This is a genomic window from Scandinavium manionii (assembly GCF_024764775.1).
GTDB lineage: Bacteria > Pseudomonadota > Gammaproteobacteria > Enterobacterales > Enterobacteriaceae > Scandinavium > Scandinavium manionii.
Map to the genome: position 1 here is coordinate 632,907 of NZ_JALIGC010000039.1, position 57,671 is coordinate 690,577.

55 protein-coding genes and 3 tRNA genes (2 of these 58 cut by a window edge) are annotated in these 57,671 nt (G+C 54.3%); 41 read left to right on the forward strand and 17 right to left on the reverse strand.

Annotated features, from left to right (window positions below):
• A protein-coding gene (gene fliF, locus MUU51_RS17365) for a flagellar basal-body MS-ring/collar protein FliF (protein WP_258968217.1) crosses the window boundary here: on the reverse strand, positions 1–726 show its start. Its footprint begins 954 nt before the window's first position; only the first 726 of its 1,680 coding nucleotides appear in the window; it begins with the start codon at positions 724–726; the stop codon falls past the left edge of the window.
• A gap of 215 nt (positions 727–941) precedes the next feature.
• Between fliF and fliE the strand changes: the two genes are divergently transcribed.
• The 4 genes from fliE to yedD all read left to right on the forward strand — a co-directional run bounded on the left by fliE (position 942) and on the right by yedD (position 2,803).
• On the forward strand, positions 942–1,253 hold the full coding sequence (fliE, locus tag MUU51_RS17370; RefSeq protein WP_159775439.1) for a flagellar hook-basal body complex protein FliE: 312 nt from the start codon (positions 942–944) through the stop codon (positions 1,251–1,253).
• Between the two features lie 109 nt (positions 1,254–1,362).
• Positions 1,363–1,875 (forward strand): hypothetical protein, encoded by a 513-nt coding sequence (locus MUU51_RS17375; RefSeq protein WP_258968218.1) that lies wholly within the window; start codon positions 1,363–1,365, stop codon positions 1,873–1,875.
• A gap of 9 nt (positions 1,876–1,884) precedes the next feature.
• A complete protein-coding gene (locus MUU51_RS17380) occupies positions 1,885–2,328 on the forward strand; it encodes a DUF421 domain-containing protein (protein WP_159775433.1) in 444 nt (147 codons plus the stop codon).
• A 61-nt stretch (positions 2,329–2,389) separates the two neighbouring features.
• Positions 2,390–2,803 carry a lipoprotein YedD gene (yedD, locus tag MUU51_RS17385; protein WP_159775431.1) on the forward strand — a complete coding sequence of 138 codons (414 nt, stop codon included), beginning with the start codon at positions 2,390–2,392 and terminating at the stop codon, positions 2,801–2,803.
• Between the two features lie 64 nt (positions 2,804–2,867).
• Here yedD and amyA read toward each other — a convergent pair whose 3' ends face one another.
• The 4 genes from amyA to fliD form a co-directional block, all read right to left on the reverse strand.
• Positions 2,868–4,355 carry an alpha-amylase gene (amyA, locus tag MUU51_RS17390; RefSeq protein ID WP_258968219.1) on the reverse strand — a complete coding sequence of 496 codons (1,488 nt, stop codon included), beginning with the start codon at positions 4,353–4,355 and terminating at the stop codon, positions 2,868–2,870.
• Between the two features lie 81 nt (positions 4,356–4,436).
• A complete protein-coding gene (gene fliT / locus MUU51_RS17395; RefSeq protein ID WP_258968220.1) occupies positions 4,437–4,814 on the reverse strand; it encodes a flagella biosynthesis regulatory protein FliT in 378 nt (125 codons plus the stop codon).
• Positions 4,814–5,224 (reverse strand): flagellar export chaperone FliS, encoded by a 411-nt coding sequence (gene fliS, locus MUU51_RS17400; protein ID WP_258968221.1) that lies wholly within the window; start codon positions 5,222–5,224, stop codon positions 4,814–4,816. Before fliS ends, fliT begins: the two co-directional genes overlap by 1 nt.
• Positions 5,225–5,246: 22 nt before the next feature.
• The gene (gene fliD, locus MUU51_RS17405; RefSeq protein ID WP_258968222.1) at positions 5,247–6,647 is read right to left on the reverse strand and encodes a flagellar filament capping protein FliD; all 1,401 of its coding nucleotides are present in this window, start codon (positions 6,645–6,647) and stop codon (positions 5,247–5,249) included.
• Positions 6,648–6,914: 267 nt separating this feature from the next.
• Here fliD and MUU51_RS17410 point away from each other — a divergent pair, with 267 nt between their 5' ends.
• From MUU51_RS17410 to sdiA, 8 genes are all read left to right on the forward strand, one after another.
• Positions 6,915–8,606 carry a FliC/FljB family flagellin gene (locus MUU51_RS17410; RefSeq protein WP_258968223.1) on the forward strand — a complete coding sequence of 564 codons (1,692 nt, stop codon included), beginning with the start codon at positions 6,915–6,917 and terminating at the stop codon, positions 8,604–8,606.
• Positions 8,607–8,768: 162 nt separating this feature from the next.
• Positions 8,769–9,500 (forward strand): RNA polymerase sigma factor FliA, encoded by a 732-nt coding sequence (locus MUU51_RS17415; protein WP_110509631.1) that lies wholly within the window; start codon positions 8,769–8,771, stop codon positions 9,498–9,500.
• 52 nt (positions 9,501–9,552) lie between these two features.
• Complete coding sequence (fliZ, locus tag MUU51_RS17420; RefSeq protein WP_258968224.1) at positions 9,553–10,101, forward strand: flagella biosynthesis regulatory protein FliZ; 549 nt, start codon at positions 9,553–9,555, stop codon at positions 10,099–10,101.
• An 84-nt stretch (positions 10,102–10,185) separates the two neighbouring features.
• Complete coding sequence (gene tcyJ / locus MUU51_RS17425; protein WP_258968225.1) at positions 10,186–10,986, forward strand: cystine ABC transporter substrate-binding protein; 801 nt, start codon at positions 10,186–10,188, stop codon at positions 10,984–10,986.
• Positions 10,987–11,076: 90 nt separating this feature from the next.
• Entirely contained in the window at positions 11,077–12,063 is a 987-nt protein-coding gene (dcyD, locus tag MUU51_RS17430) for a D-cysteine desulfhydrase (protein ID WP_159775415.1), read from the forward strand.
• Between the two features lie 12 nt (positions 12,064–12,075).
• Positions 12,076–12,744 carry a cystine ABC transporter permease gene (gene tcyL, locus MUU51_RS17435; protein ID WP_110509634.1) on the forward strand — a complete coding sequence of 223 codons (669 nt, stop codon included), beginning with the start codon at positions 12,076–12,078 and terminating at the stop codon, positions 12,742–12,744.
• On the forward strand, positions 12,741–13,493 hold the full coding sequence (tcyN, locus tag MUU51_RS17440) for an L-cystine ABC transporter ATP-binding protein TcyN (protein WP_159775413.1): 753 nt from the start codon (positions 12,741–12,743) through the stop codon (positions 13,491–13,493). Before tcyL ends, tcyN begins: the two co-directional genes overlap by 4 nt.
• A gap of 254 nt (positions 13,494–13,747) precedes the next feature.
• On the forward strand, positions 13,748–14,470 hold the full coding sequence (sdiA, locus tag MUU51_RS17445) for a quorum-sensing transcriptional regulator SdiA (RefSeq protein WP_258968226.1): 723 nt from the start codon (positions 13,748–13,750) through the stop codon (positions 14,468–14,470).
• Positions 14,471–14,519: 49 nt separating this feature from the next.
• Here the strand turns inward: sdiA and MUU51_RS17450 are convergent, their stop codons facing one another.
• Entirely contained in the window at positions 14,520–14,744 is a 225-nt protein-coding gene (locus MUU51_RS17450) for a DUF2594 family protein (protein ID WP_159775409.1), read from the reverse strand.
• A 456-nt stretch (positions 14,745–15,200) separates the two neighbouring features.
• Between MUU51_RS17450 and uvrY the strand changes: the two genes are divergently transcribed.
• From uvrY to MUU51_RS17485, 7 genes are all read left to right on the forward strand, one after another.
• Positions 15,201–15,857, forward strand: coding sequence for a UvrY/SirA/GacA family response regulator transcription factor (gene uvrY / locus MUU51_RS17455; RefSeq protein ID WP_258968227.1), 657 nt, complete (start codon positions 15,201–15,203; stop codon positions 15,855–15,857).
• Positions 15,854–17,686 (forward strand): excinuclease ABC subunit UvrC, encoded by a 1,833-nt coding sequence (gene uvrC / locus MUU51_RS17460; protein WP_258968228.1) that lies wholly within the window; start codon positions 15,854–15,856, stop codon positions 17,684–17,686. Before uvrY ends, uvrC begins: the two co-directional genes overlap by 4 nt.
• 55 nt (positions 17,687–17,741) lie before the next feature.
• Positions 17,742–18,290, forward strand: a complete 549-nt coding sequence (gene pgsA, locus MUU51_RS17465; RefSeq protein ID WP_110509640.1) for a CDP-diacylglycerol--glycerol-3-phosphate 3-phosphatidyltransferase — start codon at positions 17,742–17,744, stop codon at positions 18,288–18,290.
• Positions 18,291–18,440: 150 nt separating this feature from the next.
• Positions 18,441–18,516, forward strand: a tRNA-Gly gene (locus MUU51_RS17470).
• A gap of 37 nt (positions 18,517–18,553) precedes the next feature.
• Positions 18,554–18,627, forward strand: a tRNA-Cys gene (locus MUU51_RS17475).
• A gap of 13 nt (positions 18,628–18,640) precedes the next feature.
• Positions 18,641–18,727, forward strand: a tRNA-Leu gene (locus MUU51_RS17480).
• 118 nt (positions 18,728–18,845) lie between these two features.
• Positions 18,846–19,511, forward strand: a complete 666-nt coding sequence (locus tag MUU51_RS17485; protein ID WP_159775403.1) for a YecA/YgfB family protein — start codon at positions 18,846–18,848, stop codon at positions 19,509–19,511.
• 202 nt (positions 19,512–19,713) lie between these two features.
• On the opposite strand, the gene tyrP is transcribed toward MUU51_RS17485, so the two are convergent.
• The 7 genes from tyrP to MUU51_RS17520 form a co-directional block, all read right to left on the reverse strand.
• On the reverse strand, positions 19,714–20,925 hold the full coding sequence (tyrP, locus tag MUU51_RS17490) for a tyrosine transporter TyrP (protein ID WP_258968229.1): 1,212 nt from the start codon (positions 20,923–20,925) through the stop codon (positions 19,714–19,716).
• Positions 20,926–21,153: 228 nt separating this feature from the next.
• Positions 21,154–21,810 (reverse strand): formate dehydrogenase-N subunit gamma, encoded by a 657-nt coding sequence (gene fdnI, locus MUU51_RS17495; RefSeq protein ID WP_258968230.1) that lies wholly within the window; start codon positions 21,808–21,810, stop codon positions 21,154–21,156.
• A complete protein-coding gene (fdxH, locus tag MUU51_RS17500; protein WP_159775397.1) occupies positions 21,803–22,687 on the reverse strand; it encodes a formate dehydrogenase subunit beta in 885 nt (294 codons plus the stop codon). Before fdxH ends, fdnI begins: the two co-directional genes overlap by 8 nt.
• 11 nt (positions 22,688–22,698) lie before the next feature.
• Complete coding sequence (gene fdnG, locus MUU51_RS17505; RefSeq protein WP_258968231.1) at positions 22,699–25,746, reverse strand: formate dehydrogenase-N subunit alpha; 3,048 nt, start codon at positions 25,744–25,746, stop codon at positions 22,699–22,701.
• Between the two features lie 245 nt (positions 25,747–25,991).
• Entirely contained in the window at positions 25,992–26,489 is a 498-nt protein-coding gene (gene ftnA, locus MUU51_RS17510) for a non-heme ferritin (protein WP_159776787.1), read from the reverse strand.
• A gap of 191 nt (positions 26,490–26,680) precedes the next feature.
• A complete protein-coding gene (yecR, locus tag MUU51_RS17515) occupies positions 26,681–27,019 on the reverse strand; it encodes a YecR family lipoprotein (RefSeq protein WP_159776788.1) in 339 nt (112 codons plus the stop codon).
• A 105-nt stretch (positions 27,020–27,124) separates the two neighbouring features.
• The gene (locus tag MUU51_RS17520; protein ID WP_258968232.1) at positions 27,125–29,296 is read right to left on the reverse strand and encodes an HD domain-containing phosphohydrolase; all 2,172 of its coding nucleotides are present in this window, start codon (positions 29,294–29,296) and stop codon (positions 27,125–27,127) included.
• Positions 29,297–29,545: 249 nt separating this feature from the next.
• Here MUU51_RS17520 and MUU51_RS17525 point away from each other — a divergent pair, with 249 nt between their 5' ends.
• The gene (locus tag MUU51_RS17525; protein WP_159776789.1) at positions 29,546–30,184 is read left to right on the forward strand and encodes an RpiB/LacA/LacB family sugar-phosphate isomerase; all 639 of its coding nucleotides are present in this window, start codon (positions 29,546–29,548) and stop codon (positions 30,182–30,184) included.
• Positions 30,185–30,222: 38 nt separating this feature from the next.
• On the opposite strand, the gene MUU51_RS17530 is transcribed toward MUU51_RS17525, so the two are convergent.
• The gene (locus MUU51_RS17530) at positions 30,223–31,644 is read right to left on the reverse strand and encodes an MFS transporter (protein ID WP_159776790.1); all 1,422 of its coding nucleotides are present in this window, start codon (positions 31,642–31,644) and stop codon (positions 30,223–30,225) included.
• 135 nt (positions 31,645–31,779) lie between these two features.
• Here MUU51_RS17530 and MUU51_RS17535 point away from each other — a divergent pair, with 135 nt between their 5' ends.
• Positions 31,780–32,034 (forward strand): DUF2766 family protein, encoded by a 255-nt coding sequence (locus tag MUU51_RS17535; RefSeq protein WP_159753399.1) that lies wholly within the window; start codon positions 31,780–31,782, stop codon positions 32,032–32,034.
• A gap of 82 nt (positions 32,035–32,116) precedes the next feature.
• On the opposite strand, the gene MUU51_RS17540 is transcribed toward MUU51_RS17535, so the two are convergent.
• Both MUU51_RS17540 and MUU51_RS17545 read right to left on the reverse strand, forming a co-directional pair.
• Positions 32,117–33,460: an anaerobic C4-dicarboxylate transporter gene (locus MUU51_RS17540; protein ID WP_258968233.1), complete on the reverse strand. Its 1,344-nt coding sequence runs from the start codon at positions 33,458–33,460 to the stop codon at positions 32,117–32,119.
• A 163-nt stretch (positions 33,461–33,623) separates the two neighbouring features.
• A complete protein-coding gene (locus MUU51_RS17545) occupies positions 33,624–34,127 on the reverse strand; it encodes a non-heme ferritin-like protein (protein WP_258968234.1) in 504 nt (167 codons plus the stop codon).
• 260 nt (positions 34,128–34,387) lie between these two features.
• On the opposite strand from MUU51_RS17545, the gene MUU51_RS17550 reads away from it, so the two are divergent.
• The 6 genes from MUU51_RS17550 (at position 34,388) to otsA (ending at position 41,138) form a co-directional block, all read left to right on the forward strand.
• Positions 34,388–34,945: a DJ-1/PfpI family protein gene (locus MUU51_RS17550; protein WP_258968235.1), complete on the forward strand. Its 558-nt coding sequence runs from the start codon at positions 34,388–34,390 to the stop codon at positions 34,943–34,945.
• A gap of 283 nt (positions 34,946–35,228) precedes the next feature.
• The gene (locus MUU51_RS17555) at positions 35,229–36,209 is read left to right on the forward strand and encodes an arabinose ABC transporter substrate-binding protein (protein WP_159776794.1); all 981 of its coding nucleotides are present in this window, start codon (positions 35,229–35,231) and stop codon (positions 36,207–36,209) included.
• Between the two features lie 59 nt (positions 36,210–36,268).
• Positions 36,269–37,783 (forward strand): L-arabinose ABC transporter ATP-binding protein AraG, encoded by a 1,515-nt coding sequence (gene araG / locus MUU51_RS17560; protein WP_258968236.1) that lies wholly within the window; start codon positions 36,269–36,271, stop codon positions 37,781–37,783.
• Between the two features lie 22 nt (positions 37,784–37,805).
• Positions 37,806–38,786, forward strand: a complete 981-nt coding sequence (gene araH / locus MUU51_RS17565) for an L-arabinose ABC transporter permease AraH (protein WP_159776796.1) — start codon at positions 37,806–37,808, stop codon at positions 38,784–38,786.
• 161 nt (positions 38,787–38,947) lie between these two features.
• Positions 38,948–39,739 carry a trehalose-phosphatase gene (gene otsB / locus MUU51_RS17570; protein ID WP_159776797.1) on the forward strand — a complete coding sequence of 264 codons (792 nt, stop codon included), beginning with the start codon at positions 38,948–38,950 and terminating at the stop codon, positions 39,737–39,739.
• Positions 39,714–41,138: an alpha,alpha-trehalose-phosphate synthase gene (otsA, locus tag MUU51_RS17575; RefSeq protein WP_258968237.1), complete on the forward strand. Its 1,425-nt coding sequence runs from the start codon at positions 39,714–39,716 to the stop codon at positions 41,136–41,138. Before otsB ends, otsA begins: the two co-directional genes overlap by 26 nt.
• A 50-nt stretch (positions 41,139–41,188) precedes the next feature.
• Here the strand turns inward: otsA and uspC are convergent, their stop codons facing one another.
• Positions 41,189–41,617 (reverse strand): universal stress protein UspC, encoded by a 429-nt coding sequence (gene uspC / locus MUU51_RS17580; protein ID WP_159776799.1) that lies wholly within the window; start codon positions 41,615–41,617, stop codon positions 41,189–41,191.
• Positions 41,618–42,414: 797 nt separating this feature from the next.
• Between uspC and flhD the strand changes: the two genes are divergently transcribed.
• The 14 genes from flhD to cheR all read left to right on the forward strand — a co-directional run.
• Positions 42,415–42,765 (forward strand): flagellar transcriptional regulator FlhD, encoded by a 351-nt coding sequence (gene flhD / locus MUU51_RS17585; RefSeq protein ID WP_200849738.1) that lies wholly within the window; start codon positions 42,415–42,417, stop codon positions 42,763–42,765.
• A 2-nt stretch (positions 42,766–42,767) separates the two neighbouring features.
• Positions 42,768–43,346, forward strand: coding sequence for a flagellar transcriptional regulator FlhC (flhC, locus tag MUU51_RS17590; RefSeq protein ID WP_159776801.1), 579 nt, complete (start codon positions 42,768–42,770; stop codon positions 43,344–43,346).
• A 124-nt stretch (positions 43,347–43,470) separates the two neighbouring features.
• Entirely contained in the window at positions 43,471–44,361 is an 891-nt protein-coding gene (gene motA, locus MUU51_RS17595) for a flagellar motor stator protein MotA (RefSeq protein WP_159776802.1), read from the forward strand.
• Entirely contained in the window at positions 44,358–45,287 is a 930-nt protein-coding gene (gene motB / locus MUU51_RS17600; protein WP_159776803.1) for a flagellar motor protein MotB, read from the forward strand. Before motA ends, motB begins: the two co-directional genes overlap by 4 nt.
• A gap of 10 nt (positions 45,288–45,297) precedes the next feature.
• A complete protein-coding gene (gene cheA / locus MUU51_RS17605) occupies positions 45,298–47,319 on the forward strand; it encodes a chemotaxis protein CheA (protein ID WP_258968257.1) in 2,022 nt (673 codons plus the stop codon).
• A 21-nt stretch (positions 47,320–47,340) separates the two neighbouring features.
• Positions 47,341–47,844: a chemotaxis protein CheW gene (gene cheW, locus MUU51_RS17610; protein WP_125351895.1), complete on the forward strand. Its 504-nt coding sequence runs from the start codon at positions 47,341–47,343 to the stop codon at positions 47,842–47,844.
• A 344-nt stretch (positions 47,845–48,188) separates the two neighbouring features.
• Positions 48,189–48,758, forward strand: coding sequence for a Csu type fimbrial protein (locus MUU51_RS17615; RefSeq protein ID WP_159776805.1), 570 nt, complete (start codon positions 48,189–48,191; stop codon positions 48,756–48,758).
• Between the two features lie 86 nt (positions 48,759–48,844).
• Complete coding sequence (locus MUU51_RS17620) at positions 48,845–49,318, forward strand: Csu type fimbrial protein (protein WP_159776836.1); 474 nt, start codon at positions 48,845–48,847, stop codon at positions 49,316–49,318.
• Positions 49,319–49,334: 16 nt separating this feature from the next.
• Complete coding sequence (locus tag MUU51_RS17625; protein ID WP_258968238.1) at positions 49,335–50,102, forward strand: fimbrial biogenesis chaperone; 768 nt, start codon at positions 49,335–49,337, stop codon at positions 50,100–50,102.
• A complete protein-coding gene (locus MUU51_RS17630) occupies positions 50,078–52,465 on the forward strand; it encodes a fimbria/pilus outer membrane usher protein (RefSeq protein WP_258968239.1) in 2,388 nt (795 codons plus the stop codon). Before MUU51_RS17625 ends, MUU51_RS17630 begins: the two co-directional genes overlap by 25 nt.
• Positions 52,465–53,427, forward strand: a complete 963-nt coding sequence (locus tag MUU51_RS17635) for a Csu type fimbrial protein (protein ID WP_258968240.1) — start codon at positions 52,465–52,467, stop codon at positions 53,425–53,427. Before MUU51_RS17630 ends, MUU51_RS17635 begins: the two co-directional genes overlap by 1 nt.
• Positions 53,428–53,505: 78 nt before the next feature.
• Entirely contained in the window at positions 53,506–55,167 is a 1,662-nt protein-coding gene (gene tar, locus MUU51_RS17640; protein ID WP_258968241.1) for a methyl-accepting chemotaxis protein II, read from the forward strand.
• A gap of 36 nt (positions 55,168–55,203) precedes the next feature.
• The gene (tap, locus tag MUU51_RS17645) at positions 55,204–56,808 is read left to right on the forward strand and encodes a methyl-accepting chemotaxis protein IV (RefSeq protein WP_159776810.1); all 1,605 of its coding nucleotides are present in this window, start codon (positions 55,204–55,206) and stop codon (positions 56,806–56,808) included.
• 22 nt (positions 56,809–56,830) lie between these two features.
• A protein-coding gene (gene cheR / locus MUU51_RS17650) for a protein-glutamate O-methyltransferase CheR (protein WP_159776811.1) crosses the window boundary here: on the forward strand, positions 56,831–57,671 show its 5' portion. 26 nt of this gene lie beyond the right edge of the window; 841 of the gene's 867 nt are visible here — the first part of the coding sequence; it begins with the start codon at positions 56,831–56,833; its stop codon lies off the right edge, out of view.

Below are 57,671 nucleotides of genomic sequence, written 5' to 3' on the forward strand. Positions count from 1 at the left end.
TTCAACATCAGAGGCATATTTCAGCTGAGCGTCATTCAGGTCGCGATCGCCGGTATTGGATTGGGTCAACAGATGACCGCCCTGATCGACCAGCGTCACGTTGCCCGGCGGCAGGCCGGCTACAGCGCTGGACACCAAATGTACCACCGCCGCAATCTGGCCTTCATCAAGCGCACGGCCCGGTTCGAGGTTCAGGGTAACGGAAGCAGAGGGGAGTTTCTGCTCACGCACAAATAATGAAGGCTTCGGCATGGCCAGATGCACGCGGGCGCTTTTCACCGGGCCGAGCGTTTCGATGGTACGGGCGAGTTCACCCTCCAGCGCACGCTGATAGTTCACCTGCTCGCTGAACTGGCTGATGCCGAATTTTTCCTGATCCAGCAGCTCAAACCCAACCGCACCGCCTTTTGGCAGACCTTGCTGGGCGAGTCGTAAACGCAGCTCATGCACTTTATCGGCAGGCACTTCAATGGCGCCGCCGCTATCGGCAAAGCGATACGGGACGTTCATTTGCTGAAGCTGAGTGACGATGGCACCGCCGTCCTGATCGGTCAGGTTGCTGAACAGCGTGCGGTAGTCAGGCGCTTTCGCCCACAGCACCAGCGCGACAACGATCGCGACGGCGGCTGCGCTGGCAACCATTAATGGGATTTTCGGGTTGGCGCGCAGGCGAGCGACCCACTCAGGCATCTTGGTTGGTGTCGTGGTCGTGGCTGTCGCGCTCATTGCGCACCTCGTGAATCCAGGTCGATGGCGTTAAACGTGTACAAAAGCAAGGCTGACTCCCGGTCGGCAAAGGCAAAATGGGTGCTATGCCATTATTTGTTGTTCCAGAATTTTCTATGGGTCAAATAGTCGAGGTTTTTAACGTTAATTAGCGCCTTTATCTCATTGACAAACTGATAATCTTATTCTCAATGACATCGACCAGGGGGATTAACATGGCCATTACAGGTATCGAAGGGGTATTGACGCAGATGCAGGCTGCGGCCAGCGTCGCGCGCAATCAGCAGGTGGAAGAACAGCCGTCTATCAGCTTTGCGGGCCAGCTCAATGCCGCCCTCGATCGCATCAGCGATACGCAAAACAGCGCCAAAGCGCAGGCTGAGAAATTTACCTTAGGCGAGCCGGGGATTGCATTGAATGATGTGATGACCGACCTGCAAAAATCCTCCGTATCGCTGCAGATGGGCATTCAGGTGCGGAATAAGCTGGTGTCGGCCTACCAGGAAGTGATGGGCATGCAAGTTTAGGTCCGCACCACATCACCTGCCACCAGGGCATAACTTTTTCCCGTCGACACTTCCCGTTACTGCGTTAGCGACCATACTTCCTTTACGGCCCGCTAACGCAGAGACAATCATGCCAGTCATCAAAACTTCTTCGCCGCACTCCGCGCCGGTGGCGGAAAACATTTTCTGGTTACGGGTGGAAAATGCTGCCCGTCAGTACGGATTTGTGTTGTTAGTCCTCCTGTTATTGGCCGGGTTCTGCGGCCTGTTTTCGAAAGGGGTGTTCAGCAATGCCCACCTGGCATCCACTGACGGCAAGGTCGACGTGGACTATGAACGGTTTGGCCGCAACCAGAGCGATATGGACCTCAAGCTCACCCTGAACGCGCCGCCGGGCGAGAACTACACTGTGACGCTCGGTGGGCAGTTTATGGATACTTTCGAAATTAATGCGCTGTATCCGCAGCCATGGCGCTTTAGCAGTCATGACGGCAGTATGACGCTGGAATTCCACGACCAGCCCGAAGGGGGGCAGCATACGCTGTGGTTGAGTATTCAGCCGCGTCGTTGGGGCAACGTTGTTTCCACGTTACGGATAAATCAGCAGCCTGCCGTTTCGCTCACGCAATTCATCTATCCTTGAGGGCCGCGCATGGATATGATCCTCAGGGCTGTCGTTATTTATCTGGTATTAGTCCTGGTTTTTAAAATCGCGGGTCGGCGTGCCTTGTTGCAGATGACCTCCTTTGATTTGATTCTTCTGCTCATCATCAGTGAAGCCACTCAGCAGGCACTGCTGGGCAGCGATTTCTCGGTGACAGGCTCTGTACTCAGTATCGTCACGCTTATCGTAATGGACATGCTGTTCGGGAAAATCAAAAAATACCTGCCCGGCGCCGAGGAGATGATTGACGGTTCCCCGGTCATTCTGGTTGAGCACGGTGTTCTGATGCGGGAAAAAATGCGGATGGCCGATATCTCTGAGGACGACATTATGGTGTCGGCGCGAAACAACCAGGGGCTGACTGCGCTTTCGCAGATTAAATTTGCGATCCTCGAAAGTAACGGTCATATCTCAATCATCGCGCAGCAGTAAAGGCTGGAAGCGATAACGCTTTAATGACACAATATTTTTTTCACGGTTTTCAGGATAGGTGATGAAAAAGATTGCGATTCTCGGCGCGCTGCTGGCATTAAGCGGGTGTGTCCAGGTGGATGATTATAATCAGGTGGTGAAAGCGCCAGCGCCTTCGGATCTGGCGGGTTACTGGCAGTCGGAAGGCCCGCAGAGTGCGATGGTCAGCCCGGAAGCGATAGCCACGCTGGTTATCACCAAAGAGGGCGATACGCTGGATTGTCGCCAGTGGCAACGCGTTATCGCGCGACCAGGTAAGCTGATGCTGCGTGATGACGACATTTACAATGTCACGAACAAGAAAGAAGTTTACGCCATCGACCGGGAAGGCGAGCGCATCGATTACGACCGCATGACGCTCAAGCGCGTTGACCGGCCGACCCAGGAATGCGCGGATTACCTGCAAAAGAATCCGCTGATTTCTCCGCTGCCATAACCTGGATTGCGTTAGTCACCCCTGCTGGCATATCGCGCCGCCGGGGTGAGTTTGAGCTCATACCTTAAAGCACGTCTTCCATTACCCACACGCTCACGCTGCCGCCGTTGCAGGTAAAGATGCCGTTGCCCTGCGCATCGGTTTCGACCACTTCCTCGCGATTATTGAGAAAATCTTTCCAGCGCTTGTTGCCGTAGTTGTCGCCGAGCGTCAGCGTTTTTTCGCCTTCGTCGCCGTTGGACAATACCACCACACAGCCGGGTGCATCGTCAGTTCCGCTTCGGCTGAAAGCGATACAGTTTGGATGATCGAACCAGAGCGTTTGCACGCCGTGGGCAAAGCGCTGGCGGGCGTCAATCAGTTCGTGTAGCTGCTCAATCACCGGCATGTCGATTTTATAGCTGTTGCCGTCGCCACCGGTGTCTTCGTAAATCGCCCCGAACAGGTCAGCGTAGAACACCGAGGGCACGCCATTTTCTCGCAGTAATATCAGCGCATAGGCCAGCGGTTTAAACCACGGTTCGACCGGGGCTTCCAGCGCCTGTAGTGGTTGAGTGTCGTGATTGGTGACCAGCGTAATAGCGTGGAACGGGTCGGCTTCCACCAGCGTACCGGTGAAAATCTGGCTCATGTCATAATCGCGGCCCAGGCGCGAGGCCTCGTGGAATTTCATCTGCAATGGTGCATCAAACAGCAGCGTCTGCCCGTCGACCTGATCGATATACTGCTGGAGCTTATCGACTTCGTGGGACCAGTATTCCGCCACGATGAACAGCGGCTTTGGCGCCACTTCCTGTACGTGTTCAATCCACTCTTTGTAGAACCACGCCGGAATGTGTTTCACCGCATCCAGACGGAAACCGTCGCATTGCGTTTGTTCCATCACCCAGCGCGCCCAGTATTTGAGTTCCTCGGTGACCGCATGATTGCGGAAATCGATATTCTCGCCCATCAGGTAGTCGAAGTTGCCCATTTCGTTGTCGACCTGATCGTTCCAGCCTTCGCCGCTGTAATCATTGACGATTTTAAATACGCCGTTCTCGTCAGGATTTTCGATGTGATCGATACCACTGAAGCATTTGTAATCCCAGACAAACCGCGAATATTTCCCTGCGCGAACCGGGAAAGTGTATTTGGTCCACGCGTCGCATTCGATGACTTCATCGTCAATTTGCGTGCGGTCCTGCTCGTTGACGCGCTGGACGTGGATGCGTTCTTTTTCATCGGCGCCCATTTTATGGTTCACCACCACGTCGAGCAGCACTGCGATATCGTTCTTTTTCAGCGCATCGATAGCAGCCAGCAGTTGAGCTTTATCACCGTATTTGGTGGCAACCGATCCTTTTTGATCAAACTCGCCGAGGTCGAAAAGATCGTAGCTGTCGTAGCCGACGGAATATCCGCCCGAAGCGCCTTTATACGCCGGGGGCAGCCAAATCATGTTGACGCCAATTTCATTGAGATTGGGTGCAAGCGCTTCGACCTCTCGCCACAATTCACCGCCAGTGGGGTAATACCAGTGAAAACATTGCAACAGGGTAGGATTGCGCATATACGGACTCCGTGTGACCAGGAGACTTTAGTATGGAATACAAAGCGGAAAAACACCTGGCGCGCAGCGCGCGCCAGTGAATCAGTTGGTTGGCGTGTCGCGGGATCCCTGCGGCACCAGAACGTGACCGCCTTGTTTGCCGTAGGTGGTGAGGACCGATTTTTGAATGGTGGACTGGCCAACCAGTTTTGCCAGCTCCTCCATTCGCGCCTGCAGCAGGCGTTTGACCTCGGTTTCATTGTCGAGGATCGAACGCAGCACCGGACGCAGCTGATCCTGGATGACGGCCGACGGCTCCGTTTGTTGCGTTATTTCTGCCAGTTTTTGCACCGCACTGACATACTCCATTTCACAGGCAATCAGTTCGTCCCATTGTCCTTCTGTGGCGAATCGCAGCATGACGAGGCTTCGGTCAAGCAGCTGCTGGTACAGGCTATAGAGTTGCGGTGCAGGGCTCATTAGACGGCGTCCTGAATCAGAGTGGGCGAGAGGGCAACTTCTTTCCAGGCATCCGCAATATCGCGCAGCACGGATTCCACTTCTTCAATAGCAGAAACCTCATTACGTAGATTGGCCTGCAGGAGTCGCCTCACCATCCAGGCGTAAAGCGCAATCAGGTTTTGCGTAAGCTCATCATTACTTTTTTCATCGAGGCCCACTTTGAGCCCGTTTTCGATGATGTTGATGGCTTTTGAGAGGGAAAGGCCTTTCCCCTCCACGTTGTTATCCTGCATAAACAGGCGCGCACGCACCAGCGCACTGAGTGCGCCATCAAACAGCAGAGTCACCAGTTGCTGTTGGCTGGCGCTCATTACCGCGCTTTCGACTCCGATTTTTGCGTAGGCCTGTGTACCTTTTGCGCCGTACATATTAGCTCCTGGGCGTATTTAATTAGCTTTTGCTGCTGGAAGTTGATTCGAACTGCTGTGTCAGATAGCTGCTGGTGGAGTTCAGTGAGTTCATCAGAACGTCCAACTGGGTAAACTGGGCTTTGTAACGCGCCATCAGTGTGTCAATGCGATCACTGGCGGCGTTGTACTGGGTGGTCAGGTTGTTCAGGGTTTTGCTCACGCCATCGGTTGCTGCCTGAATAATCCCGGTCGTGGAGAGCCAACTGGTCAGGTTGCTGCCCATAGTGGTAGTGACGCCGGTGGTTTTGCCGTCGCCGACAAACATGTCTTTAATATCCGCGGAATTATTCTTCAGTGCTGTTTCCAGTTTGCTGCTGTCGACCGACAGCTCACCGGTTGAGGGATCGCTGGTAATACCAATCTGTGCCAGGGTTCTAAACGATGAGCTCCCCGAGCTGGTCAGCATACTTTTCAGCTGGGTCTGAATGGTACGCAGTGTGCTGTCACCGAGCAGGGCGCCGTTGCTGGTATCCTGAGCATCCGTTCCGGCATCAACCTTGGTGTATTTGGTTAGCGAGGAGAAGGTGTCCTGCAATGCGTTATAAGCGGTTACCCACGTTTTGATAGCGGCTTCTGACTTTGAATTATCTTTAGAAATTGTCAGCGTCTGGTTGCCGGTGGTGGTGTCGTTCAGGTTGAGGGTAATGTCTTCCAGCGCATCGCTGATGGTGTTGCTGCTGTTTTCAATCGGAACGTTGTTGACCGTCAGCATCGCATTCTGCGCTGTGACACTTTCTTCCATCCCATTGCTGGTACGGTCATAACCCATAAAGCTTTGCAGGGCGCTGTCACCGCTGACGCTGATGCTCATCGCATTATCACTGCCGGTATCATTCGAGGTGACAGACAGGCGGTACTTACCGTTACCGACGTTAATGATACTGGCGCTGACGCCCGCGTCGGCTTTGTTAATCGCATCGCGAATGCCATTCAACGAGGAGTTGGCTGCAGAGATATCGATGGTAACGGGCTTCTTGCCACCGCCTTGCTGGATGGTGATGGTGCTGTCCGCGCTGGCAATCGCCGTTTTGCTGTCGGCCTGCGTGCTTTTGGTGGTCAGCGTCTGGGCCTGCGCCAGTTGCGACACGCTAATGGTGTACTTTCCGGCAATCGCGTTGCCGGTAGTGGTGGCGCTAAAGGCGGAGGAGGAGCTGGCAGTGGTGGTGGCGGTAAACAAATCAGCGCTGTTCAGCGCGGTATTTGCTGTTTGAAAAGACGCCAGTGCATTTTTCAGCGTGCCGTAAGCGCTCAGTTTGGCGGTATATGAGGATTGCTGAGCTGATATAGGGTTCAGCGTTGATTTTTCCGCTGCCTCCAGACTGTCGAGGATGCTGCTCAGATCTAAACCTGAACCGACACCCAGCGTAGAGATACTTGCCATATCTGTTCCTTAATCTTTTGACATGTAAAACGAATACCGGGGTTATCGGCGGGAATAGCGCAAAGTTTACGTTTAATTTTCTTTTTTTAATGGCGGGAATAAAGCCAACAGGGAAGACTATTTCGGCGGCTAAAAAATTATTCCAGTGTTTGTGAAAAAAAATCTAAAGGTTAGTGGGGGGGCGACGATAACCACATTGACGGCGATTGAGCCGACGGGTGGAAACCCAAATCTAACCTACAGATTTGAAACACAGGAAACGAAATCATGGCACAAGTCATTAATACCAACAGCCTCTCGCTGATCACTCAGAACAACATCAACAAAAACCAGTCTGCTCTGTCGACTTCCATTGAGCGTTTGTCTTCCGGTCTGCGTATCAACAGCGCGAAAGACGATGCGGCGGGTCAGGCGATTGCTAACCGCTTTACCTCTAACATCAATGGTCTGACTCAGGCGGCGCGTAATGCCAACGACGGTATCTCTCTGGCGCAGACCACTGAAGGCGCGCTGTCTGAAATCAACAACAACTTACAGCGTGTGCGTGAACTGACTGTACAGGCGCAGAACGGTACCAACTCCGATTCTGACCTCGACTCTATTCAGGACGAAATCAAATCCCGTCTGGACGAAATCGACCGCGTATCCGGTCAGACTCAGTTTAACGGCGTGAACGTACTGGCCAAAGACGGCACTATGAAAATTCAGGTTGGCGCCAACGATGGCCAGACTATCTCTATCGATCTGAAAAAAATTGACTCTGATACTCTGGGTCTGAACGGCTTTAATGTGAACGGTAAAGGCACAATCACTAACAAAGCTGCGACAGTTAGTGATTTGACATCTGCAGGTGCAAACTTAAATACCACCACTGGTAATTATGACCTGACTACGACTAACAAAGATCTCACAACTGATGTAGCGTTAAGCAAACTGGGTACCGGTGATACAGTCGTGGTAAACGGCAGCACGTATACATACGACGCCAAAGCCGGCAATTTCACTACCACCAAAACTACCGCTGATGCTGCAGCTCGTAATACATTAGCGGGTACTTTAAAAGCTGATCCGGGTCAGACTGTAAGTGGCTCTTACACCACCAAAACAGGTACAGTGAATTTTGACACAGATTCAACTGGCAACATCACCATTGGTGGTCAAGCGGCTTATGTTGATGCAACTGGTAACTTAACGACCAACAATGCAACCGGTACTGTTGCCGCTAATATGACTTCGGTGTTGAAAGCTGCTAGTGAGAATGCCGATGGCGCAACACTGAGCTTCAAAGGGACTGACTATACCGTCGCAGTGGGTGGTAGCACAACGACGCCAGCATCAGTAAGCTATAAAGCTGCGGTCAGCACTGACGTTGTTTTAGCTGAAACCAAAGCAAATGCGACTGCGATCAATATGAACTCAGGTGTATTGTCTAAGAGCCTTGACTTTGATAATACTGGTAAATCTAATGACGCTACCTATGTTGATAATTCTGGCGACATTACTAACGTCGCTAATTACACAGTCTCTTATGCTGTTAATAAAGATAATGGCTCCGTGACAGTTGCAGGATACTCTTCAGCAACTGACACCAATAAAGTTTATTCTCCGACAATAGGTGCTGCTGTAAATGTAACTGCTAATGGTAAAATTACTACTGATACCACCAGCGCAGGCACCGCAACTTCCGACCCATTGGCAGCCCTGGACGATGCTATCAGCTCCATCGATAAATTCCGTTCTTCCCTGGGTGCTATCCAGAACCGTCTGGATTCTGCAGTCACCAACCTGAACAACACCACCACCAACCTGTCTGAAGCGCAGTCCCGTATTCAGGACGCCGACTATGCGACCGAAGTGTCTAACATGTCCAAAGCGCAGATCATCCAGCAGGCGGGTAACTCCGTGTTAGCTAAAGCAAACCAGGTTCCACAGCAGGTTCTGTCTCTGCTGCAGGGCTAATCCTGATAATGCTTCCAACCCCGCCTCGGCGGGGTTTTTTTGTTTTAGAGTTTTACTTAACTCGCCAAATAACCCCCCCTTTTAGCCACTATTCCGTCGATTAAAACCCCTCCAGAAACGGATAATCATGCCGATAACTCAACTATTGCAGGGCTGTTTATCGTGAATTCACTCTATACCGCTGAAGGTGTAATGGATAAACACTCGCTGTGGCAGCGTTATGTCCCTTTGGTGCGACACGAAGCATTGCGCCTTCAGGTGCGCCTGCCCGCGAGCGTGGAACTGGACGATCTGCTTCAGGCGGGCGGCATTGGGTTATTGAATGCCGTCGAACGTTACGATGCTCTGCAAGGCACGGCATTTACCACCTATGCAGTTCAGCGCATACGTGGCGCGATGCTGGACGAATTGCGCAGCCGCGATTGGGTGCCGCGCAGCGTCCGCCGCAATGCCCGAGAAGTGGCGCAGGCGATGGGTCAACTGGAACAGGAACTGGGGCGCAACGCGACGGAAACAGAAGTCGCTCAACGTCTTGGCATTGCTGTTGAAGAGTATCGACAGATGCTGCTGGATACCAATAACAGCCAGATTTTCTCCTACGACGAGTGGCGGGAAGAGCACGGCGACAGTATCGAGCTGGTGACTGAAGAGAATCAACAGGAGAACCCGCTCCATCAACTGATGGAAGGCAACCTGCGTCAGCGCGTGATGGACGCAATTGAAGCGTTACCGGAACGTGAGCAGCTGGTGCTGACGCTCTACTACCAGGAAGAGCTCAATCTGAAAGAGATTGGCGCGGTGCTGGAAGTGGGAGAGTCGCGCGTCAGTCAGCTTCACAGTCAGGCCATCAAGCGTTTGCGAACAAAACTGGGTCGGTACCAGGAAGGCGGTTAAGCCGTCGCACCTGGAGTAATGCCGCACATAGCATTGACTACCAGGAGTTATCATGACGGTGCAGCAGGTAAAAAGACGGCCTTTAAGCCGCTATCTTAAAGACTTTAAACACAGCCAGACGCATTGTGCCCACTGCCACAAAATGCTCGATCGCATTACGCTTGTGCGCAGCGGGGAAATCGTCAACAAAATCGCCATTTCCCGCCTCGATACCTTAATGGACGAAGCCGACTGGCTGCAGGAGCGCCGCGAGTGGGTCGCGCTGTGCCGTTTCTGCGGCGACCTGCACTGCAAAGAGCAGAGCGACTTCTTCGATATCCTCGGCTTTAAACAGTATCTGTTCGAACAAACCGACATGAGCCCGGGCACTGTGCGCGAATATGTCGTGCGCCTGCGTCGCCTTGGCAATCATCTTTCGGCCCTGAAAATCGACCGTGAGCTTCTCGAGGGTGAAGCGGACGAAAACCTCGCGCCGTGGCTCCCGCAGACCAGCACCAACAACTACCGCATCGCGCTGCGAAAGTATTCGCAATTCAAAAACCGGCGGCTGGCGGTGGGCCAGCAGACGTTCGCGTATCAGGCAACCTCTGAGTTATATTAAATTTGAATGGCTTATAACGGACGGGTATTAGCTGTTTTTCCCAAACGTCTTACACTGCAAAAAATTCGAATTTTCGGGGGAATGATGAAATTAGCATTTATGGGCCGTCAGGCTCTGATGGGAATGATGGCCGTGGCGCTGGTCGCCGGGGCAAGCGTGAAAACCTTCGCAGCGGAAAACTTGCTGAATCAGGTTAAAGAGCGCGGCACGCTGCGCGTAGGTCTGGAAGGCACCTATCCTCCGTTCAGCTTCCAGGGCGATGACGGCAAACTGACCGGGTTTGAAGTGGAATTTGCGCAGGAGCTGGCGAAGCATCTGGGCGTAAAAGCGGACCTGAAACCGACCAAATGGGACGGGATGCTGGCCTCGCTGGATTCCAAACGTATCGACGTGGTCATTAACCAGGTTACCATTTCTGACGTGCGTAAGCAGAAATATGACTTCTCCACGCCGTATACCGTGTCCGGTGTTCAGGCGCTGGTGAAAAAAGGCAACGAAGGTGTTATCAAGACCGCGGCTGACCTGAAAGGCAAAAAAGTCGGCGTGGGTCTGGGCACCAACTATGAAGAGTGGCTGCGTCAGAACGTGCAGGGCGTGGACGTGCGTACCTATGATGATGACCCGACTAAATATCAGGATCTGCGCGTAGGCCGTATCGATGCGATTCTGGTTGACCGTCTGGCGGCGTTGGATCTGGTGAAGAAAACCAACAATACGCTGGCCGTCACCGGTGAAGCGTTCTCCCGTCAGGAGTCTGGTGTTGCGCTGCGTAAGGGCAACGAAGAGATGCTGAAAGCCATCGATGCCGCCATTGCGGACATGCAGAAAGACGGTAGCCTGAAAGCGCTGTCTGAAAAATGGTTCGGCGCTGACGTCACCAAATAACACCGCATCGCTTAAAAAAGGCGCTATTTAGCGCCTTTTTTTATTTCACCGGCAACTGTGTGCATAATAAAAAGAAAATCAGGAGGTGCTATGTCACTGCAAAACCTTACTCGCTTCCCACGGCTGGAATTTATTGGCTCGCCGACGCCGCTGGAATACCTGCCGCGTCTGTCCGATTACCTGGGCCGCGAAATTCTTATTAAGCGCGACGACGTCACACCGATGGCGATGGGCGGCAACAAGCTGCGCAAGCTTGAATTCCTCGCGGCAGATGCGCTGCGCGAAGGAGCTGACACGCTGATTACCGCCGGTGCGATTCAGTCTAACCACGTGCGCCAGACGGCGGCGGTGGCGGCGAAGCTCGGCCTGAACTGTATCGCGCTGTTGGAAAACCCGATCGGCACGAAAGCAGAAAACTATCTGACCAACGGTAATCGCCTGCTGCTGGATTATTTCAACGTGCAGGTCGAGATGTGTGATGCGCTGACTGACCCGGATCGTCAGATGGAAGAGCTGGCGACCCGCGTCGAAGCACAGGGCTTTCGTCCGTATGTGATCCCGGTCGGCGGCTCTAACGCTCTTGGTGCGCTGGGCTATGTTGAAAGCGCGCTGGAAATCGCGCAGCAGTGCGAAGGCGCTGTATCGCTCTCCTCTGTTGTGGTCGCATCCGGCAGCGCAGGCACCCACGCGGGGCTGGCGGTGGGTTTAGAACAGCTAATGCCTGACGTTGAACTGATTGGCGTAACGGTTTCCCGAAGCGTTGCCGATCAGAAACCGAAAGTCGTCACGCTGCAACAGGCGGTGGCGGAAAGCCTGGCGCTCAAGGCCAACGCGGACATCACCCTCTGGGATGACTATTTCGCGCCGGGCTACGGCACGCCGAACGACGAAGGCATGGAAGCGGTGAAACTGCTCGCTCGCCTGGAAGGGATTTTGCTGGATCCGGTGTATACCGGAAAGGCGATGGCCGGACTCATTGACGGCATCAGCCAGAAACGCTTTAAGGATGAAGGCCCGATCCTGTTTGTGCACACCGGCGGCGCTCCGGCGCTGTTTGCCTATCATCCACACGTATAAAAAGAAGCCATAATGCAAGAAAGTATCCAACTGGTTATCGACTCGCTGCCTTATTTGTTAAAAGGGGCAGTGTTCACGCTACAGCTGAGTATTGGCGGGATGTTCTTCGGCCTGGTGCTGGGTTTTATCCTGGCGCTGATGCGCATGTCTGCCATCGGGCCGGTGCGCTGGATTGCCCGTTTTTACACCTCGATTTTCCGCGGTACGCCGCTTATCGCCCAACTGTTCATGATCTATTACGGTCTGCCGCAGTTTGGTATCGAGCTGGATCCGATTCCGGCGGCGATGATTGGCCTGTCGCTCAACACCGCGGCGTATACCTCTGAAACGCTGCGAGCGGCAATTTCCTCGATTGATAAAGGTCAGTGGGAAGCGGCGGCGAGTATCGGTATGACGCCGTGGCAGACGCTGCGTCGCGCGATCCTGCCGCAGGCTGCACGCGTAGCGCTGCCGCCGCTGTCGAACAGCTTCATTAGCCTGGTGAAAGACACCTCGCTGGCGGCCACCATTCAGGTGCCGGAACTGTTCCGTCAGGCGCAGCTCATCACCTCGCGCACGCTGGAAGTGTTCACCATGTACCTGGCCGCATCGCTGATTTACTGGGTGATGGCGACGGTGCTGTCCGCGTTGCAGAACTACTTCGAAAACCAGCTGAACCGCCAGGAGCGTGACCCGAAATGAGTGCTATCGACGTTAAAAACCTGGTCAAAAAATTCCACGGTCAGACGGTGCTGCACGGGATCGATCTGGAAGTGAAAGAGGGCGAAGTGGTGGCGATTATCGGGCCGAGCGGCTCGGGAAAAACCACGCTGCTGCGCAGCATCAACCTGCTGGAACAGCCGGAAAGCGGCACTATTCGGGTGGGGGACATCACCATCGACGCCACGCGTCCGCTGAGTCAGCAAAAAGGGCTGATTCGCAGCTTACGTCAGCATGTCGGATTCGTGTTCCAGAGCTTCAATCTGTTCCCGCACCGTACGGTGATGGAGAACATCATTGAAGGGCCGGTTATCGTCAAAGGGGAAAGCAAAAGCGAAGCGACCACGCTGGCGCGCGAACTGTTGGCGAAAGTGGGGCTGTCGGGTAAAGAAACCAGCTACCCGCGTCGCTTATCCGGCGGGCAGCAGCAGCGCGTGGCCATTGCCCGGGCGTTGGCCATGCGTCCGGACGTCATCCTGTTTGATGAACCGACTTCCGCGCTGGACCCGGAGCTGGTGGGTGAGGTGTTAAGCACCATTCGACAACTGGCCCAGGAGAAGCGCACGATGGTGATCGTGACCCACGAAATGAGCTTTGCGCGCGACGTCGCCGATCGCGCCATTTTCATGGATCAAGGCCGGATCGTGGAGCAGGGCGACGCCAAATCGCTGTTTGCTAACCCACAGCAGCCGCGCACCCGCCAGTTCCTCGAAAAATTCCTCATGCAGTAACCCCCTGTGGCCTGGTAACGCCGGGCCACGTATTCCTGTCCGTCAGAAACTCAACTTAAGTTTCCCTTTCGAAACGCCACCTATCGCGCTCCGTATCGTAAGAAATTCTGCTCATCCCCTTGATTGTCATGTGAAAACCGAGTGTTTCAGTTTATTTCTGCGGAAAAGGATATTTTTTATATATAAATAATGGTTATGTGTTAGCTTGTTGCATTCATAGGAATGATTATCACTCAGGAGTTTTTTCGTCAGGTATGAGGGACATCGATTTTTTTCAGTGGCGGAAGGATATATCGCAACAATTTCAGTCTGCCACGGCAAATGACCAGGTCTATGCCATTTTGCAACAGCAAACTCACTCACTGGAATATGACTGGTTCGCCCTTTGCGTGCGCCATCCGGTTCCCTTCACCCGTCCAAAACTCTCCTTGCACACCACCTATCCCAAAGCATGGATGGACCATTACCAGGCCGAAAATTATTTCACCATCGATCCGGTGTTGAAAGCCGAAAATTACCGCAACGGGCATCTGCCGTGGAGCGATCGCTTATTCAGCGAAACGCCGGCTTTCTGGGACGCGGCGCGTGCCCACGGCTTACGTCGAGGAATAACCCAATCGTTGATGCTGCCCAATCGTGCGCTCGGTTTTTTATCGGTATCACGACAGCGCAACCAGGCTAACCCGTTATCAGACGATGAAACTGAAATGCGGCTGCAAACGTTGATGGAGTTCAGTCTTTCTGCGCTGGTGCGAATGGAAGATACGATGGTGACGGCGCCGGAAATGAAATTCAGTAAGCGCGAACTGGAAATTCTGAAGTGGACGGCGGAAGGGAAGACCTCAGCGGAAATATCGATAATCTTGTCGATATCCGAGAATACGGTGAATTTCCATCAGAAGAATATGCAGAAGAAATTTAACGCGCCAAACAAAACGCAGATTGCCTGTTATGCTGCAGCGATAGGGATTATCTGACCGCAGCTCAATGCGAAACCAGCTGCGATGAATCGCAGCTGGTATTGAATCACTGGCGGTAAGCTTGTTTAATTTGCTTAACGGTACTGGAAAATACGGCCGCCTGAGCTTCATCTTCCATCTGCGTGATTTGCTTTTCCATTTTAAGAATCACGCGCCCTGCGTCTGCTTGACCCATCGCCTGCAGCATCAGCGTCAGTAACGCTTTCAGGCAAGAAACTTCCTGGGACAATTGTTGATTATTTTCAGCAGTGGAAAAATCAGGAGTGCTCATCTATTTCCTCGTTGGATTTCAGCGCGCATACGCGGGGGTGTTTCAGTAAAGGTCGCGCAGTATACCACAGGGAACAGTCAAAACGGGAGTGCAGGATTTTTGTCCTCTGATCTGAGGTGCTTACACATATTAAGCGCGTACAAGAAAGCGCCTGATGCTTATTTGTTTCTTGCTGGTTCACGCTCCGTTAATTGTTGTTACATTTTTGAGAGTGTATTTATCATCTTTGTAAAACGCAGTGTTATCCGGAAGTTTTTGAAGGCAAGTGTTTAAAAACAAGGTTGTCGTATCTGACTGTTTTGTGGATGTTTCCAGTAAATGTAAATTCTAATTTCCAGAAACCCAAGTAAAATCTTAAACGAGACATCTTTTACCTTTCATTGTCGAGATAAAACCCGTTAATATGGACGCGAATTTAGAGGCAGTTGCGTTATCCCTATTCTGGAGATTATTCCTTTGATCAACATCCTCCTTGTTGATGACCACGAACTAGTGCGCGCAGGGATACGACGCATTCTCGAAGATATAAAGGGTATCAAAGTTGTTGGTGAAGTCTGTTGTGGTGAAGATGCGGTGAAATGGTGCCGTGCAAACCCAGTTGACGTCGTGCTTATGGACATGAATATGCCAGGTATTGGCGGGCTGGAAGCCACACGCAAGATTGCGCGCTCCACCACCGATACTCGAGTCATCATGTTAACCGTTCACACGGAAAATCCGCTGCCAGCAAAAGTGATGCAAGCAGGGGCCTCAGGCTATCTGAGCAAAGGTGCCGCACCACAGGAAGTGGTCAATGCCATCCGCTCCGTGTTTGCTGGTCAGCGTTACATCGCCTCAGACATCGCTCAGCAAATGGCGCTGAGTCAAATTGAGCCCAAATCGACGGAATCCCCATTCGCCAGTTTGTCTGAACGTGAATTGCAGATTATGCTGATGATCACCAAAGGTCAGAAGGTGACTGAGATTTCTGAACAACTGAATCTCAGCCCAAAAACGGTGAACAGCTATCGTTATCGTATGTTTAGCAAATTAAACATTCATGGCGATGTCGAGCTGACACACCTGGCAATTCGCCATGGCCTGTGTAATGCGGAGTCGTTAGCAAGTCAGTGAGTGATGTATTTGATTCAAAAGCCTTTCTAAAAACCGTGACCAGCCAGCCCGGCGTCTATCGTATGTACGATGCCGGCGGCACGGTTATATATGTCGGCAAAGCCAAAGATCTCAAAAAACGCCTTTCCAGCTACTTCCGTAGCAACCTGGGATCACGCAAAACCGAAGCGCTTGTCGGACAAATTTCCCAGATAGATGTCACGGTTACTCACACCGAAACCGAAGCGCTGCTGCTTGAACATAACTACATCAAGCTTTATCAGCCGCGCTATAACGTTTTGCTGCGCGATGACAAATCCTATCCTTTTATCTTCCTGAGTGGCGACACCCATCCGCGGCTGGCAATGCACCGCGGCGCAAAGCACGCGAAAGGTGAATATTTTGGTCCGTTCCCGAATGGCTACGCGGTACGCGAGACGCTGGCGCTATTGCAGAAAATATTCCCGATTCGTCAGTGTGAAAATAGCGTCTATCGCAACCGCTCACGCCCGTGTCTGCAATATCAGATTGGCCGCTGCCTCGGGCCGTGTGTTGCAGGGCTGGTGAGCGAAGACGAATACGCGCAGCAGGTTGAGTACGTGCGTCTGTTCCTGGCCGGAAAAGATGAGCAGGTTGTGAATCAGCTGGTGGCCCGGATGGAAAAAGCCAGCCAGTCGTTGGCGTTTGAAGAAGCCGCACGCATTCGCGACCAGATTCAGGCGGTTCGTCGTGTCACAGAGAAACAGTTCGTTTCTAATGAAGGCGACGATCTGGATGTGATAGGGGTGGCCTTTAACGGTGGCATGGCCTGTGTTCACGTGCTGTTTATCCGTCAGGGGAAAGTGCTCGGCAGCCGCAGCTATTTCCCGAAAGTCCCGGTGGGCACCGAGCCTGTCGAAGTAGTGGAGACGTTTGTCGGTCAGTTCTATCTGCAGGGCAGTCAGGCGCGCACGCTGCCGGGTGAAATCCTGCTCGATTTTAATCTTGGCGACAAAACGCTGCTGGCAGATTCTCTTTCTGAACTTGCCGGGCGACGCATCAATATTCAGACCAGGCCCCGCGGCGATCGCGCGCGTTACCTGAAGCTGGCGCGTACCAATGCGGCGACCGCGTTGGTCACTAAGCTTTCGCAGCAGTCGACTATTCATCAGCGCCTGCAGGCGCTGGCGGCGCAGCTCAAGTTGCCGGAAGTGAAGCGCATGGAGTGTTTCGACATCAGTCACACTATGGGCGAGCAAACCGTGGCGTCCTGTGTGGTGTTTGACAGCAACGGACCGCTGCGTGCGGAATATCGTCGCTATAACATCACTGGCATTACGCCAGGCGATGACTATGCGGCAATGAATCAGGTGCTGCGCCGTCGCTATGGCAAAGATATTGAAGAGAGCAAAATCCCCGACGTCATTCTGATTGACGGCGGGAAAGGGCAGCTGGGTCAGGCGAAACAGGTTTTCGCCGAGCTTGAGGTCAACTGGGACAAACAGCATCCGTTGCTGCTCGGTGTGGCCAAAGGCAGTGACCGTAAAGCAGGCCTGGAAACGCTGTACTTTGAGCCGGAAGGTGAGGGTTTTAACCTGCCGTCCGACTCCCCGGCGTTGCACGTCATTCAACACATCCGCGATGAATCGCACGATCACGCTATCACCGGACACCGTAAAAAACGGGCGAAAGTGAAAAGTACCAGCACCCTTGAGACCATCGAGGGCGTGGGGCCGAAGCGTCGTCAGATGTTGTTGAAATATATGGGCGGGCTGCAAGGCCTGCAAAAAGCGAGCGTCGAAGATATCGCGAAAGTGCCCGGCATTTCACACGGTCTGGCAGAAAAGATCTTCTACTCGTTGAAACATTAGGGGCTCTGTAGCAACATAGGGCTAATTTTACTGACAACAGATAGTTACCGTCGCCATGCAATTTAATATCCCTACGTTGCTCACATTGTTCCGCGTCATCCTGATCCCATTTTTCGTGCTGGCGTTCTATCTGCCATTCGTCTGGGCTCCGTTTGCCTGTGCGTTTATCTTCTTCGTTGCGGCGATAACTGACTGGTTTGACGGCTATCTGGCGCGTCGGTGGAACCAGAGCACCCGTTTCGGGGCGTTTCTCGACCCGGTCGCGGACAAGGTGATGGTCGCCATCGCGATGGTGCTGGTCGTCGAACATTATCACTCCTGGTGGGTGACTCTCCCGGCCGCAACCATGATTGCTCGTGAAATTATCATCTCCGCACTGCGTGAATGGATGGCGGAACTCGGAAAACGCAGCAACGTGGCGGTTTCGTGGATTGGTAAAGTCAAAACTACGGCACAAATGGCGGCGCTAGTGTGGATGCTGTGGCGTCCGAACGAGTGGGTAGAGTGGGCAGGTATAGGTCTCTTTATGGTTGCGGCGGTGCTGACGCTGTGGTCAATGTTCCAGTATTTGAATGCGGCGCGCGGCGATTTGCTTGAACAGTGATCGTTTCGACGTAAATTTCATCAAACGATCTGGTGCGGTGAAAATTAACGTTGACTCAGTGCGTCAGGTAAGTAGAATGCAACGCATCGAACGGCAGCACAGCTTGCCAGACGGTAACAAAATCAAATGATTAAGTTAGTCATCTGATCTGCGGGAATAGCTCAGTTGGTAGAGCACGACCTTGCCAAGGTCGGGGTCGCGAGTTCGAGTCTCGTTTCCCGCTCCAGTTTAAAAGCATCGGCAATTGCGGGTGTTAGTAATTTGGCGCGTTAGCAAAGCGGTTATGTAGCGGATTGCAAATCCGTCTAGTCCGGTTCGACTCCGGAACGCGCCTCCACTTTATTCCCCGAGGCCGGATGGTGGAATCGGTAGACACAAGGGATTTAAAATCCCTCGGCGTTCGCGCTGTGTGGGTTCAAGTCCCACTCCGGCTACCATGGGAAAAAGAATAAAATCAATGATAAGCAGTGTCGTGAAACCACCTTCGGGTGGTTTTTTTGTATTTGCGATCCTGATGTTCTATCTTCAACACACTTCCAACACGAGTAACCAGCGATGAAAACCGGACCGTTAAACGAAAGCGAACTTGAGTGGCTGGACGACGTCCTGGCCCGCTATGGCAACGAGCAGGCCGTGATGGATGTGTCCGAGCTGGACGGCATGCTGACGGCTATTCTTTCATCCCCGGTTGATATTGAGCCTGCTGAGTGGATGCTGGCGGTGTGGGGTGGGGCTGATTTCGTACCACGCTGGGCCAATGACCGCGAGCGCGACCGTTTTGTGAATCTCACCCTACAGCATATGGATGATGTCGGTGAGCGTCTGGGCGATTATCCTGATCAGTACGAACCGCTGTTTGGCACCCGCGAAGAAGAAGGTCAGGAAATCACTATCGTTGAAGAGTGGTGCTTTGGTTACATGCGTGGCGTGGGTTTAAGCGACTGGTCGGCGCTGCCGGAGAGTTTGCAGCCACAGTTAGACGCGATTGCCTTGCACGGCAGTGAAGAGAACTTTACCCGCCTCGAAGCGCTCTCTGCTGAAGAATATATTGCGAGCGTGGATTTACTGAAACCAGCAGCGCTCACGCTCTGCCATTACTGGCTGGATAATCAGCAAGCGGCTCCAGTACAACAGCCAATTAAGAATGAAATCAAAATTGGTCGCAACGATCCGTGTCCCTGCGGTAGCGGAAAGAAATACAAAAGCTGCTGTCTGAAATAAGTCATAAAAAAGGCCCGAAAGGGCCTTTCAGACTGATGACAAACCTAAAACGTTTGAGAGTCGAACCGATCGCACCAGATAAAAAACAAGGAAAATCAATTCATTGATTTTCGGCTGATAACCACAAAGAAGGAAAAACCACGCTTTTTCCTTCTTTGTCAGCACCCTTAAAGGCCCGAAAGGGCCTTTTTTATTTCTGGCATCACCCCACAGCAGGCAGCATCCCAACCGCAATCGCGATTTGCACCAAAATCACCGCCACGCCACAGCCAAATACCAGGCATAACGCAGGCGTTCCGCCGATAACGCGATACGCTGCCTGAGGATGCTGCTGGCGGCTTTTCATCGTCAGCAGCGACGGAATAATCAGCGCCAGCACGGCCAGCGCCACACCCGCGTAGCCGAGCGCCATCACGAAACCCTTCGGATAGAACAACGCAAACGCCAGCGGTGGCAGGAAGGTGACGACCCCGGTCTGAAGACGACCGCTGATGCTGTTTTTACGCTGGAACAAATCCGCCAGATAATCAAAGAGCCCCAGCGCGACGCCGAGGAAAGAGGTCGCCAGTGCTAAATCAGCAAAAAGATGCACCGCCAGTTCCACATGCGGCGTTGCCACCACTTCTCGGATCGCCTGCAGCAGACCGTTCAGTCCGGCGTGGTTGCCCAGCAAGGCGTTGAAGACCGGCGATTCAATGCTGCCGAGCGTTGCCAGCTGCCAGAAGATGTATGCGACCAGCGGGATGAAGCTACCGATCACGAAAATCCGGCGCAGCTTACGCACATCACCATTCATATAGCTGACGATACTCGGCACGCTGCCGTGGAAGCCAAACGAGGTGAAAATCACCGGGATCGCAGAGAGCGCCAGGCCCTGTTGCAGCGGCAGCGTCAGCAGGTTCATCTGATGAATATGTGGCAGAAGCAGCGCCAGCATCAGGATCAGGAACACGATTTTGGCGCTGAACAGGAAGCGGTTAAACAAATCTACCAGCGCCGTGCCCATGCAAATCACGCCGCCACCGATGGCGGTAAACAGCAGCACGCCCCCGGCAGGCGGCAGTTCGATGTTCAGCCATTGGCTGAGACTCGAGGCCAGCAGCTCGCCAGCACCGCTGACATACGCTGCCGTCAGGGCGTACATCAGGAAAAGCATACTAAAGCCCGTCAGCCATTGCCCATAACGCCCAAGGTAACGCAACGCCAGCGACCCGAGACCGGTGTCGGCGGGAACGTGCTGATATACTTCCAGTAGCAACAGCGCGGTGTAGCACATCAGCGCCCACAGGCCCAACAGTAAAACCAGAGTGACGCCAAAGCCAACGCCCGCAGAGGCCAGCGGCATTGCCAGCATCCCTGCGCCGATAGTGGTTCCGGCGACGATTAAAATACTCCCTACGGTGCGGTTCTTCACGCTTTCCTCTGTTATTCAGGATAGAGATGGCTAATTATGCCGCGCAGGTTAGGGGAAAACCCGCAGCGCGTCAAATCTGAATTACAGTGGTTGTAACGTTAAATTTACGGTTGGGGAGGGGGCCACGGCATTCAGGATGCTGCCGGGATTTTACAAGGGGCGTAATAAAATCTGGCCGCTAGCGGAATAGATAACCGGTAGCGGCCAGAGGGGGGGGAATGAGGAGACTTAACGTCCTTCCGTCCCTGCTTTCTTCGCTTCCTGAGCCTCGACGTCCTGATACCAGCGAGGGTGATGTTTCTGCGCCCAGCGGCGGCTGACTTTGCCGACCACCATGCCTTTAATCGATCCCTTAACCCAGAATGCCATATACATATGGATAAGGATGGCGTGGATCAGAATAATGGCGACGGTGGCATGAATCAGCAGGCTATAGCGCACGACTTTTATCGGGAAGAAGTCGGCGAAATAAGGCCGCCAGATTATCACTCCGGTTATCATCAGCACGAATATCATGCTCATAATGGTCCAGAACATCATCTTCTGCCCGGCGTTATATTTACCGACTTTGGCGACCTTATGTTCATTGCCTTTCAGCACCTCAACAATACCTTTTAACCACGGGATATCGTGTTTATCAGGGATGTTGTGCTTAACAAAGCGCGCGAACATAAACATCAGCGCCACGAAAATCAGCACCCCAAAGAACGGGTGCAGAATACGTCCCATCTGTGGCGTACCGAAGGTTTCCGTCAACCATTGCAGCGTCGGGAAGAACAACGCGATGCCAGAGAGCGACACGAGGAAGAAACAGATAACCACCGTCCAGTGACAGGCGCGGTCGATAAATTTCGTCCTGACAATCATCTTGCTCTTCTTAGTCATGATGCTCTTCCTCGTCTTCATCCACCTCTTCGTTGGGTCCAATTCCCACGTAGTGGAAAATCAGTCCGGCGAAGGTCGCAATAAAGCCTGCCGCCGCCAGCGGTTTGAGCAACCCCTTCCACAAACTGATAGGGGTATCAATGTGTGGATCTTTAGGCAGGTTGTGGTACAGCTCCGGTTGGTCCGCATGGTGCAGTACATACATCACGTGCGTGCCGCCAACGCCCTGCGGGTTGTAGAGGCCAGCCTGCGGATACCCCCGTTTTTTCAGCTTCGCGACGCGTTCGTCAGCCACTTCCAGCATCTCTTTCTTGCTGCCAAAGTGAATGGCGCCAGTTGGGCAGGTTTTCACGCAGGCGGGCTCCTGGCCCACACTGACGCGATCCACGCACAGCGTGCATTTGTAGACGCGGTTATCCTCTTTGTTCAGACGTGGAATGTTGAACGGGCAACCGGCGATACAGTAACCACAGCCAATACAGTGTTCCGACTGAAAATCGACGATGCCGTTGGCGTACTGAATGATGGCGCCGGCGGAAGGGCAGGCTTTCAGGCAGCCCGGATCCGCGCAGTGCATACAACCATCCTTGCGGATAAGCCATTCCAGTTTGCCGTTCTGCGTCGTTTCGCTAAAGCGCATCAGCGTCCAGGATTTGGCGCTCAGGTCCGCAGGGTTGTCATACACCCCGACACAGTGGCCGATGTCATCGCGGATATCGTTCCACTCTGAACACGCGACCTGGCAAGCCTTGCAGCCAATACAGCTGGAGACATCAATGAGCTTGGCGACTTCTTCCTTGTAGTCACGCGCCTGAGGCGGTGGCGTCATGGCGTTAGTGGCCGAACGCTTGAGAATATCCTGAGATTGCATGGACATGAGTTCGCTCCTTACGCCTTCTCAATGTTGACCAGAAACGCCTTGTACTCTGGCGTTTGCGAGTTGGCATCACCCACCGACGGCGTCAGGGTGTTCGCGAGATAGCCTTTACGCGCCGTCCCCTCGAAGCCCCAGTGCAGCGGAATACCTACCGTTTCCACTTCCTGTCCACCCGCCTGCAATGTCCGGACACGTTGCGTCACCACCGCTTTGGCACGGATAAAGCCACGCTTGCTGCTGACTTTCACCATATCGCCATTGGCAATGCCTTTGGCCCTGGCCAGCTTCTCACTGATTTCCACAAACTGTTCTGGCTGCATGATAGCGTTAAGCCGTGCGTGTTTAGTCCAGGTATGGAAATGCTCGGTCAGACGATAGGTCGTGCCCACGTAAGGGAACGCTTTGCGCTCGCCCATGCGTTTTGCGTCGGCGTCGAACAGCCGTGCGGCCGGGTTAGAGATGACGTTCGGGTGCAGCGGGTTGGTGCCCAGCGGCGTTTCAAATGGCTCGTAGTGTTCCGGGAACGGACCTTCTGCCATTTTGTCGAGCGCAAACAGTCGACCGACCCCTTCGGGTTGCATGATAAATGGCCCGACGCCACTGCCTGGTGCGGCGGTGTTGTAGTCCGGGATATCGTTGCCAACCCATTTTGTGCCGTTCCATTCGATTAACATCCGTTTCGCATCCCACGGTTTCCCTTGCGGGTCAGCGGAGGCGCGGTTGTAGATGATGCGACGGTTGAGCGGCCATGCCCAGGCCCAGCCGAGGGTATTGCCCAGTCCGGACGGATCGCTGTTATCTCGGTTAGCCATCTGATTACCGTGACGTGTCCAGCTTCCGCTCCAGATCCAACAACCTGAAGAGGTCGAACCGTCGTCGCGCAGTTGGGCAAAGGAATCCAGCAGCTCGCCTTTTTTCACCAGCAATTTGCCATCGGCGTCAAAGAGATCGGCAAGCGCATAACCGTTGCTCTCTTTAGCCACTTCTTCCGATTCCGGCCTGTCCGGCAACGTGTAGTTCCACGTCATATTGAGTACTGGCTCGCTGGCTGTACCGCCTTGTTCGCGGTAAAGCGTGCGCAGGTTGTGGTACAGACCCGCCAGAATTTCGCCATCATTCCGGGCTTCCCCCGGCGCATCAGCGCCTTTCCAGTGCCACTGCATCCAGCGTCCGGAGTTGACGATAGAACCATCTTCTTCCGCGAAGCAGGTGGAGGGCAGACGGAATACCTCAGTCTGAATTTGTGCGGGATCGACGTCGTTGGATTCGCCGTGGTTCTGCCAGAAGTTTGAGGTTTCTGTCACTAGCGGATCAATCACCACCAGATACTTCAGCTTGCTGAGAGAGGCGACCACTTTGTTCTTGTCCGGGAACGAGGCGACCGGGTTAAAGCCCTGGCAGATGTAGCCATTGACTTCACCTTTGTCCATCATGTCGAAATACTTCAGCACGTCGTAGGCCTGGTCCCATTTTGGCAACCAGTCATAGCCCCACTGGTTGTCTGCACGGGCGGCGTCACCCCAGAAGGTCTTCATCAGACTGACGAAGAATTTCGGGTAATTGCCCCAATAGTTGACCTGATTAGGCTGAGTCGCTTTTGGCGTGTTGGCGGCCAGATAGTTCTCCAGGCTGCTCTGCGTGTCTTTTGGCAGTGTCAGATAGCCCGGCAGGCTGGTGGACAGCAGGCCTAAATCGGTTAATCCCTGAATATTGGAGTGTCCGCGCAGGGCGTTCACGCCGCCACCCGCCATCCCCATATTGCCCAGCAACAGCTGGATCATGGCCATAGTACGAATATTCTGCGAACCCACGGAGTGCTGGGTCCAGCCAAGCGCATACAAGAACGTCGTGGTGCGATCGGCCGCGCTGGTTGAGGCCAACACCTCGCAGACCTTCAGGAAATCTTCCTGTGGCGTGCCGCAGATATGCTCAACCACGTCCGGTGTATAGCGGGAGACATGCTCTTTGAGCAGGTTCCACACGCAGCGCGGGTGAGTCAGGGTTTCGTCACGTTTCGCAAAGCCGTTTTCGTCGAACTGATAGTTCCAGGTCGTTTTGTCGTACTGACGTTTTTCTGCGTCATAGCCGCTGAACAGGCCATCATCGAAGCTGAAGTCGTCGCGTACCAGCAGCGCGGCATTGGTATAACTTTTGACGTATTCGGCGTTGATTTTACCGTGGGTCATCAGGTACAGAATAACGCCCGACAGGAAAGTAATGTCGGTACCGGAACGAATCGGCGCATAGATATCCGCCACCGAAGCGGTGCGGGTAAAGCGCGGATCGACCACAATCAGCGTGGCGTCATTGTTGTTTTTGGCTTCCATCGCCCAGCGGAAACCGACCGGGTGGGCTTCAGCGGCGTTGCCGCCCATCACCATCACTACGTTGGCGTTTTTGATATCAACCCAGTGGTTGGTCATCGCACCGCGACCAAATGTTGGAGCAAGACTTGCTACCGTTGGTCCGTGTCAGACGCGTGCCTGGTTATCAACCGCTAACATACCCAGTGAACGGGCAAATTTTTGTGTCAGCATGCCGCTTTCGTTACTGGAAGCGGAAGCGCACAGCATGCCGGTGGAGAGCCAGCGGTTTACGGTCACGTTCTGCGCGTTCTTCTCAATGAAATTGGCGTCACGATCCTCTTTCATCAGGCGGGCAATGCGCGAGAAGGCGTCAGCCCAGCTGATGCGCTGCCACTTATCGGAACCCGGCGCGCGGTATTCAGGATAACGCAGACGATTTTCACTGTGGACATAGTCCAGCAGGCCTGCGCCTTTCGGGCAAAGTGCCCCTCGGTTTACCGGATGATCCGGGTCCCCTTCAATATGGAAAATGCTGGATTTAGCGTTTTTCGCGCCGTCACCCAGGCTGTACATCAACAATCCACAACCTACGGAACAGTAAGTACAGGTATTACGGGTCTCTTTGGCACGCAGCAGTTTGTAGCTGCGTACTTCCGCAAGGGCTGCCGTTGGGGCAAAACCCAACATCGCCGCCGTGGTGCCTGCCATTCCGCCGGCGCAGATTTTAAAGAATTTTCTGCGGCTGACTTCCATCGTAACCTCATTGTTATGACGTATTAACGAAGGTGAAAATAACAGCTAAGGAAGGGGTAATATTGAGTGAAATCAATTCGCTAACGAATGGGGATGGGTATAGCCCTTAAGGGGTGGCGGGGGACGGCATTCATTAACTATTTAGGGTGCGTAGGCGGTTGCAATGGGGGGTAGGGAGAGGTAGCGGGGGAAGAATCCCGCCTCAATAAATGAAGGGGCAGCGGAGACCCGCTGCCAGCAGAACATTAATTTTGTGCGTCGAGGGTCGCCAGCTCTTTATCAATGAAGTACAGGCCTTCACCGCTTTTACCGACCAGAGACAGTTTATCGAGAACGGATTTAAACAGCTTCTCTTCTTCGTGCTGCTCGGCCACGTACCACTGCAGGAAATTAAAGGTTGGATAATCCTGATTGGTCATTGCCGCATGTGCCAGCTCGTTAATTTTACGCGTGATCAGCTGCTCGTGTTCATAGGTCACACGGAACAGTTCATCCAGTGATGCATATTCGGCAAACGGTGATTCGATGGTGCTAATACGCGGCAGGCTGCCGGTGTCAGTCAAATAATCGAACAGGCGCTGCATATGGGTCATCTCTTCCTGGGCGTGACGGCGCAGAAACGCGGCGGCACCCTCAAAGCTATGATAGCTGCACCATGCGCTCATCTGCTGATACAGCAGAGAGGAGGAGAGTTCCAGATTCATTTGCTCATTGAGTTGGTCGATCATTTCCGTTTTTAGCATGGGTGCTCCGTCATATTAGGCTCAGGGGAAATACGCAGAAACTATAATTTGTAATTAACTTATTTGCAAAAGGTAAAATAAAAAATAAATAATGTTAAATGCAAATGGGAATAAAACGCATTGCAGCTATTAAATAATGAAATGAGAATAATTATAATTCACTGCCGGCATTATTTATCCGGCAGCGTAAATTACCAATAATTTGTCGAAGGGGTTTGGGTAACAGCAATGCCGCGGCACTGATATTGGATGGTGACGCTTTGATTCATGCACAGCGATCCGCTGGTGACGGTGCAGGTGGTAACCGGCTGACCGTACGCAAAAGCCGTAGCATAGCCCATCTGTTGGCACTGTTTGGTGGCGGTGCTATTCGCGACATAGTCGTCGGTGGTGGCTGACTGCAATGGCGCCTGGCCATAGGTAAGACGTACGATGCCGCTGGTGGCATCCACATCGGTGACGTTAGCCTGACGGTGCACCGTACAGGCGGAAAGCGCTATCGCCGCGGCGACAGGGATGAGTTTGTTCATAGCTCACTCTGCGTAATAGTCCTGCTTGACATATTAGCGCGCAGGCGTAAAGGCAATGCCCTGAATAGCCGACACAATCGCCCTCAGTTTTTGCCACCGCCGATGTCAGTCGGCCTGGCTGTCATAAATAACCTTAAACGTCGGGTGCAGTTGATGGAATCGGTTAATCAGTTCCGGATCGAAGTGACATCCGGCCCCGGCAAAAATCAGTGAACAGGCGTGCTCATGGGTATATCCCGGTTTGTACACGCGCTTTTGGCGCAGTGCATCATAGACATCGGCCAGCGCCAGAATGCGCGCTTCAATGGGTATCTGCTCCCCGCACAGCCCATCCGGATAGCCGCTGCCGTCCCATTTCTCATGATGGTAATGAATAATGTTTTCCGCCACCGGCCCAAGGCTCAGCCCCTGAATAATGCGCCAGCCTTTGAGCGTATGCAGTTTCATCTCGCTGAACTCTTCCTCGGTCAGCGGGCCTTGCTTACGTAAAATCCGCTCCGGAACGGCAATTTTCCCCACGTCATGCAACGAGGCGAATCGTTCGATATCCTGCACCGTTTTGCGCGGCAGGCCGATTTCACGGGCCAGTAATGCGCAATAGGCTGATACGCGACGGATATGGCTGCCGGTTTCATCGTCGTGGGCGCGGTTCACTTTCTCCATCGCCTCGACGATGCTGCGGTTCACCGCCTGGCTTTGTTTGATCTGCCGCCACATCAGCCACAACAGGCACAGGCTGAACAGCACGGTAATGAGCAACACCACGCTGATGATTTTGAAGGTATTTTTGCTAAAGTCTGGTAGCCAGGACGTTTCAGGCAGGCGCTCCATCTGCGTGCGATAGCTTGAGATACGGTGGATTTGCGTTAACAGTGGGTACATCGGGTGCGCGCTATCGACCCAGGAGACAATCTGGTAATCCGAGCGCGTCAGTCCAGCGACTTTCAGCACGCCGCGGAATAGATCGTTGCCGCGTAGCGAGCCTTCCAGTGAACTTAAATCCCCAAGAATGAAATCAATTTTATGCTGTTCAATCGCGTTGACGAGTTCTTCAATCGAGGCCGCGGGAAGCAGGGTAATGTCGTTACCAAACCGCTGATGCAGATACAGAGCCGAAAACGAGCCACGAAGAATGCCGACACGCTTATAGCGGACCTGTTCCTCATCCCACAAAAACGGTTGCTCGACGCGATTGTAGTAGGCGTTATGCCAGGAAAGCGCCGGTCCAATAATCCCATCAGCCAGCGAATCGCCCCGGGTTTCGACAACATTCACCATCCGTACTGGCCATTTCTCCTGGCGCAGGCGCGCGACGTAGTTATCGGTAAATTTCACCTCAACGTTGATGTGCAGCAGGTCGCGCATATCGTGAATCATGTCCATCACCGTGCCGTGATAGCCATGTGCATCTTGCCACAGCAGCGGGGCGAAGTTCTCGTCTTTTGGCAGCCACACCGTCAGCGTGTTATCACGCATCCACGCGGCTTCGTCGGGCGTGACCTGAATGCGGCTGACCAGATAATTGCGCTTGCTTTGGTTCTCCAGCGCCTTGAGCTTGCCGTTTTGCTGCCATTCGGCAATCAGCTGATTAATGTTATCGCGCATAAAGCGCATTTCAGGGCTGAAGCCCATCACGCAGGGCAGGCGCAAATCGGAGAACGGGCGCGACAGTGTGTAATAGTGCTGCGTATCGTCCATTTCTGAATCGTCGTTGATGTAGAAATCGGCTTTGCGTTCGCGCAGCAGAGCGAAAGCTTCAGTGCTGCTATCGACCAGAATCAGCTTGCGAAATCGAAGCCAGGGATAATGCTGCAGCACCTGTTTTTGAGTGGCATCGTCGCGGCGAAAAATGACGCGTGTATCATTGAGATCTTCCGGTACCGCGGCGCTGCGGCTGAGGCTGGCGGCGAGGACTTCGTTATCAAACAGACGCGCGGAAAGGATTTTAGTGCGAGACCTCTCCTCGGTGCGCACCACGCCTGCGTACAAACCCGGGCTGTTGGTGCTGAAACGGCGGCTAATTTCCTCGCCGTTAACCGGCTTGAGTTCGAGGTGATAGCCGTAGCGTTTATTTATTTCCTGAATGAGTGCCGGGTAATAACCCTGATAATTTCCCTGTGGATCTCGCCAAAATTCGAAGTTGTCCGCATCGAACAGCCAGACCGGAACGGACGCGCTGCGAGACGTGGAATTTAACGGCGCAGCCCCCAGAGAATACGCGGGTATAAGCAGAGTAACCCAAAGCAAAGTGAGCGACATTGTTAGCAAGGAGCGCACAAGGAGGTTCCTGATTTTTATAGTGTCGTTTGTTTTCAGTCTATCTAACTGCCATGAACCCGGATGGAGATCTATAGATTTTGTAAGTAATGATTCATTATCGTGATTGACGTAGAAAATTGTGAGCCCAACGATAATTAATGAAACAATATTTCATTAAATTTGAATGTGCGTTTGATGCGCGTTAAGGTGAAGGTAACACTATTGTTCACTGCGGAGTCTTCCGCGCAGATTTCAGGAGATGAAAGAATGAAAATTGCACTGATGATGGAAAATAGCCAGGCCGCTAAAAATGCGGTCATCCATCGTGAGCTTAAGGGCGTGGCCGATGAGAAAGGTTTCCCGGTTTACAACGTCGGCATGAGTGATGAACAGGACCATCACCTGACCTACATCCACCTCGGGATCATGGCCAGCATTTTGCTCAATGCCAAAGCGGTCGATTTCGTGGTGACCGGCTGCGGTACCGGCCAGGGCGCGCTGATGTCGCTGAACATTCATCCGGGCGTGGTCTGCGGCTACTGTATCGACCCAGCGGATGCGTTCCTGTTTGCGCAAATCAACAACGGTAACGCGCTGTCTCTGCCGTTCGCCAAAGGTTTTGGCTGGGGTGCGGAACTGAACGTGCGCTTTATCTTTGAAAAAGCGTTTACCGGTCGCAACGGCGAAGGGTATCCACCGGAGCGTAAAGAGCCGCAGGTGCGTAATGCGGGCATACTGAATCAGGTAAAAGCGGCGGTGGTGAAAGAAAATTACCTCGACACCCTGCGCGCCATCGATCCGGAACTGGTGAAAACCGCAGTTTCCGGTCAGCGCTTCCAGCAGTGCTTCTTCGAAAACTGCCAGGATAAAGAAATTGAAGCCTTCGTGCGCCAGATTTTAGCGTAACGATGTGACGTCCGGCGGCATCGCGCCGCCGGATAATGTTACTTCTTACGATTCGATACCGAACTTCCCGCATCCCGCGTCAGCTGTAATGTATCAAACATTCCCACCAGACAAATCACCGCGATAAACACAAATGCCAGCCGGAAACTTGCCCCAGGAACCGCGCCAAGCTGCAACCAGTCGCTTATCTTCTCGCCCAGACGAATACCAATTGCGCCAAGCGTAATGCCCAGCCCAACGGCGAGCTGCGTCGCGGTGCTGAACAGCGTGTTGGCGTAGCTCATTTGTGCAGAGGGCACGTCGGCGAAGGCGAGGGTGCTGACACCGGTAAACTGCACTGAGCGGAAAACGCCGCCAAGGTACAGAATCAGCAGCGTCACCCACAGCGGTGTGTGCGGCGTGAGGAAGGCACACGCCAGCAGCGCCAGCACGTTCAGCGCACCATTGATCAGCAACAGCTTACGAAAACCGAGCCAGCGAATGAGCGGCGTGGTGGCAGGTTTAATGGTCAGATTCCCGACAAACACCGCCAGCACCAGCAGTCCGGCATGGAAAGGGTCCATCCCAAAACCGACCTGAAACAGCAGCGGCAGCAGGAACGGTACCGCACTTATCGAGGCACGAAACAGCGAGCCGCCGTACATCGTGACCCTGAAGGTCGGCACCTTCAGTGCATCGAGGCGAATCATCGGCCATTCGACGCGTTTGAAATGACGCAGCGCAAACAGAAACGTCGCCGCACCCAACGCCAGCAGCGCAAACGGCAGCCAGCTTCGGCCATGTTTCGCGCCGAAGGCTTCCATCGCGTAGACCAGGCTCACCATCGCAATCGCCGTGGCAAGGAAACCCGGCAGGTCAAACGGACGGCGTTCGTCGTCACGAATATCTGGAATGATGCGCAGTGCCAGGAAAATCGCCACCAGTCCAAGCGGCACATTAATAAAGAAGATCCAGCGCCAGTTAGCAAAACTGGTAATGAATCCACCCAACGGCGGGCCGATTATCGGGGCCACTAACGCGGGCCAGGTGAGCGTCGCGATAGCGGTAATCAGCTGGTGCTTCGGCGTAGTGCGTAGAACCGCCAGACGTCCGACTGGCACCATCAGCGCACCGCCCACGCCCTGCAAAATGCGCATTGCGACAAAGCTGTCCACGCTTGTTGCCATCCCGCAGAAAACAGAGGCCAGGGTGAAAATGAACAGCGCCAGGGTAAACACGTTACGGGCGCCGAAGCGATCGGCAATCCAGCCGCTGGCGGGGATCAGTACCGCAAGGGTGATGAGATACGCGCTGATACCGATATTCAGCGCGACGGCTTCCACGCCAAAACTTTTCGCCATATCCGGCAGCGCGGTGGCGATCACCGTCCCGTCGAGAAACTCCATAAAGAATGCACCGGCCACCAACAGCGCGGCCGGTGACAGACCACGGCTCTCCTTCGCGGAGATGTTTTCACTCATGATAAAGCTGCCATATCAAAATGAATCATTGTTTCAGAAGACCATAGCGCAAGAAAATGCGGGTTTCAGCAGGTTTTTTGATTTCTGGTCAGAAAAATCAGGTTAGTATGGCGCCCCTGAAAAAAGGAGAAAATCATGTCCCAGAATCTGACCGCCAACGATGAGCTGGTTTCCGACGTTGTCGCCTGCCAGCTGGTTATCAAACAAATTCTCGACGTTATCGATGTTATCGCCCCGGTTGAAGTCCGTGAAAAAATGGCCAACCAGCTACGCGCGATTGATTTTAGCGCTCACCCTGCGGGGGCCGACCCGGTTACCCAGCGGGCCATTCAGAAAGCCATTGCGCTGATTGAATTGAAGTTCACGCCGCAGGACGGCAGCACGCATTAATGAAAAAACCGATGGCGCTGACGCTTATCGGGCCTGCAGATGCTGTTGTAGGCCTGGCAATCGTCAGCGCCACCGGGCGCTTTTAATACAGTGCCTGAACCAGTAAATAACTCGCCACGCAGGCGCAGCTCACGGAAATCAAGCCCGGCAGAATGAAGCTGTGGTTGATAATGAATTTGCCAATGCGGGTGGTGCCGGAACGGTCGAAACCGATGCAGGCCAAATCGCTCGGGTAGGTGGGTAAGACGAAATAGCCGTAAGCGGCCGGGAAGAAAGCAATCAGCATTTTCGGCTCCACGCCAAGCATCAGCCCCATCGGAGCGACGGCAGTCAGTGCGGCGGCTTGACTGTTCACTAGCTTCGAGACCAGGAACAGCACAATCGCGTAAGTCCACGGGTGGTTTTGCACCACGCCTTCCAGCGCCATTTTTAGCTCGGGCAAATGCGCCTGGAAAAAGGTATCGCTCATCCACGCCACGCCAAACACCGAGAAAATCGCCACCATCCCCGCTTTGAATACTGCGCCGTTGGAAATCGCGGCAGCGTTGACTTTGCACACCATCAACATCACCGCCCCGGAAATCAGCATCATCATCTGAATGACCAGGTTCATCGACAGCGGCGCTATTTTGCCTTTCACCTCGAACGATGGGCGCAGTTCCGGCAGGGCGCCGAGCAGCACCACCACTAAAATCCCGGCGAAGAAGATCCACGTCGACCAGTAGGCTTCGCGCGAAAAGCGTTGGTTGAGCAGCGTTTCGGTGCTGCCGTAAATGAACTCGCGTTGTTTCGGGTCACTGAGTTTGGCCTGAAACTCCGGATCGTCGGCCAACTCTTTACCGCGACGCAGGCTCCACAACGCCGCAATCGCCACGCCAAACAGCGACGCCGGCACCGAAACCGCCAGAATTTCGAGGATGCTCCACGCATGGCCGATCCCATGCTGTGCGCCGAGAATCGATACCAGCGACACGACCGCCACAGAAACTGGCGAAGCGGTGATAGCCATTTGTGAGGCCACCGACGCCACCGCCATCGGACGTTCCGGGCGAATACCTTTTTTCAGCGCGATATCGGCAATGATGGGAAACATGGTGTAGACCACGTGCCCGGTGCCGCACAAAAAGGTCAGCGTCCAGGTGGTGAACGGGGCTAAAAGCGTGATGTGCTGCGGGTGTTTACGCAGCAGTTTTTCAGCACACTGCATCATCACGTTCAGTCCGCCCGCGGTTTGCAGCGTGGCCGCACAGCCGATAACTGCCAGTATGGTCAGCATCACCTCAACCGGCGGTTTACCTGGCTCGAGCCCAAAAACGAAGCACAGAATAAATAAGCCAATACCGCTAATTAGCCCCAGCCCCATTCCGCCAAAGCGGGTTCCAACCAGCAAGCACAAAATAATGACTGCAAACTCAAGCGTAATCATCTCTCACCTGTCTCATCCATAAAGAAGACATAAAGCATTACATTTTGTAATGCTTTTAATTGAGAGGAAGATCGGATTTATAAACAGCAGCAAAAACAGCCTGTTGTGTACATTTTTTTAACAAATAGAGAGGGGGTGGGGCGGACTATGCCGCCCAAAAAAATTAATGATGACGATGATTCATCACATTGAGCAGATGCTTATCGGTCTGATGCATACAAAGACCGGCTTTTCTGGCGCTGCGCACTTCATCGAGAATGGTCTGCAGAAGAATACCGTCCTGCTGTTGCTCTTTTTCCAGGGTATTCAGAAAGCGCAGGGTGCTGTCGTCATGCATCGCTTTGGCTTCAAGGGTTAATGCGCTGAGCGTGCTGATCCGCTGCTGGTGTTCTTCAAGGGTTTTCAGGAACAGGTCTTCAAGGGTCTTACAGCTGTCATCGCAGGGGGTGGATTCTTTGACCACCGGATAAGCACCGGCCTTTTTCATGAAATCAAAAACGCGCATCATTTGAGTGACGTTGGACTGCGCCTGTGACCGCAGAAACGTTGCGGTTCCCGGTAGCTTATGTTCACAACACCACTCGCTCAAATGCAGATAAAAATTGGAGGCACAAAACTCCAGATTCATCTGCGCATTGAGTTTTTGAACCATTCCAGGGACTGTCATAGCAATATCCTTATTCAGCGTTGTCACGTTATTATTTACGCTTCGTTACATGATGTCGTAAATATTCGATATCACCGTTCTAAAACTCTGTGAAAGCCGATGTTAACGGCATGATGTTCAATGCAATTATATTCTTTTATTAAAATATAAAACTGCGATCTGCTTTGCATTGATCGCTATTGTTGCTTTTAACGAATATATTTCTGGGCAATATTAAGGGTAATTCCCGCAAGCAAAAATTTGATTTTAAGGAGTGCGAAATGAAAAAAGTCGCGGTGCTTCTGGCACCTGGATTTGAGGAAGGTGAGGCCATCGTCACCATCGATATTCTGCGTCGTTTGCATCTGGATGTGGAACTGCTTTCCTGCACCACCACCCGAGGCGTCACCAGCTATCACGGGATCCCAATGGTAGCAGACAGCACGCTCACCGAGCACGTCAGCGTACTGTACGATGCTGTGGTTTTACCCGGCGGACCGCAGGGCAGCGTTAATTTAGCGACCAACCCGCAGGTGATTGATTTTGTGGCAACGCACGATGCGGCAGGCAAACTGATTTGCCCAATCTGCTCTGCGGCGGCACGCGTTCTGAGCGGCAACGGCCTGTTAAAAGGGCGCAACTACGTGTGTTCCGGCGATCTCTGGCAGGACGTTAAAGACGGTCACTATGTCGATGCGCCGGTGGTGGAAGACGGCAATTTGATCAGCGGCAAAGGTTTTGGTCACGTGTTCGATTTCGCCTTTACCGTCGCCGCCAGATTACTCGGCGATGAAGCACCGGTGCGTGAACACGCAGAGCATATTTATTATCGCTGGTGAGATAAGGATTTACTGGCCACCGCTATAGATTATTCTGCTAACCCCAGGGTGAATTGTCTGACAAGTCACCCTTTTTTATGTCATTTATCGCTGAATTTATGCACGCAATTACTGTAATTCTGCGTTGTGATGGCGCTCTCTTATGGATAATTAATTTCCGGCTATTAATGGTTCAGCAACAATGTACTGATTAGCGAAACCGCTAATGCATTGTTTTGCGAATAATTAAAATAATTTATTCAGATTTCCCCTACAAAAAAGAACATTAAAGCTGGAGTTAACCATGCACAAATTCACTAAAGCGCTGGCGGTCATTGGCCTGACAGCGGTTATGTCACAATCAGCTATCGCTGAAACCATGAAACTCGGTTTTCTGGTTAAGCAACCGGAAGAGCCATGGTTCCAGACCGAATGGCGCTTCGCTGATAAGGCCGGGAAGGATTTAGGTTTTGACGTCATCAAAATCGCCGTGCCGGACGGTGAGAAAACGCTGAATGCCATTGATAGCCTGGCGGCTAACGGCGCGAAAGGGTTCGTCATCTGTACGCCTGACCCAAAACTGGGGCCTGCGATCATGGCCAAAGCACGCAGCTATGACATGAAGGTCATCACCGTCGACGACCAGTTCGTCAACGCCAAAGGCAAACCGATGGACACTGTGCCACTGGTCATGATGGCGGCCAGCGAAATTGGCGCCCGCCAGGGTGACGAACTGTATAAAGAAATGCAAAAACGCGGCTGGGATGTGAAAGAGACTGGCGTGATGGCCATCACCGCCGATGAACTGGATACCGCCCGTCGCCGCACCACCGGTTCAATGGACGCGCTGAAAAAAGCCGGATTCCCGGAAACGCAAATCTATAAAGTGCCAACCAAATCGAACGATATCCCGGGCGCATTCGATGCCGGTAACTCACTGCTGGTTCAGCATCCAGGCGTTAAACACTGGCTGATTCTGGGTATGAACGACAATACCGTACTGGGTGGCGTGCGTGCGACAGAAGGTCAGGGCTTTAAAGCACCAGACGTTATCGGGATCGGCATTAACGGTGTGGATGCGGTGAATGAACTCTCTAAAGCGCAGCCGACCGGGTTCTACGGTTCACTGCTGCCAAGCCCGGATGTTCACGGCTACAAAACCAGCGAAATGCTCTACAACTGGGTGACCAAAGACGCGGAGCCACCGAAATTCACCGCGGTTACCGACGTAGTGCTGATCACTCGCGACAACTTTAAAGCAGAGCTGGCGAAGAAAGGGCTGTAAGGCCTGAGGCTGTCGCCCCCGGCACTCGCGCCGGGGGCAGAAAAGAATGTGGAGTGTTTATGCAACAGTCACAGCCATACCTCTCGTTTCGCGGTATCAGCAAAACCTTCCCCGGCGTGAAAGCTCTCACCGACATTAGCTTCGACTGCTATACCGGACAGGTGCATGCGCTGATGGGTGAAAACGGTGCCGGAAAATCCACGCTGCTGAAAATCCTTAGCGGTAACTACGCCCCAACGGGCGGGACGCTGGCGCTACGCGGCGAGGAAGTCAGCTTTGCCGATACCACCGCTGCGCTCAATGCCGGGGTGGCCATCATTTATCAGGAATTGCATCTGGTGCCTGAAATGACGGTGGCGGAAAACATCTACCTTGGGCAGATGCCGCACAAGGGCGGGATCGTTAACCGCTCGCTACTGAACTACGAGGCGCGACTCCAGCTGGAACACCTCGGGCTGGATATCGACCCGCAGACGCCGCTCAAATACCTCTCCATCGGCCAGTGGCAGATGGTGGAAATTGCCAAAGCGCTGGCGCGTAACGCCAAAGTCATCGCCTTTGATGAGCCGACCAGTTCGCTCTCGGCGCGTGAAATCGACAATCTGTTTCGGGTTATCCGCGAGCTGCGTAACGAAGGCCGGGTCATCATTTATGTCTCGCACCGCATGGAGGAAATTTTTGCTCTCAGCGATGCGATCACCGTGTTCAAAGACGGGCGCTACGTGCGTACCTTTGACGACACTAAGCAGGTAAATCACGACCAGCTGGTGCAGGCGATGGTTGGCCGCGAAATCGGCGATATCTATGGCTGGCAGCCGCGCGAATACGGCGCGGAGCGGTTGCGTCTTGATGACGTCAAAGCGCCGGGCGTGCGTCAGCCGATAAGCTTGTCGGTTAAAAGCGGCGAAATCGTCGGCCTGTTCGGGCTGGTGGGGGCCGGTCGCAGTGAATTAATGAAAGGGTTGTTTGGCGGTACCCGAATTAGCGGCGGCCAGGTGATGATTGACGGTCAGCCGGTGGACATTCGCAAACCGGCCCATGCTATTCGCGCCGGGATGATGCTGTGCCCGGAAGACAGGAAGGCCGATGGGATAATCCCGGTGCATTCGGTACGCGACAACATCAATATCAGCGCCCGTCGCAGGCACATCCGCGCCGGATGCCTGATTAATAACACCTGGGAAGCCAGTAATGCTGCACACCATATTCAATCACTGAACATTAAAACGCCCGGTGCGGAGCAGCTGATCATGAACCTCTCCGGCGGCAATCAGCAGAAAGCCATTCTGGGGCGCTGGCTGTCCGAAGATATGAAAGTCATTCTGCTCGATGAACCGACGCGCGGTATTGACGTGGGCGCGAAGCACGAAATCTATAACGTCATTTATGCGCTGGCGAGATCGGGTGTGGCGGTACTGTTTGCCTCAAGCGACCTGCCAGAAGTGCTCGGCGTAGCCGACCGCATCGTCGTGATGCGGGAAGGCGAAATTGCGGGCGAGCTGATGCACGAAAGCGCGAATGAGCAGCAGGCGTTGAGCCTGGCAATGCCGAAAACCACTCAGGCCATAGCCTGAAAGCCTGACGAAGGAGTCAATTATGTCCGCTGTGACAACCTCCGGCCCACGCCGGAATACCTTTAGCGTGGGGCGCATCTGGGATCAGTACGGAATGCTGGTGGTATTCGCCGTGCTGTTCCTCGCTTGCGCCATATTTGTGCCGAACTTTGCCAGCTTCGTGAACATGAAAGGGCTGCTGTTGGCGATTTCGATGTCCGGGATGGTGGCCTGCGGGATGCTGTTCTGCCTGGCATCGGGTGATTTCGACCTCTCGGTTGCGTCGGTGATTGCCTGCGCAGGCGTCACCACTGCGGTGGTTATAAACCTCTCGGAAAGCCTGTGGCTCGGTGTGCTTGCCGGGTTGCTGCTCGGCGCACTCAGCGGGCTGGTAAACGGTTTCGTGATTGCGCGCCTGAAAATCAACGCGCTGATAACGACCCTGGCCACCATGCAAATCGTGCGCGGTCTGGCGTACATCATTTCTGATGGTAAAGCGGTGGGCATTGAAGACGAGCGCTTCTTTGCCCTCGGCTACGCCAACTGGCTGGGCCTGCCTGCGCCAATCTGGCTGACGGTAGCGTGTCTGATTGTGTTCGGCTTGCTGCTCAATAAAACCACTTTTGGCCGCAATACGCTGGCGATCGGTGGGAATGAAGAAGCGGCGCGGCTGGCGGGTGTGCCGGTAGTACGCACTAAAATCATCATTTTTGTGCTTTCCGGATTAGTCTCAGCGGCGGCGGGCATTATCCTCGCCTCGCGGATGACTAGCGGCCAGCCGATGACATCGATGGGATATGAATTGATTGTCATCTCGGCCTGCGTACTCGGCGGCGTGTCGCTGAAAGGGGGGATCGGTAAGATCTCTTACGTAGTGGCGGGGATCCTGATTTTGGGCACCGTTGAGAATGCCATGAACCTGCTGAACATTTCGCCGTTCTCGCAATATGTGGTGCGCGGACTGATTTTACTGGCGGCGGTTATCTTCGACCGCTACAAGCAAAAAGCGAAACGGGCAGTCTGATTTCTCCCCAACTTTTAAGTGTAAGAGCTCACTGCGCCAGGGGGTAATTTCCCTGGCGTTTTCATTTGAAAATGGCGAGCCTGGTCACACTGTCTATACTTACACTGCTAACGTTTACTTAACATTTACAGAAGGACAGAGGATCCGAGGAGGTATTCAGGGTGACAGACCCGTTAACCGCTCCGCCGGTTTTGCGCGGAAACTACGCATTTTTCTTTGATTTGGATGGCACGCTGGCAGACATCAAGCCGCATCCCGATCAGGTCATTATTCCCGGGCCCATCCGCATGACGCTGCAGCAACTGGCTGAACAGCAGGAAGGGGCATTGGCATTGATTTCAGGGCGCTCAATGGCTGAGCTGGATGCGCTCGCGGCTCCTTATCACTTCCCGCTGGCGGGTGTGCACGGAGCTGAACGCCGTGATATCAAGGGTCAAACGCACATTGTGAGATTGCCCGCCACGCTTGCAGAGACGCTTCTGGCGTGGCTGACCGCAGGCATGGCCCCACTGACGGGCTGCGAAGTGGAGAACAAAGGGATGGCCTTTGCGCTGCATTATCGCCAGGCCCCGCAGCACCAGCAGGCGGTTGAACAGCTGGCGGCGCAGACCGTGTCTCGTTTTGAGGGACTGGCGCTGCAGCCGGGGAAATGCGTGGTGGAAATTAAACCGACAGGAATTAATAAAGGGGCCGCCATTTCGGCCTTCATGCAGGAAGCGCCGTTCCTTGGCCGACAGCCGGTGTTTATCGGCGATGACCTGACCGATGAGGCAGGATTTGACGTGGTCAATCTTGCCGGAGGAGTCTCGGTTAAAGTCGGTCCGGGAGAGACGCACGCGCATTTTCGTTTGGCAAGCGTCGCGGACACCCATCAATGGTTGCTCGAGCTCGCACAACAACACGCGCTAACTGACAGGAGAGAAGGCTATGAGTCGCTTGGTCGTAGTATCTAATCGTATTGCCCCACCGGATGACAAAAAATCTAGCGCAGGTGGGCTGGCGGTAGGTGTACTGGGGGCGCTTAAGGCCGCAGGTGGGCTGTGGTTTGGCTGGAGTGGGGAAACCGGTGATGAGGACAAGCCGCTAAAGAAAGTGACCCGCGGTGACATTACCTGGGCGTCTTTCAACCTCAATGAGCAGGATCATGACCTGTATTACAACCAGTTTTCCAACGCCGTGCTGTGGCCCGCATTTCACTACCGTCTGGATTTAGTCAACTTTCAGCGTGAAGCCTGGGAAGGATATTTGCGCGTCAACGCGACGCTGGCAGACAAACTGCTGCCGCTGATAAAGGAAGACGACACGCTGTGGGTACACGATTATCACCTGCTGCCGTTCGCCAGCGAATTGCGTCAACGCGGCATGAATAACCGCATCGGCTTTTTCCTGCACATTCCTTTCCCGACGCCGGAAGTCTTCAACGCGTTGCCAACACACGCGGAGCTGCTCGAGAAAATGTGTGACTACGATTTGCTGGGTTTCCAGACTGAGAACGACCGTCTGGCGTTTCTCGACTGTATCTCCAGCAAAACGCGCCTGACCAGCCGCGGCAGTAAAACGCACAGCGCCTGGGGCCACACGTTCCGTACCGAAGTGTATCCGATTGGTATCGATCCAAAGGAAATTGCCAGCCAGGCGCAGGGGCCGCTGCCACCGAAACTGGCGCAGCTTAAAGCCGAACTGAAAGGCGTGCAGAACATTTTTTCGGTGGAGCGACTGGATTATTCTAAAGGTCTGCCGGAGCGCTTCCAGGCCTATGAGGCACTTCTGGAGAAGTATCCGCAGCATCACGGTAAAATCCGTTACACCCAGATTGCACCGACCTCGCGGGGCGATGTGCAGGCCTATCAGGATATTCGCCATCAGCTGGAAAACGCCGCCGGACGCATCAACGGTCATTATGGGCAGCTGGGCTGGACACCACTTTATTACCTCAATCAGCACTTCGACAGGAAGCTATTAATGAAGGTGTTCCGCTATTCGGATGTTGGCCTGGTGACGCCGCTGCGTGACGGGATGAATCTGGTGGCGAAAGAGTATGTCGCAGCACAAGATCCTGCTAACCCTGGCGTGCTGGTGCTGTCACAGTTTGCTGGTGCGGCGAATGAATTAACATCGGCGCTGATCGTCAATCCCTACGACCGAGACGAAGTGGCTGCGGCGATGAACAGGGCGCTACTGATGCCGCTCACGGAGAGAGTGTCGCGTCATGCGGAAATGCTGGAGGTGATTAAGAAGAATGATATCTACCACTGGCAGGAGCGTTTCATTAACGATCTAAAGCAGATAACCCCGCGCACAGCGGAAAGCCGGCTACAGAATAAAGTCGCGGCGTTTCCCAAACTGGCGTGATAAATGAACTGGCGTGAAATAGCAAAAAACCCGGAGTGAACCGGGTTTTTTTATTCGTCTTGTAGCGACACCAGCAGCACATCGACACCGCTGTTCCCTGCCACACTTTTCGCGCTACAGGTGGCGCGCGCAAAGAAGCTTTTATTGTGATTCCCGCAGATAACCAAATCGACCTGCTGCTTCTGGCAAAAATCTTTAATGTGTTCACTTAATTCGCCGCAGGCAATGTTGGTGTTGGCAATCGGGTAATCGGCGCGGGCCGTCAGTTCGTCGAGAAACTGCCTCGTTTCTTCCTGCATCAACTCGCGTAAGTTTTCGAGCATCGGCGCCGCGAACTGGTTATACATTTCCGGATCGGTCGCCGAGGTGATGAGACTGATGCGCGCATTGACCGGCCGCGCAATAGCGACCGCTTTACTGACCAGCTTGTGACTTTCCGGTGTCGGTGCGACAGCAACTAACAAGTGAGTGTAGGTCATTGTGCCTCCTTAAAAAGGGACGGAAAAACGCCCATTCATTCCTATTACTCTGTTTTGTAAGCCTTCGCAAGGGGCCGTAATGGCATGAAATGTGAGGGCCTTCTAACATTCATTAATTATTCTTATATTAAGAATATCGCTTGACAGCAAGTTTGCGTGGCTTTTTACGCATTTATCCTAAACGCTCACTGTTGATAATATATTTGCAACTCATTCCCAACCTTAATTAACAGAATTCTCATAATTTTCATTTGTAATTATTATGAATTATCGAATGGCTAACTCACTGTTTTTCAAGGGCTAGTGGGGTGCGACTTCCGATAGGGTAGAGGGACTTCATACTTTCATTTGGTGATTATTAGATTTAGTGTAAAAAAAGAGCAACAGAACGTGTTCTCAGGAGTTATTCAGTTATATGGAATAGAAAAAAACTCAGGTTGGGTGAAATTTATACAAATCACAATTGTATCTGATGGATTTACTGCTATGATTCACCCAATTTATGTGACATTCGTCACATAAATTTCAAATTTTAGGTATAGCCACGTTGTATGTGCCAGAACTGGCGAGTAGAGTTGCGGCGAATTAGGAAAATTCTTAGTTAATTGTAAGATTATTTTAAAATTGTAGGATGGCCTGCCTGAACGCAAAAGCGTCCTTACAAGCAGAATGGATACAGCGCCTCAATCAACGATGCATTTTTGGCCTTTTCTTTTTTACCGGGTCTTTTACCCGGCGACATCACGGGGTGCGGCTTTGCCGCATAAAATAATAGTTGGTTATTCGGGATGGGAAAAATGCATACATCCGAGTTGCTAAAGCATATTTACGACATTAATTTGTCTTATTTATTACTTGCACAGCGTTTGATAAGTCAGGATAAAGCCTCTGCCATGTTCCGTCTCGGAATCAACGAAGAGATGGCGACAACGTTAGGCTCTCTGACCCTTCCACAGATGGTGAAAATAGCGGAAACAAACCAGTTGGTTTGTCAGTTCCGCTTTGACAGTCATCAGACCATCACCCAGCTCACGCAAGAGTCGCGGGTTGATGATTTGCAACAAATTCACACCGGTATTCTGCTCTCTACTCGCTTACTGAAGGAAGCTAGCCTCGCAGATGGCTCAGCACGGAAAAAAAGGGCCTGATCATGAGCGAAAAAAGCATTGTTCAGGAAGCCCGCGACATACAACTGGCAATGGAATTGATTACGCTGGGAGCACGTTTGCAGATGCTCGAAAGCGAAACACAGTTGAGTCGCGGTCGCCTCATTAAGTTGTACAAAGAGCTGCGCGGTAGCCCGCCGCCGAAAGGCATGCTGCCGTTCTCTACCGACTGGTTTATGACCTGGGAACAGAACATCCATTCATCGATGTTCTGTAATGCCTGGCAGTATTTGCTTAAAACCGGTCTGTGCAACGGCGTTGATGCGGTCATCAGGGCTTACCGTCTGTATCTCGAACAGTGTCCGCAGCAGGAAAATGGGCCAATTTTGGCGCTGACCCGTGCGTGGACCCTGGTCCGTTTTGTTGAGAGCGGTATGCTTGAGCTCAGCGGCTGCAACAGCTGCGGTGGCAATTTTATCACCCATGCTCACCAACCCGTGGGGAGCTTTGTGTGCAGTCTCTGCCAACCGCCATCACGTGCAGTAAAAAGACGTAAACTTTCCGGCGTACCTGCCGATATAACACCACAACTGCTGGATGAACAGATAGAGCAAGCTGTTTAACCGACGATCAGGTGTGGCAAAACACTCCAGCAGCGGACGAAGGTCCGCTGCTTTTTTTTGCCGCCGTTTCGGTGAAATGCTCCTCTGTTCATCCCGGGCTTATCAATAGCGGAAGGATGATGTCGTGCTTATCTTATTAGGTTACCTGGTTGTTCTTGGTACAGTTTTCGGCGGGTATGCGTTCACCGGCGGACACCTTGGGGCACTCTATCAGCCTGCTGAACTGATTATTATTGGCGGCGCGGGCCTAGGGGCATTTATCGTTGGCAACAACGGTAAGGCCATCAAGGGAACGCTGAAGGCGCTGCCGTTGCTGTTTCGTCGTTCGAAGTACACCAAAAGTATGTACATGGATCTGCTGGCGCTGCTGTATCGGCTGATGGCCAAGTCACGCCAGCAGGGGATGTTCTCGCTCGAACGTGATATCGAAAATCCGACCGAAAGTGAAATCTTCGCCAGCTATCCGCGCATTCTGGCCGACAAAATCATGCTGGAGTTCATCGTCGATTATTTGCGTCTCATCATCAGCGGCAACATGAACACCTTTGAAATTGAAGCGCTGATGGACGAAGAAATTGAAACCCACGAAAGCGAAGCCGAAGTGCCGGCCAACAGCCTTGCGCTGGTGGGTGATTCGCTGCCTGCATTCGGGATTGTAGCGGCGGTAATGGGCGTGGTTCACGCGCTCGGCTCGGCGGACCGTCCGGCGGCAGAGCTCGGGGCGATGATTGCCCATGCGATGGTCGGTACTTTCCTCGGTATTTTGCTGGCTTACGGATTCATTTCCCCGCTGGCGACGGTGCTGCGTCAGAAAAGTGCGGAAACCACCAAAATGATGCAGTGCGTCAAAATCACGCTGCTGTCGAATCTCAATGGCTACGCACCGCCAATCGCGGTGGAGTTTGGTCGTAAGACGTTGTACTCCAGCGAACGTCCATCGTTCATTGAGCTGGAAGAGCACGTTCGTGCGGTGCGCAATCCGACGGCACAACAGACGACCACCGAGGACGCATGAAAAATCAAGCCCACCCGATCGTCATCGTTAAGCGACGTAAGCATAAAAGCCACAGCAGCGCCGGGCACGGCTCGTGGAAAATTGCTTATGCCGACTTTATGACCGCGATGATGGCCTTCTTTCTGGTGATGTGGCTCATTTCTATTTCCAGCCCGAAAGAGCTGATTCAGATTGCCGAATATTTCCGCACGCCGCTGGCCACCGCGGTCACCGGCGGGGCGCGTATTTCTAACAGCGACAGCCCCATTCCCGGCGGTGGGGACGATTACACCCAGCAGCAGGGCGAAGTGAAAAAAGAGCCGAATATCGATGAGTTGAAAAAGCGCATGGAGCAGAACCGGCTGAAGAAAGTTCGCGGCGAACTTGATCAGCTGATCGAGTCCGATCCGAAACTACGCGCGCTGCGCCAGTATCTGAAAATCGATTTGGTGCAGGAAGGGCTGCGGATTCAGATTATCGACAGTCAGAACCGCCCGATGTTTAAAACCGGCAGCGCCGAAGTGGAATCGTACATGCGCGATATCCTGCGTGCGATTGCCCCAGTACTGAATGAAGTGCCGAACAAAATCAGTCTTTCAGGCCACACCGACGATTACCCGTACGCCAACGGTGACCGCGGTTACAGCAACTGGGAACTCTCAGCCGATCGCGCAAACGCCTCGCGCCGGGAGCTGGTTGCCGGTGGCCTGGACGACGGCAAAGTGCTGCGTGTCATCGGCATGGCCAACACCATGAAGTTAAAGCCGCACGGCGGTGATGACGCTATCAACCGCCGCATCAGTTTACTGGTGCTGAACACTCAGGCTGAGCAGGCGATTCTTCATGAAAACGCCGCCAGCCAGAACGAACCGTTAAGCGTATTACAGCAACCGGCGGCACTGCCTCCGGCGGCCAGTCCCACAGCGCCACAATCCTTCCAGAGGTGATAGCGTGAGCATGGATATCAGCGATTTTTATCAGACATTTTTTGATGAAGCCGACGAATTGTTGGCGGATATGGAGCAGCACCTGCTGGACCTCGTTCCAGAAGCCCCTGACTCAGAGCAACTGAACGCCATTTTTCGTGCCGCGCACTCGATAAAAGGCGGCGCGGGCACCTTCGGTTTTAGCGTTTTGCAGGAAACCACGCACCTGATGGAAAACCTGCTGGACGACGCACGGCGCGGTGAGATGCAGCTCAATACCGACATTATCAACCTGTTTTTGGAAACGAAAGACATTATGCAGGAACAGCTCGATGCCTATAAAAGCTCGCAGGAACCGGACGCTGCCAGCTTTGAATACATCTGTCATGCTCTGCGCCAGCTGGCCTTAGACGCAAAAGGTGAGGCGGTACCTCCGGCGGCGGGCGCAAAACTGACCGTGGTCGACAGCGAAGAAGCTGAAAGTGACGTGGCGATTGCCGCGGAACACAGCGCGGGTCAAACCCGCATTGTGCTTTCGCGCCTGAAAGCCGGTGAGCCGGAGATGTTGCAGGACGAACTCAGCAATCTCGCGCAGATAAGCCATGTGGTGAAAACGGCCGACTCCCTCAGCGCTAACCTCGATGGCGCGGTCTCGCAGGACGATATCGTGGCGGTGCTGTGCTTCGTTATTGAAGCCGATCAGATTGCCTTTGAAAACGCAGCGACAACCGCAGTTGCTGAAACGGCACCGGAAGGGGATGCTCCTGCGGTGCCTGCGGCGGTCAATGCGCCGGTACTCAAAGCCGTGCCGAAAGAGACCGTGCCAGCTCCGCGCATCGAGCGTGAAAAACCGGCGAAGGCCAGTGAATCGACCAGTATCCGCGTGGCGGTTGAAAAGGTCGATCAGCTGATTAACCTGGTGGGCGAACTGGTTATCACCCAGTCGATGCTGGCCCAGCGTTCCAACGAGCTGGATCCGGTTGAGCACGGTGATTTGATAACCAGCATGGGGCAGCTCGAGCGTAACGCTCGCGACCTGCAGGAATCGGTAATGTCGATTCGTATGATGCCGATGGAATACGTCTTCAGCCGGTTCCCGCGTCTGGTGCGAGACCTGGCAGGCAAACTGAATAAGCAAGTAGAACTGACCCTGATGGGCAGCTCTACAGAACTGGATAAAAGCCTGATCGAACGCATTATCGACCCGTTGACGCACCTGGTGCGAAACAGTCTCGATCACGGCATCGAATCGCCAGAAAATCGCATGGCAGTGGGTAAATCTGCAGTCGGCAACCTGATTCTCTCGGCGGAGCACCAGGGTGGAAACATCTGTATCGAAGTCACCGACGACGGCGCAGGTCTGAACCGTGACCGTATTCTGGCGAAGGCGATGTCGCAGGGTATGGCGGTCAGCGAAAACATGACTGACGAAGATGTCGGGATGCTGATTTTCGCGCCTGGCTTCTCGACCGCCGAGCAGGTGACTGACGTTTCCGGGCGCGGCGTCGGCATGGATGTGGTGAAACGGAACATTCAGGAGATGGGCGGCCACGTTGAGATTAAATCGAAGCAGGGCGCGGGCACCACTATTCGCATTCTGCTGCCGCTGACCCTGGCGATCCTCGACGGCATGTCGGTGAAAGTGAGCGGTGAAGTCTTCATTCTGCCGCTGAATGCGGTGATGGAATCCTTGCAACCGCGGGATGAAGATTTGCATCCGTTGGCGGGTGGCGAGCGCGTGCTGGAAGTGCGCGGCGAATACTTGCCGCTGGTAGAATTGTGGAAAGTTTTCGATGTTCAGGGGGCCAAAACCGAAGCCACTCAGGGCATCGTGGTTATCCTGCAAAGCGCAGGCCGCCGCTACGCGCTGCTGGTGGATCAGCTGATCGGCCAGCATCAGGTGGTGGTGAAAAATCTGGAAAGCAATTACCGCAAAGTGCCGGGCATTTCAGCCGCCACCATCCTCGGGGATGGCAGTGTGGCGCTGATTGTCGATGTTCAGGCCTTGCAGGGTTTGAATCGTGAGCAACGTGTGGCGAACACCGCCGCCTGATGGCAAGAAGAAGGGAAAAAAATGACCGGTATGACGAATGTAGCAAAACTGGCGGGCGAACCCTCGGGCCAGGAGTTCCTGGTCTTCACGTTGGGGAATGAAGAGTACGGGATTGATATCCTGAAGGTACAGGAAATTCGCGGTTACGATCAGGTAACGCGCATTGCCAACACCCCGTCGTTCATTAAAGGTGTGACCAACCTGCGCGGTGTGATTGTGCCGATAGTCGACCTGCGCGTGAAGTTCAGCCAGGAAGATGTGGAGTACAACGACAACACGGTGGTGATTGTTCTGAATCTCAGCCAGCGGGTGGTGGGGATTGTAGTAGATGGCGTGTCTGACGTGCTGTCGCTGGCGTCGGATCAGATTCGCCCGGCGCCGGAATTCGCCGTCACGCTGTCGACCGAATATCTCACCGGTCTCGGTGCGCTCGATGAACGCATGCTCATTCTGGTGAATATCGAAAAGCTGCTTAACAGCGAAGAAATGTCTCTGCTCGACAGCGCCGCCATCAGCGCCGCGTAAAGATTTCCCCCCGTAACTGCGGGGGGAATACCCCTCTGGTTTTACCCTTCCTTAACTACAGGTTAGGACCGCTAATATGCTCCCATTAACGCTGTGTGATTTACATCACAATAGAGGGAATATATTGTTTGCATCGTGTCATTTACGTCTGCCGATTCGATTGTAATTACATGATTTGTAAAGCGTAAATAAGTAAATACGGTAAAAGGCTTAATTTGCCTCCCGAAGTTGGTTGAATGAAATCTCCTGGACTAAATTTCAGATAAGGCGCCTGTGAGGTGGCCTGCTAACCTTCTGACGCACAACAAAAAAGCGCCAGGACTTCTGACTCCGGAGACGACCCGATGAACAGAACACGTCTTCTTATTACCTCCGTCAGTTTACTGGCGCTGGCGTCCTCAGGCGCACAGGCTGTCACCAGCCTTGGCACAATTGGTGCAACCTTAACCCTGACCAACGGTTGTCTGATCAACGGTTCACCCAGCCAAAGCGGGATCAACTTCGGTTCGCTCGATTTTGGTACGCATCCGGCAACCTTCGCCACGCTTACCACTCAGCTTTCGGGTGCCAGCGGTGGCAACAGCTTTACCGTCCAGTGCACCACCAATAGCTACACAGTGACCATCTCCGGGAATGCCAACAGCACTGCGCCAGGAACGGTCGTCGGCACGCCGGGCACACCGGGCCGCTATCTGATCAGTACCACCGATGCTGAGCAGGGGGTGGCGTATAGCCTCTACAGCGATAGCGGCTACAACAACGTGATAACCAACAACACCGCATTGCCGATAGCCTCCACCACCGGTGGCGTGGACAGCTACACCCTGTACGGACGTATTCAGGGCGGCGGCGACAGCGTGACCGTCGTGCCGGGCACTTACACCGACACGATTAACGTCAGCGTCAATTACTAAACCCGCGAATGACATGGGGTGCGTCAGGCTTCCTGCGGGAAGCCCGGGAATGGCTACGCCTTTTTGGACTGGTTGTGCTGCTGAGTATGAGCTTTCCGGTGCAGGCGCTGACGGTCTCCACCCAGTCATTCAAGGTCAATGCCACCATCACCCCGGGCTGTTCCGTGGCCACGGGTACTGGCGGGGCGATGGGGTCGCTGAATTTTGGCAGCTACAGCGGGGTGAAGTCTGGGCAGGTCAGCACCCAGTTTGTACCGAACGCCTCATTCACGCTGGCCTGTACGCCGGGCGTAGCGCTGAGCATGAGCATAAACGGCGGGCAGAATTACACCACGGTGCGCAACATGCAGCGTTCCGGTGGCACCGATCGGGTGCCTTACAGGCTGTACACCAGCAGTAGCCTGGCGGCCAACAGTGAAATTGGGGTCAATCAGAGTGTCTCCGTGGCCTACACCACCGGCGACAGTATTGCGCTCACCCTTTATGGGGCCGCGCAGTTAACCGGCTTTAGCCCGGCAGGAAATTACACTGACCAACTCACCGTGACGTTGTCATGGTAATACAGGGAGAAACACGATGAATCAGAGCTGTCTGCCGCGCGTGTTGTCCACGCTGGTTTGTCTGAGCGCACTCTTTCTGGCACCAACAGGCGCACATGCCGCTGCGACGGTGCTTATCTGGCCTATCGATCCTTATCTGGCTGCGGATAAAAAAGCCACCGAACTGTGGATTGAAAATCAGGGGGCGAGCGCCACCACCATGCAGGTGCGCATTGTCCGCTGGCAGCAGCAGGGTGGCCATGAGCGTTATCAGCAGCAACAGGATGTGGTGGCGAGTCCGCCGATTTTGCGCATCGACCGCGGCGGAAAGCAGCTGATCCGTCTGATCAAACAGAGCCCGGTGCCGCAGGGAAAAGAGTTCGCCTACCGAATTATCATCGATGAAATTCCACAGCCGGCGGCGGACACCAAACCGCAAATCGGCCTCAAGCTGCAAATGCGCTACTCGATCCCGCTGTTCGTTTACGGTCAGGGCGTGCCGGTGGAAGCCGAAGGGGCCAATCATGTGCTGGTTGACGGTCGCAATCTGAGCTGGAAGAACACCACTCTCGATGGAAAACCGGCGATTGAAGTGCGCAACCGCGATCGGGTCCATGTGCGATTAAGTGACGTTTCACTGCGCCAGGGAGGCAGCGAGCGGCAAATCGCACCCGGCCTGCTGGGGTATGTCCTGCCCGGCGAAAGCCGAAGCTGGCCGCTGCCGCCGGGGGTGACGCGTCCGGAACAGATTAGCGCGACCATCAATGCACAGGACGCGAAATGGCAGTCCGCACCGGGCAACTGACGAAACTTGCCATGTGCATATTGCTAACCAGCTCAGGTCTTTGTCGGGCAGAATCGGGCGACGATCTGCTGCCGCCGCCGCCGGATGCACGCGAGATTAATCAGCAGTCGGTGTATCAGCTTGGGCTGATTATCAACCACTACGATACTGAAACCGTGGTGCCCGTAACCCAGCGGGATAACCATTGGTTTATCGCCAGTGCCGACCTGCAACGCGCCGGGCTGCCGAAAGATAAACTGCCGACGGGCGACGTCGATATTTCGGCGCTGAGTGAGGTCAAAACTGAGTACGACGGCAATGGCCAGCGGCTGTTGCTCACCGTGCCGTCCGACTGGTTCGCCGCTAAAGAAGCCACTTTTCAGGACGGGATCAAACGCGCTGTTCCGCTGGACGGCACAGGCGCGTTGCTCAATTACGATGTCTACACCAGCCAGACTCAGCATGGAGCGGGCCAGGCGGCCATCTGGCATGAACTGCGCTTTTTCAGCGGCAAGAATAGCCTCTCTTCGACCGGTTACGTCCGGCAAAATCTCAGCGGCGAAAGCCAGCTCGCCGACGGTTATATGCGCTACGACACCACGTTAAGCTACACCGATGACGATAACGCCCTCGAATGGGATTTGGGCGACACCATCAGTGATGCCCTGAGCTGGAGCAACAGCGTGCGCGTCGGCGGGGTGCGAATTGGGCGTGATTTTTCGTTGCGTCCTGATCTCGTCACCTGGCCGCTGCCGACCTTTACCGGCGATGCGGCGGTGCCGACGTCGGTGGACTTGTTCATTGATGGCTATCGCGCAGGCTCGACCCAGCTTCAGCCCGGACCGTTTACGCTGACCAACCTGCCGTACATCAACGGTGCGGGCAACGCGGTGCTGGTCACCACCGATGCGTTGGGCCGACAGGTCAGCACCACGCTGCCGTTTTACGTCGCCAGCGAAATGCTCAAACCCGGACTCAGCGACGGCGCGGCGACCTTCGGTGCATTGCGGCGTAACTACGGCATCGAAAATTTTGACTACGGCCCGGCGGTAGGCAGCGGTACCTGGCGCTACGGCGTGAATGATTATCTGACACTGGAAGGACACGCGGAAGGCGCGGAATCACTGGCGCTCGGCGGGGCAGGCACGCTGGTGAAACTCGGCCAGTTTGGGATCGTCAACGGCAGCTACACCTTCAGCCAAATGTACGGCGAAGGCGGGCAGCAGCTTAACTGGGGCTATCAGTACAGCACCGGCGCATTCAGCTTTATTACTCAGCATACCCATCGCGATAAAACCTTCGGCAACCTTGCGCTGTACGACACCCCACGTCTGTACGATGACGAAAATAATCCCATTGCCAGCCTCAGCCAGCGCAGCGACCAGTATTCGCTGTCGCTGAATATGGGTAACTACGGCAATATCGGCGCGGCGTGGATTGGGGTTCAGAGCTTTGACAGCCAAAAAACCGAGCTGCTGAATCTCTCCTGGAGCCGTAACCTGTGGGGAAGCAGCAGTATTTATCTTGCGGCCAGCCGCGACCAGCAGCGCGGAGACTGGACGCTGGCAATGTCGCTGCAAATCCCGCTTGGCGACAGGGATAGCGTGGCGGTGAGCACCGAAAATACGCCGGATTACGGCAATACCCAGCGCGTTAGCTATAACCACACCATGCCGTCCGACGGCGGATTTAGCTGGAATCTGGCCTGGGCGCAGCAGTCGCAGTCGAGCAACTATCAGCAGGCCACGCTCGGCTGGCGCAATAACAATATCGAATTGCAGGGCGGCGGCTACGGCGAAGAAAACGAAATGACCTGGTGGGCCGAAGCGATGGGATCGCTGGTGCTGATGGATGGGCAGCTATTCGCCGCCAATAAAATCAACGATGCGTTTGTGGTGATCAGTACCGACGGACAGCCGTCGGTGCCAGTGAGCTACGAGCATCAGCTTGTGGGTGAAACCAACGATAAAGGCTACCTGCTGATTAGCGGCGTCTCGGCCTGGTATCCCGCGAACTACAGCATTAACGCCCTGAACCTGCCGGCGGATACCCAACTTAAACAGACCGAAAGACGCATTGCGTTACGGCGTAACAGTGGCTATCTGCTTGAATTTCCGATGGAAGAAGAACGCGTGGCGAGCGTTATTCTCCATGACGAGGCTGGAAAACCGTTACCCGTCGCCAGTCTCGTTTCGCGTGCCGGAAAAGCGGATGCGCCGGTGGGCTACGACGGCATCGCCTGGCTTGAAAACCTGAAGGATAACAACCCGCTGACTGTCACCACGCCGGACGGCAAACACTGTGTGGCCAATTTCACGACGCAGCCGAACCCTGACCACAAACTGCAGACCTACGGACCGCTCATCTGCCGGGAGACGAAATAATGCGTCGCGCTTTAGGGTTGTTGGTCCTGCTCTGGCTGGTGAGTCTGCCAGGGCACGCGGCCTGTACGGTCAGCATGGCGAATGGGTCATTTGGCAGCCTCTCGTCCTTCACGATCAAGAGCACCGAACAGCAAACGTCGGCCAATTTGGTCGTCAGCTGCGATACGGTGCTGAACCTGCTGACCAGCGATACGATCTCCATGAACGTGGTCAGCGCTACCGCCACCTCGGGGACGCGCCCGGCGCTGAAAAACACCGCCGCCGCCGATGTGGTGCCAGTCAGGGTCTGCGGCACCTCTTCATGCAGCAACACGACGGAAACGGCCATCGCACAAACCTATACCTGGAGCGGGAATACGTTGCTCGGCCTGCTAACCTCCAAAAGCTACACCTTGCCGATTTACTTCCGCACGGTGGCGGGGCAGAGCGTCAGCGCCGGAAATTACCAGGTCAGCATCAACCTGCGCATCAGCTATAGCGTCTGCCCGACGGGGCTGTTGGGGATTTGCCTGGGCACGCCGCAAACCGGTACCGTTGTGATGACGACGCTGTTAAACATGACTGTCACCACCGACTGCATCACCATCAGCGCGCCGGATGTGAACTTCGGCAGCGCGCCGCTGGTGAGTCATTTCCTGCCGGTGTCGCAATCCGTCGCCATCACCTGCACCAAAGGCAGCGTCTATACCGTAGGCATCAACAATGGCGCGAACGCGGGCAGTGGCACGGTGCGAAAAATGGTTAGCGGTAACAATTCGATGAGTTATGACATCTATAAGGGTAGCACCAGCAACCGTTGGGGACCGAGCGGGAGTGAACGCTGGGCGAGCAGCGCCGCAAGCTCTGTCAGCGCTGACGGAACGGTGAATACCTACAACTATACCGCCCGAATGCTGAGTGGGCAGACCACGCCGCCCGCCGGGAGTTACACCGACACGCTGGTGGTGGACGTCACCTTCTGATGGCGTCGCGTGACTTAACGTAAAGTTCTGTGGATACGTGCCGATAACACCGCTATCACGTTATTGAAAAGGTGTTGTATGTTGAACCGTATCCGCGTTGTCACCCTGTTGATGTTGGTGCTGGTCGTCTTCGCACTGCTTCAGCTGCTGTCCGGTGGCTTTCTGTTCTCGTCCCTGCAGCAAAACCAGCACAGTTTTTCCCTCTCGAATGAGCTGCGTACCCGTCAGACCGAACTGAGCAAAACCTGGGAGCTGATGCTGCAAACACGCATCAACCTGAGCCGCTCATCGGCGCGCATGATGATGGACACCGCCAATCAGCAAAGCAGTGCCAAAACGGACCTGCTGAACAACGCCAAAACCTCACTGGCGGAGGCGGCAAAACACTACGCGGCTTTCACTGAGCTTACAGCCCAGCCTGATCTGGCGGATGTCAGTGCTACGGTGGATGCGAGCTATCAGAAATATTTCGCCGGGCTGACCGAACTGGTGGGCTTCCTGCAAAACGGCAACATGGATGCCTATTTCGCCCAGCCTACGCAGGGGATGCAAAACGGCTTGAGCGACGCGATGACCCAGTATGCGACGCAGAGCGAAACCCTTTATCAGCACGCCTTGAGCACCAGCAAACGTGATTACAAATTTGCCCAGTGGCAGCTGGCGGCAATCGCCATTGTGCTGGTGATTATCCTCGCCGCGGCGTGGTACGGCATACGCCACATTCTGCTTAATCCGCTGGCGGGCGTGATGAGCCATTTGCGCCGAATTGCGCAGGGCGATTTGACGCAGCCGGTCAACGTGCGCGGACGTAACGAAATTGCCGCGCTGGCCGAAACCGTTAACCAGATGCAGAAGTCGCTGATCGACACCGTCACCCGCGTGCGTCAGGGTTCCGACGCCATTTACACCGGCACCAGCGAAATCGCGATCGGCAATAACGATCTCTCCTCCCGCACCGAAGAACAGGCGTCTGCCCTCGAGCAAACCGCTGCCAGTATGGAAGAGCTGACCGCCACCGTGAAGCAGAACGCCGAGAATGCCCGTCAGGCGTCGCAGCTGGCGCTCAGCGCCTCCGAAACTGCCCAGCGCGGCGGCAAAGTGGTGGATGGCGTGGTGAAAACCATGCACGACATCGCCGCCAGTTCGCAGAAGATTTCTGATATCACCGGCGTTATCGACGGGATTGCCTTCCAGACCAACATTCTGGCACTCAACGCCGCGGTCGAAGCCGCGCGCGCCGGGGAGCAGGGCCGTGGTTTTGCTGTGGTCGCCGGGGAAGTGCGTAACCTCGCGAGCCGCAGTGCCCAGGCGGCAAAAGAGATCAAAGGCCTGATTGAAGACTCGGTATCAAAAGTGGACACCGGTTCGGTACTGGTGGAAAGCGCGGGCGAAACCATGAGCGATATCGTCAACGCCGTCACCCGCGTCACCGACATCATGGGCGAGATTTCCTCGGCCTCCGACGAACAGAGCCGCGGCATCGATCAGGTTGCTCTCGCCGTCTCCGAAATGGATCGCGTCACCCAACAAAACGCCGCGCTGGTGCAGCAGTCCGCTGCCGCCGCTGCGGCACTTGAAGAGCAGTCAGGCAGCCTGGCCCGCGCCGTTTCCGCGTTTCAGATTGCCACCGTCAGCAACCGTGCAGTGAGTAAAACGACAAGCGTTCCACCGGCCAGCCGCGAGCCACTGCGCCCGCACGTTGCCGCCGCCGGAATCGATGATAACTGGGAAACTTTTTAACTTTACGCGGCCTGTTGCCGTATATCGGGAGTGGTGATGTTCAATCGAATTCGTATCTCGACCACCTTGTTTCTGATTCTGGTGGTGTGTGGTCTGTTACAGGTGGGCAGTAACGGGCTGTCGTTTTGGGCATTTCGTGATGGACAGCAAAACCTCAGTCAGGTTGAGCAAGGGAATGTGCAGTTAAGCAGTCTGATGGACGCCCGCGTGGTGTTGCTTCAGGCCAGCACCGCGCTGAATAAAGCCGGAACGCTGACCGCGTTGAGCTATCCGCCGGAAGACATCAAAAAGCTGATGACCAGCGCGCGTCGGGATTTGAAACAGGCGGACAAAGAGTTTGCTGAGTTTATGGCGATCCCGCCGGTGAATGATGAAGCCATCGCATTGCAGGCGCAAAGCAAGCAAACCTATGCCGACCTGCACGCCGCGCTCGATCACCAGGCGACCTGGCTTGAAAGCAATCAGCTTTCAGACTTTATGACCGCGCCTGTGCAAACGGCACAGGACGCGTTCGACGCCAACTACCACACCTGGCAGCAGAATATTGGGGCGTATGTACAAAATGCGCGTCACGCCAGCGAGGCGAATTATCACCGTTCGGCGGCGATTTTCATCGCCATGGTGGTGCTCGCCGCGCTGATTACCAGCGGCGCACTGCTGTGGACGCGTCGCATGATCGTTCAGCCGCTCAACATTATCAGCAGTCACTTCAACAGTATTGCGCAGGGCAACCTGGCGCGGCCAGTGTCGGTGTTCGGCAAGAACGAAATATCGGCTATTTTTGCCGGACTGAAAGCGATGCAAACCGCGCTGCGCGACACCGTAAGCCAGGTGCGGCAGGGCAGTCACGCGATGCACACCGGAATTTCGGAAATCGCTGCCGGTAATAACGATCTCTCTTCACGCACCGAACAGCAGGCGGCGTCGCTGGCAGAAACCGCGGCGAGCATGGAGCAACTGACCGCCACCGTCGGGCAGAACGCTGACAATGCCCGACAGGCCTCTGGCCTGGCGAGCACAGCAGCATCGACGGCCAAACGCGGCGGTGAGCAGGCGTCACACGTGGCGGAGACCATGCACGGTATCGCCACCAGTTCGCGCAAAATTGGCGACATTATTAGCGTTATCGACGGGATTGCCTTCCAGACCAATATTCTGGCCCTCAACGCGGCGGTCGAAGCGGCACGAGCGGGCGAGCAGGGCCGTGGATTTGCGGTGGTGGCCGGCGAGGTGCGTAACCTTGCCAGCCGCAGCGCCCAGGCGGCAAAAGAGATTAAAGGCCTGATTGAAGAGTCGGTGTCCCGGGTGCAGGAAGGTTCTGCGCTGGTGGATACCGCCGCCAACACCATGAATGAGATCGTCCGTTCCGTCACCCAGGTTAACGACATCATGGGTGAGATTGCCTCGGCGTCTGACGAACAGCGTCGTGGTATCGAACAGGTGGCGCTGGCGGTAAGCCAGATGGATCAGGTGACGCAGCAAAACGCCTCGCTGGTGGAAGAAGCGGCGGCGGCGACCGAACAGCTGGCAGGGCAGGCAGACAGCCTGACCGCGCTGGTGTCGTTGTTTGAACTTGAAGAAAAAAGAGTACCGCATCATCAAGAAGGGGCACCGCCAGTTGCCGTGCCTGTGGTTTCCTGAAAGGACGTAAGAAGAAGGCGCTATGACTGCAACTCTGCCCAACGGGCAATCGTCATTACTCATGCAGATGACACAGCGCCTGGCGCTGTCCGACGCGCAGTTTCGTCGGATATGCCAACTGATCTACCAGCGCGCAGGTATTGTGCTGGCCGATCACAAGCGCGACATGGTGTACAACAGGCTGGTGCGACGCTTGCGCCAGCTCGGTCTCGATGATTTTGGCCGCTATCTGGCAATGCTGGAGGCCAATCAGGATAACGCCGAGTGGCAGGCATTTATTAACTCGCTGACCACTAACCTCACGGCCTTTTTCCGCGAGGCGCACCATTTCCCGACTTTGGCCGAGCACGCGAAGCGGCGTCAGGGTGAGTATCGCGTCTGGAGCGCGGCGGCATCGACCGGCGAAGAGCCGTACTCGATTGCCATCACGCTCGCCGACACGTTGGGCACCGCGCCGGGTCGCTGGAAGGTTTTTGCCAGCGACATCGACACCGAAGTCCTGAACAAAGCGCAGAACGGCGTTTATCGCCAGGATGAGCTGAAAACGCTGTCGCAGCAGCAACTACAGCACTATTTCATGCGTGGTACTGGGCCACACGACGGCCTGGTGCGTGTGCGCCAGGAGCTGGCGAACTATGTTGATTTTGCTCCGGTGAATTTGCTCGATAAAAGCTACAACGTGCCGGGGCCATTCGATGCGATTTTTTGTCGCAACGTGATGATTTACTTCGACAAGACGACGCAGCAGGAGATCCTGCGCCGCTTTGTTCCCCTGCTTAAGCCTGACGGATTACTGTTTGCCGGGCACTCAGAGAACTTCAGCAACCTCGTGCGCGAGTTCAGTCTGCGGGGGCAGACGGTGT

Coding starts and splice junctions, on each gene's coding strand:
- cheA (WP_258968257.1), top strand. CDS start 45,298: ATGGATATCAGCGATTTTTATCAGACATTTTTTGATGAAGCCGACGAA.
- motB (WP_159776803.1), top strand. CDS start 44,358: ATGAAAAATCAAGCCCACCCGATCGTCATCGTTAAGCGACGTAAGCAT.
- uspC (WP_159776799.1), bottom strand. CDS start 41,617: ATGACCTACACTCACTTGTTAGTTGCTGTCGCACCGACACCGGAAAGT.
- MUU51_RS17535 (WP_159753399.1), top strand. CDS start 31,780: ATGTCCCAGAATCTGACCGCCAACGATGAGCTGGTTTCCGACGTTGTC.
- pgsA (WP_110509640.1), top strand. CDS start 17,742: ATGCAATTTAATATCCCTACGTTGCTCACATTGTTCCGCGTCATCCTG.
- dcyD (WP_159775415.1), top strand. CDS start 11,077: ATGTCACTGCAAAACCTTACTCGCTTCCCACGGCTGGAATTTATTGGC.
- MUU51_RS17625 (WP_258968238.1), top strand. CDS start 49,335: ATGAATCAGAGCTGTCTGCCGCGCGTGTTGTCCACGCTGGTTTGTCTG.
- araG (WP_258968236.1), top strand. CDS start 36,269: ATGCAACAGTCACAGCCATACCTCTCGTTTCGCGGTATCAGCAAAACC.
- MUU51_RS17375 (WP_258968218.1), top strand. CDS start 1,363: ATGCCAGTCATCAAAACTTCTTCGCCGCACTCCGCGCCGGTGGCGGAA.
- amyA (WP_258968219.1), bottom strand. CDS start 4,355: ATGCGCAATCCTACCCTGTTGCAATGTTTTCACTGGTATTACCCCACT.
- fdxH (WP_159775397.1), bottom strand. CDS start 22,687: ATGTCCATGCAATCTCAGGATATTCTCAAGCGTTCGGCCACTAACGCC.
- fdnI (WP_258968230.1), bottom strand. CDS start 21,810: ATGACTAAGAAGAGCAAGATGATTGTCAGGACGAAATTTATCGACCGC.
- flhC (WP_159776801.1), top strand. CDS start 42,768: ATGAGCGAAAAAAGCATTGTTCAGGAAGCCCGCGACATACAACTGGCA.
- tar (WP_258968241.1), top strand. CDS start 53,506: ATGTTGAACCGTATCCGCGTTGTCACCCTGTTGATGTTGGTGCTGGTC.
- tcyL (WP_110509634.1), top strand. CDS start 12,076: ATGCAAGAAAGTATCCAACTGGTTATCGACTCGCTGCCTTATTTGTTA.
- tcyJ (WP_258968225.1), top strand. CDS start 10,186: ATGAAATTAGCATTTATGGGCCGTCAGGCTCTGATGGGAATGATGGCC.
- MUU51_RS17620 (WP_159776836.1), top strand. CDS start 48,845: ATGAGCTTTCCGGTGCAGGCGCTGACGGTCTCCACCCAGTCATTCAAG.
- tap (WP_159776810.1), top strand. CDS start 55,204: ATGTTCAATCGAATTCGTATCTCGACCACCTTGTTTCTGATTCTGGTG.
- fliD (WP_258968222.1), bottom strand. CDS start 6,647: ATGGCAAGTATCTCTACGCTGGGTGTCGGTTCAGGTTTAGATCTGAGC.
- MUU51_RS17545 (WP_258968234.1), bottom strand. CDS start 34,127: ATGACAGTCCCTGGAATGGTTCAAAAACTCAATGCGCAGATGAATCTG.
- MUU51_RS17555 (WP_159776794.1), top strand. CDS start 35,229: ATGCACAAATTCACTAAAGCGCTGGCGGTCATTGGCCTGACAGCGGTT.
- fliE (WP_159775439.1), top strand. CDS start 942: ATGGCCATTACAGGTATCGAAGGGGTATTGACGCAGATGCAGGCTGCG.
- MUU51_RS17615 (WP_159776805.1), top strand. CDS start 48,189: ATGAACAGAACACGTCTTCTTATTACCTCCGTCAGTTTACTGGCGCTG.
- otsA (WP_258968237.1), top strand. CDS start 39,714: ATGAGTCGCTTGGTCGTAGTATCTAATCGTATTGCCCCACCGGATGAC.
- cheW (WP_125351895.1), top strand. CDS start 47,341: ATGACCGGTATGACGAATGTAGCAAAACTGGCGGGCGAACCCTCGGGC.
- flhD (WP_200849738.1), top strand. CDS start 42,415: ATGCATACATCCGAGTTGCTAAAGCATATTTACGACATTAATTTGTCT.
- MUU51_RS17485 (WP_159775403.1), top strand. CDS start 18,846: ATGAAAACCGGACCGTTAAACGAAAGCGAACTTGAGTGGCTGGACGAC.
- MUU51_RS17550 (WP_258968235.1), top strand. CDS start 34,388: ATGAAAAAAGTCGCGGTGCTTCTGGCACCTGGATTTGAGGAAGGTGAG.
- yecR (WP_159776788.1), bottom strand. CDS start 27,019: ATGAACAAACTCATCCCTGTCGCCGCGGCGATAGCGCTTTCCGCCTGT.
- tcyN (WP_159775413.1), top strand. CDS start 12,741: ATGAGTGCTATCGACGTTAAAAACCTGGTCAAAAAATTCCACGGTCAG.
- fliZ (WP_258968224.1), top strand. CDS start 9,553: ATGACGGTGCAGCAGGTAAAAAGACGGCCTTTAAGCCGCTATCTTAAA.
- MUU51_RS17530 (WP_159776790.1), bottom strand. CDS start 31,644: ATGAGTGAAAACATCTCCGCGAAGGAGAGCCGTGGTCTGTCACCGGCC.
- sdiA (WP_258968226.1), top strand. CDS start 13,748: ATGAGGGACATCGATTTTTTTCAGTGGCGGAAGGATATATCGCAACAA.
- fliS (WP_258968221.1), bottom strand. CDS start 5,224: ATGTACGGCGCAAAAGGTACACAGGCCTACGCAAAAATCGGAGTCGAA.
- MUU51_RS17525 (WP_159776789.1), top strand. CDS start 29,546: ATGAAAATTGCACTGATGATGGAAAATAGCCAGGCCGCTAAAAATGCG.
- MUU51_RS17450 (WP_159775409.1), bottom strand. CDS start 14,744: ATGAGCACTCCTGATTTTTCCACTGCTGAAAATAATCAACAATTGTCC.
- yedD (WP_159775431.1), top strand. CDS start 2,390: ATGAAAAAGATTGCGATTCTCGGCGCGCTGCTGGCATTAAGCGGGTGT.
- MUU51_RS17380 (WP_159775433.1), top strand. CDS start 1,885: ATGGATATGATCCTCAGGGCTGTCGTTATTTATCTGGTATTAGTCCTG.
- MUU51_RS17540 (WP_258968233.1), bottom strand. CDS start 33,460: ATGATTACGCTTGAGTTTGCAGTCATTATTTTGTGCTTGCTGGTTGGA.
- ftnA (WP_159776787.1), bottom strand. CDS start 26,489: ATGCTAAAAACGGAAATGATCGACCAACTCAATGAGCAAATGAATCTG.
- MUU51_RS17630 (WP_258968239.1), top strand. CDS start 50,078: ATGGCAGTCCGCACCGGGCAACTGACGAAACTTGCCATGTGCATATTG.
- araH (WP_159776796.1), top strand. CDS start 37,806: ATGTCCGCTGTGACAACCTCCGGCCCACGCCGGAATACCTTTAGCGTG.
- MUU51_RS17635 (WP_258968240.1), top strand. CDS start 52,465: ATGCGTCGCGCTTTAGGGTTGTTGGTCCTGCTCTGGCTGGTGAGTCTG.
- fliT (WP_258968220.1), bottom strand. CDS start 4,814: ATGAGCCCTGCACCGCAACTCTATAGCCTGTACCAGCAGCTGCTTGAC.
- MUU51_RS17410 (WP_258968223.1), top strand. CDS start 6,915: ATGGCACAAGTCATTAATACCAACAGCCTCTCGCTGATCACTCAGAAC.